Source organism: Pseudomonas sp. CFBP13509, assembly GCF_005233485.1.
Classification (GTDB): domain Bacteria; phylum Pseudomonadota; class Gammaproteobacteria; order Pseudomonadales; family Pseudomonadaceae; genus Aquipseudomonas; species Aquipseudomonas marginalis.
The window spans coordinates 288358-346028 of the sequence record NZ_QGAA01000004.1; the positions used below are offsets into that span (position 1 = coordinate 288358).

The window sequence follows — 57671 nt, forward strand, 5'->3', positions numbered from 1 at the left end:
TTGCCGCTGATTACGATCCGCTTCCCGGCGCAGGCCAGTTGGGCCAGCACAGACAGGGTACAAGTGACCATCCTGGCCAGCGACGCCGGCGGCACCGTCGATTACACGGCAGGACGGCTCGTGGGCCAGGTTGCCCCCGGCAATGATATGACGTTCGATGTGCCGGGCACTGAGCTCAAGCGTTTTGACGGGCGTTTTATCGACGTGTTCTACAGCGTGACACGGGGCAATGAACTGCCTCAGGAATCCCTGCGCCAGCTATATCAGGTGCACCTGCCGAATGAGATGCCTGTTCCCGAATTGATCCAAGCCACAGGCTCAGGTGTTTCGGTGACCCTTGCGCCGATGAGTGCGCAAAATGGTGCAACGCTGAAAGTCAGTTTTTTGCCGATGTACACCACTGACAGCATCAAGGTCACGATGGAAGGGACTGCCGGTGCGGGGTCACCGGTTATTGCGCCGAAGGATGGTTTGACCAGTGGTGTGGTGATGTTTGATATTCCCAAGACGGCGATTGCGGCGAATATCGGCAATACCCACAAGATGTTTACCCTCAAGTACGAGCTCACCCGTGGAAATGTCGTTCGGTCGTCGTCGGTGTTGACGGTGACGGTGACACCGATACCTGCGAGCGAACTGGCGGGAACCGTAATCCAAATCAATGAAGCCAACCCAGCGACGAAGGTGCTGGATCTATCGACCGGAACGGGGAACAGGAGACTGCGGGTCGGCACCTGGCCGTTCATTGCGACCAATTCTCCGGTCTGGATTGAGTTCAAGGGTTTCAAAAGCGGAGGGGCGGCGCACAACCTCAAACATTGGAACGGTGGGGGGGCCTATGTGAATACGACCTGGTTCAACCAAGGGTGGTGGGAAAGTCCAATCAGTTATACGGCCTACTTGAAAGAGTTAGGGGACAACACGCAACTGACACTGCATTTCAAGGCAGCTTTAGTTCCTGGTGTGACGGAGGCCAATGCCATTGTCTTCCCGCAGGTGACCTACACCGTCAAAAGTGCTCCGCCCCCGCTGGTATTTGATACTTCTCCAGCAACGCTGGCTGGCAAGGTGTATGTGATTCGAGGGTACTCACATGCGCTTCCATCCTGGCCTGCCGGAACGACCATGCAACGGCAGGCAACAGGAGGACAGCCGGGTTACTACTATTCATCTTCCAATCCAGCCGCCGCGTTTGTGAACTCCACCACAGGTGTTGTCCAGGTGAGCGGAAGAGGTGTTACGACGATAACGGTCCGAGATCAAAAGCAACAAACTGCAAGCTATACATTGACCGTGACCAACGCTATTGCGGTTATTCCACTTGCTCGAGATTTTCTTGCGGAGGTTCGTAATGCGCTTGCAAGGGAAGGCGCAAGTATGCCGAGCATGGCTCAGTTACGCGAAATTTATAATACTTATGGGGCAAGATGGCCATTGGATAGTGATGCTCACTGGTCTAGTGATAGAGCGTCTGGCGATAACAGCTATTATTGCTTGAGATTTTCCGATGGCAGCCAAAGCACTGTAGACGGTCGCTTCAGAGGGTCTGCCGTTGGAGTAAAGGTATAACGTCTACGAGGTAATACAGTTGAAGGGCGAAGCAGGTTACGTTGAATCAATCTGCTTCACCTTCTCTGAATCCTAAGTACGACATACAGTCAGCAAGCGCACTCAAACAACCTCCAAGTAAGAACTGTGGATCGCCCGCGCCACCCCCCGCACCGTTTCGATGAATTCCGTGAGACGGCTATGCAACCCATCCTCCAGAATCTCATCAATCCCCGTATACCGCAGCCGAGCCTCAAACTCCGCCGCCAACCGCTGTGCCGTACGCCCATAACTGCCAGGCAGGTCCGCAAGGATATGACTCAACTCTTCAATGCACGCATGCAACGAACGCGGCACGTCACTGCGTAATAACAGCAACTCCGACACCGACCGCGCATTCAGCGCATTCGGATACAGCTCCGTATACGCCTCGAAGGACGATAACGCGCGGAGCAGGGCGCTCCACTGGTAATACCCGCGTGCCGACAGGTCGCTGACTTCTTCCGACTCTTCGCCGAACATCTCATAGCGCGCGTCCAGCAGGCGCAGGGTATTGTCCGCGCGTTCGACAAAGGTGCCCAGGCGGATAAACCGATAGGCGTCGTTACGCATGATGGTGCCGGATGTGGCCCCGCGAAACAGGTGCGAACGCTGCTTGACCCAGTCACAGAAGTGGCTGATGCCATGGCGTGCCAGGCCGCCGGCGGCGATGCTGCGCATTTCCAGCCAGGTGGCGTTGAGGTTTTCCCACATGTCGGCGGTGATGCGCCCGCGCACGGCGTGGGCGTTGCCACGGGCGGCGCGCAGGCAGTTGTAGATGCTGGCGGGGTTTTCTTCGTCGAGGGCGAAGAAGTGCAGCATGCGCTCGGCATCCAGGGTTTCATGGCGTTCCAGGTAGCTGTCCAGGGTGCCGCTGCTGAGCAGCGACATGGCCAGTTCGTCCAGGCCATCGCTGCGCCCGGCCTGGGGCATCAACGACAGCGAATAACTGACTTCCAGCATGCGCGCCAGGTTCTCGGCGCGCTCCAGGTAGCGGGACATCCAGTACAGATCTGCGGCGGTTCTACTCAACATGATTCAGCCCTCCACCACCCAGGTGTCCTTGGTTCCGCCGCCTTGCGACGAGTTCACGATCAATGAGCCTTCACGCAGTGCCACCCGTGTGAGGCCACCCGGCACGAGACGGGTTTCCTTGCCCGAGAGCACGAAGGGCCGCAGGTCGATATGCCGGGGGGCGATGCCGTTTTCGACAAAGGTGGGGCAGGTGGACAGGCTCAGGGTCGGTTGGGCGATATACGCATGGGGGCGGGCCTTGATGCGTTGACGGAAGTCTTCGATTTCGGCGGCGGTGGACGCCGGACCGACCAGCATGCCGTAGCCGCCGGAGCCCTGGGTTTCCTTGACCACCAGTTCCGGCAAGTGGGCCAGTACGTGGGACAGTTCATCGGGTTTGCGGCACTGGAACGTCGGTACGTTCTGCAGCACCGGTTCTTCGTCCAGGTAGAAGCGGATCATTTCCGGCACGTAGGGGTAGATTGACTTGTCGTCGGCCACACCGGTGCCGATAGCGTTGGCCAGCACCACGTTGCCGGCGCAATACGCCGCGACCAGGCCAGGCACGCCGAGCATCGAGTCCGGGTTGAACGCCAGGGGGTCGAGAAACGCGTCGTCGATGCGCCGATAGATCACATCCACCGCCTTGGGGCCATCGGTGGTGCGCATGAACACCTTGAGGTCGTGCACGAACAGGTCGGCGCCTTCGACCAGTTCCACGCCCATTTCCCGCGCCAGGAACGCATGTTCGAAGAACGCGCTGTTGAAGCGCCCGGGCGTCAGCACCACGACGTTGGGGTTGTCCAGGCGGCTGGAACTTTTGAGGGTCTTGAGCAGCAGGTTGGGGTAGTGGTCCACCGGCGCGATACGCTGCTTGGCGAACACTTCGGGGAACAGGCGCATCATCATCTTGCGGTCTTCGAGCATGTAGCTCACGCCGCTGGGGGTGCGCAGGTTGTCTTCGAGGACGTAGTAGGTGCCATCGCCGTCGCGTACCAGGTCCACCCCCGAGATGTGGGAATAAATATCGCGGTGCAGGTCCAGGCCGACCATTGCCTTCTGGTAACCCTCATTGCCCAGCACCTGGTCGGCCGGAATGATCCCGGCCTTGATGATGCGCTGGTCGTGGTAGATGTCGGCGAGGAACATGTTCAGCGCATTGACCCGCTGGATACAGCCGCGTTCGATCACGCTCCATTCGCTGGCGGGGATGCTGCGGGGGATGATGTCGAAGGGGATCAGGCGCTCGGTGTCCTGCTCGTCGCCATAAAGGGTGAAGGTGATTCCCGCGCGATGGAACAGCAAATCGGCTTCGCGGCGACGCTGGGCCAGCAATTCCGGCGGCGTGTTGGCCAGCCAGCGGGAGAAGTCCTGATAGTGCGCACGGCACACGCCGTTTGCGTCATTCATTTCATCGAAGAAAGATCGAGCCATTCCAGTACCTTGTCAGTGCCGAGGGACGCATGGGGTGGCACTGCCGCTTTAAAAAACGCATTTTTTTATGAGCCCGTGGCTGATGGTGCCACCGGGCCTGGTCCTTACTTTCTTATGGGGTCGGCTCTGGGTCGGGGGGTAACGAATGTTCCTGTATTCGGGCAGATGAATGGATAAAGCAATGCGTGTGCCGGAATGGGCATCCCGTGCTGATTTCCCATTGTGGTGAGCGGGCCTTCTGTGGTTACCAGGCTTCTGGGGTGAGTGGGACTGTTGTGGTGAGCTGGACTGCTGGGGGGAGCCGGACCGCTCACCACAGTAAGCCCACTCACTACAACAAGCCCGCTCACCACAAAAAAAGCAGGCCATGACAAGGCTGCTCACCATAAGGGAGCGGTTTGCGCACCGCGATGGTGCAACAACAAACTTGAACTTCGCCATAGCCCGATTCTTCTAAGGAGTTTGAGCCCAGCAGGGAGCACGGATGTGCCCAGAATCATTTCACCCGACACCCCGGAAGCGAACCTGGCCGACCACAGCGAGCACAACGCCAAGATCTTTGGCTCGCCCAAGGACCGCCTGGACTTCTACCGTCGCGAAATCCAATACGAAACCACCATCCTCGCCAACCGCACCGATGCCTACCTGACGGCGCAGTCGTTTCTGGTGATTGCCTTTGTCTCCGGCATGGGCAACCTCAACCCCGAGTGGGGCAAGTTGTTCACCCTGGTGGTGCCGGTGTTCCTGACGCTGCTCGGCATACTCAGTTCCCTGAATGCCTGGCCGGGGATCCGCGCCGCGTACGAAATCATCGATCACTGGCACTACAAGCAGAGCGAACTGCTGCGCAGCGAGCCGGTGATGGGCATGGCCTACGATGAGTCGCCGCTGTTTTCCGAAATGGAGTCCTCCCATAAGGGCTATCGCAAGTCGCTGCTGTTCTCCATGCGTGCGCCGTGGCTGTTCATGGTGTTCTGGGTGTTGCTGGGGGCGTACGCGTTTTATATCCAGGTGGATAACCCGGGCTCTTAAGCAGTTGGAACTTCAGCGGCCGGCACGGGACCTTACCTTTACGCAGTCTGCGTTTTTTCCAAAGAGGTGACCCATGAGCACAGACAAAGACCCCCAGACCAGCAACCGTAACGACCCGGCAATCGACGGCGGCGAACCGGCCCCAGGCACGGCGGCCGATGCCCCGAAAGACCCGAAACCCGCCGCCGACCCCAAGGCCAGGGAAAACGACTACAGTCCAGACTTCAAGCCTGAGCGCGAGCCCAAGCCTGAAACCGATGCCGATATCGACACCCAAGGCGGTTAGAGGAGACGGTCATGTCCAAAGAACTGGAAGAAGAGCTCAACGATCCGGGCAATGAAGACCCGGGTTCCCTGATGGATGATGCAGAAGTACCGCTCAATGATCTGGATGACGCGGCGGATGTGGGCAATACCGAGCGTCAGGACTGAGCTTTCGCCTGGGCACGTCGTTCATACCACGCGAGCATCGGCTGGGTACTCAAGCCATGAACGACGATGCTCAAGGCGATCACTGACAACGTCAGGTTCACCGCCACCGCGCTGCTGGTGCCGACAAGGCCATGGTTGAGCGCGTAGAACAGGTAGTAGATGCTGCCGATTCCGCGAATCCCGAACCAGCCCATCAGCCCGCGCTGCTGGCGATCGACCAGGCGACCCCAGGGCATTGCAAACACACTGACCGGTCGAATCACGCAGAACAGCAACGCCGCCAACGGCAATGCCCGCCAATCCCAATGACTGGCCAGCACGATGCCGAGCACCGTGACCAGGAACACTTCCATCGAGCGCTCCACCAGGCTGCCGAACGAGAGCATGTCGCCCATCATTACGCCGGCGGCGATCTGGGTCTCGGCCAACTCGCTCACATCCCCTTGCAGAGCGTGCTCCGGTTCCACCTCAAGATGACCCACCACCGGCAGCGCCAAATGCTCCGAGGGCGTGTGGGAGTTGCCGGTTGACCTGAACTCTGCCTGACGCAGCCCGAGCCCGGCGGCGAATACCGACAGAAAGCCGTAACCCCCCACCGCTTCGGCCACCACGTAGGCCAGGGCGATCAGGGCGAGGGTCAGGTAGTCATTGGGGGAGAGCGTACTATCACTGTTGTTGACGCGTAGCCACAGGGTCGTGCGGCCAATGCCCCGGCCCATCCAGTAGCCGATCAACAGCCCTGCCGGCACCGCCCATAACAGGTTCTTCAACGCCCAACCGCCTAGCCAGTTACCGTCAAAGCCGCCGTGCTGCATGAAGACCAAGGCAAAAATCACAAAGGGAAAGGCCGTGCCATCGTTCAACCCGGCTTCTCCGGACAAACCGAAGCGCAGCGCATCGTAATCCTGTGCATTATTGACCTGCACCAGCCCCGCCAGCACCGGGTCGGTCGGCGCGAGAATGGCACCCACCAGCAGCGACACCCCCCACGACAGTTCAAACACGTAATGCAGCGCCAGGCAGCTGCCGAGGATGGTCAACAGCATGACCGGCCCGGCCATGCCGAACGCGATGCGCCAGGTGCGATGGCCCAGGGGCAGGCGCAGTTTGAGCCCGCTGACGAACAGTGAAAACAGCACCGCGACTTCCGTGAGGTGCTCCATCCAGCGCGCAGACTGCTTGATGTCCAGGTGCAGCAGGTCCACGCCGAGGGGGCCGATGCCCACGCCCAGCAACAGGCACACCGCCGAGGTGGTCACCGGCATCCAGCGCAGGTAAGAGGAGGTGAGGGCAAGGGTCAGCAGCACTGCACCGAGGACGGCCATCCATAGAATAAAAGTCATCGGGAGGGTGTCCAGGGCCGTGGTCTATTCACGTTCGAGACGTGTCGCTGACTGCAGGTTCAATGTGATTGCGTCGCCTTGAATTCATTGGCGATTGATCAGCAGGCGCTCCAGGTCTTCAGTAGGCAGCGGCCGGCTGAACAGGTAGCCCTGGATCTGATCGCAGCCGGCCTCCTTGAGGAACGCCAATTGCGCCTGGGTTTCCACACCTTCGGCCACCACCCGCAGGTTCAGGCTATGGGCCAACTCGATAATGGTACGGGTGATCGCGGCATCCTGGGGGTTGCTGGTGACCTCGCGGATAAACGCAATGTCGATCTTCAGCGTGTCGATGGGGAAGCGTCGTAGGTAGGCCAGGCTCGAATAGCCGGTGCCGAAGTCGTCAATGGAGATCTTCACGCCCATGGCGTGCAGGCGTTGCAGGCTGGCGATGGTGTGCTGGGTATTCTCCATCAGCGAGCCTTCGGTCAGTTCCACTTCCAGCCAATGGGGTTCGACGCCGGTCTCAGTGAGAATACGCTCGATATCGGCAATCAGGTCGCCCTCGATCAACTGATGGCCGGAGACGTTCACCGACACCTCGACGGCGCCAATCGCGCTGCGCTGCCACGTCGCAATCTGCTGGCACACGCTGCGGATCACCCAGCGCCCTACCTCCACGATCAAACCCAGGCTTTCCAGGACGGGCACGAACACCGCCGGCGATACCGCACCGTAGCCTGGGCGCTCCCAACGCAGCAGTGCCTCCAGGGCGCAGATCTGCCCGTCGGCCAAAGCGACTTTTGGCTGGTAGTGCAGGGTGAACTCATCGTGCTCCACGGCCTGGCGCAGGGCGTTTTCCAGGTCCTGGCGGGCCAGGTCGTGCACGTTCATGCGCGTGCTGTCACCGGCATGTTGGCGCAGTTGCTGCTCAAGCAACTGACTATGGCGCTTGAGTTGATCGCCATGGCTCTTGAGCCGCAGCAGGTTGCGCACCCGCAGCCACAACTCGACCCGTTCCACCGGCTTGCTGATGAACTCTTCGGCACCGGTTTCCAGGCCACTGACCCGTGCACTTGACTCGCTGAGGGCCGACAGCATGATGATCGGAATACTCGCCGTGGCTGCGTCGCCCTTGAGCTGGCTGGCCACTTCGTAGCCGTCCATGCCTGGCATCATGATGTCCAGCAGGATCAGATCGGGCGGCTGTTTGGCCACCAGTTGCAAGGCTTCCTCGCCGCTGGCCGCCGTGAGGGTCTGGTAGCCCTCGTGTTGCAACAGGGTTTCCAGCAGCTTGCGAACCTGGGGTTCGTCATCAACGATCAACAGCGTTGCGGGTTGGCTGGCCATGGAGAGGACTCATCTGAGGGGTGAGGGGGTGGTGTGTTGCAACAGCGTGTCGATCACTTGGTACAGCTCTTTGTAGCGCAACGGCTTGCTGATGTAGGCATCGCAACCGGCCAACCGGGTCTTTTCACGGTCTTCCTTCATGGCCATCGCGGTGAGGGCAATCACCGGGATATGGGCGGTGTGCGGGTCCTGCTTGAGCAGCGCGGTAGCGGCCAGGCCATCCATGCCCGGCAGCTGGATGTCCATCAGGATCAACGCCGGTTGGGCTTCGCGGGCCAGGGTCAGGCCGCTCTCGGCGTCGGCGGCCCACACCACCGTGTGGCCGGCGTTGACCAGCAGCAGCCGGGCCAGGCGCATATTGGCCTCGTTGTCTTCGACGATCAGGATATGGGCCATTCAGCCTCCGTGCCCCGGTGGAGTGGCAGCCACACCACAAACCGAGCGCCCTGACCTTCACGGCTGGCCACCGCGACACTGCCACCGTGCAGGTCGACCAGTTGCTTGACCATCGCCAAGCCCAGGCCAGTGCCTTCGAATTTGCGCGCCAGGCTGCTGTCGATCTGGCTGAAGGCCTTGAACAGCTTGCCCATGTCGTCCTCGGCAATACCGATGCCGGTGTCGCTGACGCTCAATTCGAGGAACTGCTGGTGGGCGCTGGGTTGCAGGGCAAACCCGTGCATCGGCCAATCGCCGGGCACTCGCCCGACCTGTGCGCGGGCCACTTGGCGCACCGCCAGGGTCACGGTACTGCCGTGGGCGCTGAATTTCACCGCATTGGCCAGCAGGTTGTAGATGATCTGCTTGGTCTTGCGCAGGTCCAGGGCCAGTGTGCCGAAGTCGCCCTGGCTTTCGAGCTTCAACTGGATGCGTTGCAGGGCGGCTTTTTCGCGCACGATCAACAGGCTGTTGGACAGCAGGCCCTCCAGCTCCACGGCTTCCAGCTCCAGGTCCATCATCCCGGCTTCGACCTTGGACAGGTCGAGAATGTCGTTGATCAGCGACAACAGGTGCTGGCCGCTGGTGAAGATGTCGCCGATGTATTCGCGCTGGGTCTCACTCATGTCGCCCACCAGCCCGTCCTTCAACGCCTCGGAAAAACCGATCACCGCATTCAATGGTGTGCGCAATTCGTGGGACATGGTGGCGAGGAACTCGGACTTCATATGGCTGGCATGTTCCAGCTCCAGGTTCTTTTCCTCCAGCGCGCGCTCAAAGCCCTTGCGTTCGGCTTCTTCGTGTTTGCGTGCGGTGTTGTCGGTGCCGATCAGCAGATAGCCGATGATGGTGTCATGCCGGTTGCGCAGCGCCGTCACCGAGACCATGGCCGACAGGCGGCTGCCGTCCTTGCGAATATAGGTCAGCTCGTAAATATCCTCGATGCCGCGGGACGCCTTGAACACCAGCGCTTCGAAGCCCGGCGTGATCGGCGTGTCCAGCTCCAGGCTGAGGGCGGCGGCGCGGGTGATCAGTTCGGCGGGGTCGGAGATGTCGGCGGGGGTAATGCGGTTGAGGACATCGTCGGCGGCATAGCCGAGCATGCGTTCGGCGCCGACATTGAAGATCTGGATCACGCCCTTTTCATCGGTGGCGATGCTGGAGAAGTAGGCGCTGTTGAAGATTGCGTCTTGCAGGGCACCGGTTTTCAGCAGGTTTTTCTGGCGTTTGAATTCGACGATTTTTTCAGCCCGTGATTGGGCTTCAAGCGGTGGTCCAGTGACGGGTTTGTCCATGGCGGTGTTTTCCAGGCAGGTCAGGCCCGGCCGTGTCGATGACAGGGCCGCAGAGCATGCTCACAGAAAATCGCGTGGACGCGATGAGGAGGAGATGAGGTCCCCGGACAATAGCAGATACCGCCCGCACTACGGTATGGATACACTCAAACGAGTGTACGCCGACACAGGGCGGCGGGCCGCCCTGTTACCGGGCGGCGCGGCTTAGAGCATCACGCTGCTGATGACCTGGGTGCTGTCATCCGGGCATAGGTATCTACACAACTCTTAAAGGCTGACACATAACTCTGTGGTGAGCGGGCTTGCCCCGCGCTGGGCTGCGAAGCGGCCCCAATAAGGTCACCGCAGAGTGCCAGAATCAATCGAGGTGAAGGTTTTGGGGCTGCTTCGCAGCCCAGCGCGGGCGGTGCGACGATTCGACAAGCCCGCTCACCACAGAAGCCTAATTGCCATAGATTCCGTATTCACTGGAAGTTGTGTATATACCCATGGTCATCCGGGTCGATGACGCTGTGGAATCCCAAGGCCTTGTTCAACTCGCGCAACGGCGCATTGGTTGCCGCGTCGACCGTGTACATGCGTTTGAAGCCATTGGCGCGGGCCGCCGTCATCAGGTGCTGCATCAAAAGGCGCCCCAGGCCCAGGTGCTGCCAGGCATCGGCCACGGTGACCGCGCATTCGCATTCATCCGTCCTGGCCTCTGCATAGCGGGCCACGCCGATTTCGATCAACTGGCCGTTGTCGTGCACCAGGGCGATAAAGGCCAGGCGTTGCTGGTTATCGACATCCATCAATTGGTCCATCAGGGTCTTGCCGGGCTCGTTGATTTCGCCCAGGAAGCGCGCGTGCCGCGATTTACGGGACAGGCCCTTGATGAAGTTGTATTCCCGTTCACGGTCGTCGGCGCCGAGGGGGCGCACCAGTACATGGCGGCCATCGTCGAGCTGATCGATCCAGTACGGTTTCGGCAGTGCTGCGTAGGCGAGGGCGGCCTGCTGGTTACGTGCTTCGATAGGCATGGTGTGGGCTCCTGGCGGTCAGCATCGGGCAGCGGTGCCTTGTTCGATCATGCCCCTGGGAGCAGGGGCGCCATTGATCTGCATCAAGACGCCTGGCCGCCGGGCAGGGCAGGCGACGTTCGGTCATGTGCCCCGGCGGCAAGGAACGCATGCGTCGCTTGATGGCGGTGGTCGCCAGCGGCGGGGTGGACCTGTCGCCGCTGGTGACCCACCGCTTCAAGCTCGACGACATCGAGGCGGCCTATGAACTGTTCGCCCATCAGCGCGATGGGGTGATGAAAGTCGCGATTACGCCTTGAAAGCCTGCGCGCAGAACACCCTGGTGCGCATGCTGCCAAAACGTTAGAAATGCCAAAATTGCACTTTATGCGCTTGATGAAACGTTTCTTCTAGCGACAAACGGGCTGCGCAAGCGCTTGCGTAAGTAAATGTATCTGATTAGAGTCGGTGGCAATCGGCTCTGATCAAAGAGGGCTGAACGACAAAAATAATAAAACCAGGAGCTCATTGATGAGCCTTGAACCCTTGCTTGAGATGCAGGGCATCAGCAAAACCTTCAACGGTTTGCGCGTGCTCAAGAATGTCGGCCTGAAGGTCTACCCCGGCGAAATCCACGCCTTGATGGGGGAGAACGGCGCCGGCAAATCGACCCTGATGAAAATCCTCTCCGGCGCTTACCAGGCCGATCCCGGCGGTGAAATCCGCATGGCCGGCCAGGCCGTCGCCACCTTTACCCCCGCCACCGCCAAAGCCCTCGGCATCGCCGTGATCTACCAGGAATTGAGCCTGTGCCCGAACCTGAGCGTGGCCGAGAACATCTACCTGGGCCGCGAACTGCGCCGTGGCTGGACCATCGACCGCAAGGGCATGCAAGCCGGTTGCGTCGAAGTGCTGCAGCGTCTGGGCGCCGAATTCACCCCGGCCACTAAGGTCAGCAGCCTGTCGATTGCCGAGCGTCAGCTGGTGGAAATCGCCCGGGCCTTGCACGCCCATGCCAGGATCCTGGTGATGGACGAACCGACCACGCCGCTGTCGTCGCGCGAGACCGACCGCCTGTTTGCGCTGATCAAGCAATTGCGCAGCCAGGGCCTGGCGATCATCTACATCAGTCATCGCATGGCCGAGATCTATGAACTGTCGGACCGTGTCTCGGTGCTGCGCGACGGCCAATACATCGGCGAACTGAGCCGCGACGCGCTGTCGGCCGAAGTCCTCGTGAAGATGATGGTGGGCCGCGATCTGTCCGGTTTCTACAAGAAGGAACACGCCGCCTACGACCCCGGTGCGGTGGTGATGCGTGTGCGTGACATGGCCGATGGCAAGCGCGTGCGTAATTGCAGTTTCGACCTGCATGCCGGTGAAGTGCTGGGTATCGCGGGGCTGGTCGGGGCAGGGCGCACCGAGTTGGCGCGGCTGATCTTCGCCGCCGATCCGCGCACCAGCGGCACCCTGGAAGTGGTGGGCAAGACCGTGACCCAACTGCGCAACCCGGCGGATGCGATTCGTGCCGGCGTGGTGTACCTCACCGAAGACCGCAAGGCCCAGGGCCTGTTCCTGGACATGAGCGTGGCCGACAACATCAACGTCTGCGCCTGCGTGCCGGATGCCCGTGCCGGTGGCGTGCTTGACCGGGCTCACGCCGCGCAACGCTCGAATGACGCGATCAAGTCGCTGTCGATTCGCGTGGCGTCGGGCAAGGTCAATGTCGGCACGCTGTCCGGCGGCAACCAGCAGAAGGTCTTGCTGGCGCGGCTGCTGGAGGTCAAGCCGCACGTGCTGATCCTCGACGAACCCACACGCGGCGTGGACATCGGCTCCAAATCCGAGATCTACCGCATCATCAATCAACTGGCGCAGGCCGGCGTGGGCATCGTGGTGATCTCCAGCGAGCTGCCGGAAATCATCGGCACCTGCGACCGGGTGCTGATCATGCGCGAAGGCCAGTTGGTGGCCGAAGTCGGCGGGGCCTCCGGTCACGTCATCTCCCAGGAACGTATTATTGACCTCGCCACCGGTGGCGATCAGGTGGTTGCCCATGGCTGATTCAATGATTGCAACAACAGGCAAGGCCGAACGTGCCCGCGAACTGATGCGCACGGTCGGTATGTTGCCGGTGCTGATTTTGTTGCTGGTGGGCTTCGCCCTGGCCAGCGAGAACTTCCTGACCATGCAGAACCTGTCGATCATCACCCAGCAGGCCTCGGTCAACGTGGTGCTGGCGGCGGGCATGACCTTTGTGATCCTCACGGCGGGGATCGACCTGTCGGTGGGCGCGATCCTGGCGGCGTCGGCCGTGGTGGCGCTGCAGGCGTCGATGTCGCCGCAGTTCGGCATGTTCGGGATTGCGGCCGGTATCGGCTTCGGCCTGCTGCTGGGCCTGGTCAACGGTGGGTTGATTGCCTTCATGCGCCTGCCGCCGTTTATCGTCACCCTTGGCGCACTCACCGCCATGCGCGGCCTGGCGCGTCTGCTGGCGGATGACAAGACCGTGTTCAACCCCGACCTGCCGTTTGCCTTTATCGGCAACGACTCGATCCTCGGCGTGCCCTGGCTGGTGGTGATCGCCGTGGCGGTGGTGGCGCTGTCGTGGTTCATCCTGCGCCGCACGGTGATGGGCGTACAGATCTATTCGGTGGGCGGCAACCCAGAAGCGGCGCGACTCTCCGGGATCAAGGTGTGGAAGGTGCTGCTGTTCGTCTACGCCATGTCCGGCGCCTTGGCCGGTCTGGGTGCGGTGATGAGCGCCTCGCGCCTGTTCGCCGCCAACGGCCTGCAACTGGGGCAATCCTACGAGCTGGATGCGATTGCCGCGGTGATCCTCGGCGGCACCAGCTTTACCGGCGGCGTCGGCACCATCGGCGGCACGCTGATCGGCGCGCTGATTATCGCGGTGCTCACCAACGGCCTGGTGCTGCTGGGGGTGTCGGACATCTGGCAGTACATCATCAAGGGCATCGTGATCATCGGCGCGGTCGCGCTGGATCGCTATCGCCAGTCCGGTGCACGGACCTGATTTCACTCATACAACAATCACAAGAGAGACCCGCATGAACCTTAAACGCATGTTTCCCGTCATTGCCTTGGCTGCCCTGATGTCCCAAGCCGCAGAGGCCCGCGAACTCAAGGCCCTGGGCATCAGCATGGGCTCGCTCGGCAACCCGTATTTCGTGACCCTGGCCGATGGCGCCACGGCCCGGGCCAAGGAGCTGAACCCCAACGTCAAGGTCACCTCGGTGTCCGCCGACTACGACTTGAGCAAGCAGTTCTCGCAGATCGATAACTTTATCTCGTCCAAGGTCGACCTGATTCTGATCAACGCCGTCGACCCTTCGGCCATGGCCTCGGCGATCAAGAAAGCCCGGGATGCCGGCATCGTCGTGGTGGCGGTGGATGTGGACGCCAAGGGCGTGAATGCCACCGTGCAGACCGACAACGTCGAAGCCGGCAAGCTGGCCTGCCAATACCTGGTGGACAAGCTTGCCGGCAAGGGCAACGTGATTATCCAGAACGGCCCGCAAGTCACCGCCGTGACCGACCGCGTCAAAGGCTGTAAAGCCGCATTGGCCGGCGCGCCGGACATCAAGGTGCTGTCCGACGACCAGGACGGCAAAGGCTCCCGCGAAGGCGGCCTGAACGTGATGCAGGGCTACCTCACGCGCTTCCCGAAAATCGACGGCCTGTTTGCGATCAACGACCCCCAGGCCATCGGCAGCGACCTGGCGGCCAAGCAGCTCAAGCGCAGCGGCATCATCATCACCTCGGTGGACGGCGCGCCGGATATCGAGAACGCGCTGAAGACCGACACCCAGATCCAGGCATCTGCCAGCCAGGACCCATGGGCCATGGCGCAGACGGCGGTGAATGTCGGCAATGACCTGCTCAACGACAAGGCCCCGGCCGAAGCGGTGACCCTGCTCACGCCAAAACTGATCACCCGCGACAACGTCGGTACGTACAGCGGTTGGTCGAGTAAACACTGATAGCCTGAGAGGAACAGCGTCGTGGTGACCATGGATGACGTGGCAAGCAGGGCGGGGGTGTCGACGTCGACCGTGTCACACGTGTTGAACGGCACCCGCAAGGTCAGCCCGGCCACGGTGCTGGCGGTGCAGCGGGCGATCCAGGCGCTGGGGTATATCCCCAACACCCTGGCACGCTCGCTGGCGCGGTCGAGTACCAACACGATTGGCGTGGCGATCTCGGCGCTGTCCAACCATTACTTCAGCGAGACGGTGCACGCGATTGAAACCGAGTGCGCCAAGCACGGCTACATGATGCTGTTTGTCGACACCCACGACGACCCGGAGCAGGAGCTGCGGGTCGTCACGGCGCTGCATCACCGGCGGGTCGACGGTATTGTGCTGGCGCCTTCGAACGGTTCGATGGCCCTGGAGTACATGCGCGCCAACGAGATTCCGGCGGTGTTGGTGGACCGCATGATGAGCGAGCAGTTTGACCAGGTCGGGGTGGAGAATGCCCAGGCCACCCAGGCCCTGATTGAGCACCTGATCGGGCACGGGCACCGCCGCATCGGTTTTATCGCCGGGCGCACGGGGTTCAGCACCACAGATGAGCGGGTGGCGGGTTACTGCGCGGCGTTGCACGCGGCGGGGCTGGCCTTCGATCCGCAGTTGCTGGTCAACGGTGGCTCCAACACCGAACCGGCGCGCCAGGCCACGGCGCAGTTGCTGGGCCTGGCTTCGCCACCCACGGCGATCATGGCCGGCAATAACCTGATGACCCTCGGCGCGATGCACGCCTTGCGTGACGCGCAGCTTGAAGTGCCGAGACAAATGGCCCTGGTGGGGTTTGATGATTTTGACTGGGCGGATTTTTTCGTGCCGCGCTTGAGCCTGATCGCACAGCCGGTCAAGGCCCTTGGCGCCCGCGCGGTCGACCTGTTGCTGCAACGCATGGCGTCGCCTGACGCAGCGCCCCAGAGCGTGCGCCTGGCACCGACCCTGCAGTTACGTAACTCCTGTGGCTGTCATTGATGGGAATAACACACGCATGAACAGTCCTGTTTCCCTGGGCATTGACCTGGGCACGTCGGAACTCAAAGCCATCCTCATGGACGCCACGGGCGCGGTGCTGGCCCATGCCGGCGTGCGCTTGAGCGTGTCGCGCCGGCACAGCGGCTGGTCTGAACAGGCGCCGGAAGACTGGTGGCAAGCCTGCTTGCAGGCGTTGGCGCAACTGCGCGGACACGAGGCGTTTACCCGCGTGGCCTGTATCGGCCTGTCGGGGCAGATGCACGGCGCGGTGTTGCTGGGGGCGGACAACCGCGTGTTGTACCCGGCGATCCTGTGGGACGACTCCCGTGCAATGGCCGAAGCCGAACAGCTGGGGCCCGGCTTCGCCGACGTCACCGGCAGCCTGCCGATGGCCGGGCTGACCGCGCCGAAACTGCTGTGGCTGCAACGGCATGAGCCCGAGGTGTTCCAGGCGATTGATTGCGTGCTGTCGCCTAAGGATTACCTGCGCTTGCGTTTGAGTGGCGAGCGCATCAGCGAGATGTCCGACGCGGCGGGTACGTTGTGGCTGGATGTGGCGCGGCGGGCATGGTTTACCCCGATGGTTCGCGCTACAGGCCTTACGCCCGGGCAATTGCCCAGGCTGGTGGAGGGTGGTGCGGCGAGCGCTTTGTTGACGGCCACGGGACTGGGCCTGTCAGCAGAGGTGGTGATTGCCGGCGGTGGCGGTGACAACCCTGTGGCGGCGGTCGGCATCGGCGCGGTCAACGCCGGTGATGGCTTTATTACCCTTGGCACCAGCGCGGCCATTGTTGCGATCACCGATCACGCTGCAGGCAACCCGGCCAGTGCAGTGCACAGCTTCTGCCACGCGCTGCCCAACCGCTGGTACACCATGGGCGCCATGCTCGCCGGCGCCAGTTGCCTGCGCTGGGTCACACGGCTGACGGGTATGGCCGATGAGCAAACGTTGCTGGAGCAGGTGCAGGCGCAATTGCCGATTGAGCAGCACGTGCCTTTGGGGACACCGTTGTTCCTGCCGTACCTGGCCGGCGAACGCACACCCCACAACGATCCTTTGCTGCGCGGCGGCTTCATGAACCTGGGCCACGACTGCACACCGGCGATGCTGGGCTATGCGGTAATGGAAGGGGTGGGTTTCGGTTTGCTCGATGCGTTGCGCGCGGTGCAATCGACCGGCGCCGACGTGGGAGCCTGCGCCCTGGTGGGCGGCGGTGCGCGCAGTGAGTACTGGGCGCAGCTGCTGGCGAATATCCTGCAGCGGGAAATCTTCACCTTGCAGGGCAGTGAATTGAGCGCGTGTATTGGCGCGGCAAAGCTCGGGTTTGTGGCGATGGGGCAGGGGGCGGAGCTGCTCGCGGCGGGGATGCCGGTCAAAGCCCGGTACACACCTGACCTGACGCAGCAGCCGGTGTTGGCGGCGCGTTATCGCAAGTTTCAAAGTTTGCTGCCCGCCGCCAAGGCCCTTCACGACTAGGCTCCTGTGGCGAGCGGGCCCGTTATGGTGAGCGGGCCTGTTGTGTGGGGAACGGGCTTGCTGTGGTGAGCGGGCTTGTTGTGGTGAGCGGGCTTGCCCCGCGCTGGGCTGCGAAGCAGCCCCAATAAAGGCACCGCGTTTATCCAGGCATAGTGAGTAGTCAGGTTTAGGGGCCGCTTCGCGCCCCAGCGCGAGGCAAGCCCGCTCACCACAGCAAGCCCGCTCCTGCTCACCACATCAGGCCCACTCTCCACAAGAATCGGTGTGTTACGGTTCAGTCGTTGGTCAGCGGCGGCAAACGTCGCTTCACCGGGGTTTTCTTGACGATGGCGGTGTTGGTTTCGGCATAGGCATTGATCCGATCCAGCAGGCTGTCGAGATGGTCCATGGTGCGCACGTGCAGGCGTGCGATAAAGCAGTCTTCGCCGGTGACCTTGTCGCATTCGGTGAACTCCGGGATCGCCTGGATCTGGCGCTCCACCTCCTGCAATTTGCCGGGCAGGGGGCGGATGCGCACGATGGCTTGCAGCAGGTAGCCGAAGTGCCTGGGGTCGATGTCGACGGTGTAGTGGGTCAGCACGCCGCGTTCTTCCAGGCGGCGCAGGCGTTCGCCCACACTGGGCGAGGACAGCCCGGTGATGCCCGCCAGGGCCTTGAGGGATAACCGCGAGTCATCCATCAAAGCGGCGATCAGTTGCTGGTCGATGGTGTCAATCATGGTGTTCGCCTAATAAGAAAAGGTGATTCCTGGGATCTGCCTTTTTTAGTCACTGGAGCCGCTCACAAGCAGATTGCCATAATTGAGCCTCACTTGAGGAGCATCAATCATGGATTCATCCCTCCGTCGCGGTTCGTGGGAAATGATCGCCGCCATGCTGATCTCGGGCACCATCGGCTGGTTTGTGCTGGTGTCCGGCGTGTCGGTGCTCGAAGTGGTGTTCTGGCGCTGCGTGATCGGCAGCCTGACCCTGTTGCTGGTGTGCGCGTTGCTCGGCTACCTTCGCCTGGACCTGCTCAGTTGGGCCACGTCCGGCCTGGCAATGCTCAGTGGCGTAGCGATTGTCGGCAACTGGTTGCTGCTGTTCGAATCCTACTCACGTGCGTCGATCGCCATCAGTACGGCGGTGTACAACGTGCAGCCGTTCATGTTGGTGATGCTGGCGGCGCTGTTCCTTGGGGAAAAAATCACCGTGCAGAAACTGGCGTGGCTGAGCCTGGCGTTCCTGGGAATGCTGGCGATTGTCACGGCCCATGGCGATCAGCCAACCGGCGACGATTACCTTGCAGGCATTGCCCTGGCACTGGGCGCGGCATTGCTGTACGCGATTGCCGCACTGATCATCAAGCGTTTGAAGGACGTACCACCGCATTTGATGGCGTTGATCCAGGTGACCACCGGCGCAGTGTTACTGGCGCCCTTGGTGCCTTGGAACAGCTTGCCTGCCACCACCAACGCCTGGGCGGCATTGGTCACGCTCGGCGTGGTGCACACCGGTTTGATGTATGTGTTGCTGTATGGCGCGATCCAGAAACTGCCCACCGCCATCACCGGTGCACTGTCGTTTATCTACCCGATTGCGGCGATCTTCGTCGATTGGATTGCCTTCGGGCATCGCCTGGGTTGGCTGCAATGGCTGGGGGTGGCGGCGATCCTGCTGGCGGCGGCGGGGTTGCAGCGGGGCTGGTGGTGGCGTTTGCCGCACGGTGAGGAGGGCTCAGGACGCATTGTTTAAACGTCTTTCGAATGGCCATGGTATTTCCATGGAACAAATTCCTACGCCGTACCACATAGGGGGACAGGCTGAGATCGTGGATTGTTCAGATGTCAGCGAAAATTCTGCTATTTAGGGATGCCGGACGATGCAAGGCAATTTTCTCAGTGTTCCAATCCCCCGTTACTCAACCCCGATCATTCAACAGGAGCCCCTTTCACATCACCCGATGTTGAGTTCTACTGAGGCGGTCCAGGAGTCCGCAATGTCGACTCAAGCTGCCAGCAGTCGTAATTCGCCGGCAGGGCAACCTAAAAGCTCAGCGAGCTGGGTGAACTACCAGCACGGAGTGAATCTTGCTGAAGCCATAGAACCTGGCTCTTCTAAACGGATGACCTGGGAGGACCTGATCGCTTATCCAGGCAAACTCAACGGCCAGGCCGTCAGCCCGGAGCAAGCGCTTCTTATTGCAGCGACAAGAGTCGGGCCAGCGCTGGAATGGGCCGCGGCCAACGGTATTCTTCCGGAAAAGACCAGCTATGCACAAAGTGAGGTACACACCGCTTTATCAAGTCTTGATAAGCATCAGGAGAGCCTTGCAGGAGCAATTACAAACTTGGTCGCCCCCCTCCCTATGCGTAAAGATTATTTTACCGGTTGGCAGATGGTTTCACCTATTAAAGGACACAATGATCCAAATAACAAAAAATATAAAGTTGCCGCTTATAATGACAAACAGTTTGGTGAAGATTTCAAGGGTGATCTAGTCAACAAAAAAGCTGCGTATGGCGTGGTGATAAAACAACTGATATCCCTATTGCCCGTTAACGACCGACTCGCAATAGAACACGGCCAGGTTGAGTTGTATGCCCTGAAACCGCCCGGAACGGGAGATGATCTGGCACGTGACGTTGTTTTGATCAAAGCGGTCCATAATGGGAAGACAACGGCCTATGAGGTCAATCCCCAGCTCGGGATCGCACGTCAACGTGTCGACTTAGAGGCGCTTTTTACGGGCAATAGCGTGATTGGCAGAAATAAACTGCCAGATGGCACTGACGCAAAGGAGTTCACTGTTTGGAAAAAGCCGAACATACAGGGGCGGCGTTATGGGCCGAAAGTTGATAACGAACATCCTGAAAAACCCAACAATCAGCCATTTTCCTCAAGTATTTATACGCTAAAGTTATTAGGAGAGTTTCCTGCATCACCTGCCAGTGCCAATGAAAATACTGTGCCCAACACGCTTTCCTCCAAACGATTTAGTGACGTCGCGAACACGGTATCCAGCCAGTTGTTTTATGCGAAAGACATTGACCTGTTGAATGTTGCGCAAAAGGATGAAACGCGAGTTTCCCCGGAAGAGAAGGAAGACCTGGAAAACTATCAGGAATTTTCAGCGTCCAGAGATAATCGACGAGAATTCTTGAAGGGCTTCGTCCCGTTTTGGCAGGGGGTCGAGGCGATCATTGCCGGACGCCCGATAGAAGGGATAGCGAAGATATGGATAGATATCCTTTCTTTTATGATGCCTGTTGACAAGGTAGTGGGGGGATTGGTCAAAGGGGGGATTCGACTGATCAAGCCTGTTCTTCCGGAGTTCGCGAAACTGTCGACAAACTTCGGTAGTTATACCCTCAAGTCTGGTATGGCCGGCGTTAAATGGGAGGGCGGGGTTCAAGGGTTGAAGTGGGCTCAGAAAGTTCCCCAGAACCTGGCCAAGGCGGCCGAGCAGTTCAAGCTAAATTCCACCCCCTTACTCAAGGCTGGCTCGGCCGTACGCGAAATAGAGTTTAAAGGGGCCAGCTATTTTGTGGCCAACAAGCCCGATGCCGGAGACGGCGTGCATTACTTGCTACGCGTACCCGATCCGAAAGATCCATCGAAACTGGTAAGTAGCAGCATTGTCGCCAAGCCAGACGAGAGCGGAATATGGTTAAGGCGAGGAGTTACTGGGGGTGGGCAAGTCATGGGCCGTAATGGCAGTGCATTGAATATGGCGTCACTTAATACGTTGGAACAGATGGAAACTACCCGCCAGTTTGTGGGGATCATGAACGTTAAAACCGGCGAAATACATGTAGGGCCGTCGACCCTTTTGGGTCATCCAGGTTCAGAAGTAGAAAAAGCCCTGCCTAAAGGTATGAAGTACATGCTCGCCGGGCACGAACGTGTCGAGCCGATGGGAGATCTTGTGAAAGTAAACGTCAACGGAGTTGAAACAGAACTTACCGGTCATGCTGCCATGGTCCATTTGGCCGGGGGAAATCTGAAAGATTATGTCGGTTTTTCCGGAGTCAAGAGAGCCGACGGGATACTTAGATTAAAATGGAATTCCAGAACACTTAACCCGGAACATGCTGCCTTTAAAACCAAGTATCACTTAGGCAACCCTGGGGAAGGCAGAGATTATGTGCTCAATATCAAATATCAAAACCGCGTAGTCGAACAGTTTGAAAAATCGGGTTTCGAAATTATTCGTTAGTAGGATTCGGGCAAGCCGTTGCTGTCTGAGGTACAGGTTTTGATACTTTGCTGGATTTGCGAGGTCAAACCGGCTCTTGCAGGGCGGATAGCGCACCCACCGTGCAAGAGGCAGTTGATTCAGTGTGGGGCGCGCACGATCGTCTTGAGCAGATCGTCCGGGCTGATATAACCCACCACACTGCCCGGCTGTGGCAACCCAAGGATATGCCCCTTGATCTTGCCCACCACGTGCATTTCGCAGGGTTTGCAGTCGAACTTCAACGTCAGCACTTCATCGCCGTGAATCAACTGCATCGGCGCGACCTTGGTCTTCACCCCTGTCACACCCTTGGCTTGTTTAGGGCACAGGTTGAAGGAGAAACGCAGGCAGTGCTTGGTGATCATCACCGGCACTTCGCCTTTCTCTTCATGGGCTTCAAAGGCTGCGTCGATCAGCTTCACCCCGTGACGGTGGTAGAAGTCGCGGGCTTTCTGGTTGTAGACGTTGGCCAGGAACGACAGGTGCGCTTCCGGGTACACCGGCGGCGGCGTGGTCTCGGCCTTGCGCCCGCCACGGGGGTGGGCGGCAACACGGGCGGCGGTCAGGGCTTCGATCACTTCGCGGCGCAATGCCTTGAGCTGCGAGTTGGGAATGAAGAACGCCTGCGGTGCATCCAGTTCGATACGGGTGGCGTGATACTCGGTGGTACCGAGTTGGCCAAGCAGGTCGCGCAGGGTGTCCAGCGCCTGTTCCGGCTTGTTGGCCACGCCGAACGGGCCGGGCAGGGTGACGCTGGCGCAGATGCCTTCTTCGCTGGTCGCGGTGACGTCCAACTGCTCTTCACGCAAACGCGCGACCCATGACAGGCCGATACGGCGTTCGGCCGAAGTCTTGAGCAACGCCTGCTGCCAGTTGTGGTCGAGGTTGCGGTTCAGCGGGTGGTTCGGGCGCAACTGATGCAGGCCGGCCGGCATTTCATTCGGCTCGACGCGGTAGCGGTAGCGCTTCTCACCGTCTTCCTCGAACTCGCCCTTGGGCTCGGCGATGTTGGCGCGGAAACCCACCACTTCGCGCTTGACCAGCACATTGAGGCCGTCGCCGTTGGACAGCGGCTCATGGGTAATCACTTGCAGGTCACGCTTGCCGGCTTTTTCCACCACGCCCACCGGCAAACCGGTGAAGGTCGGGGTGTCGAAGGCGCCGATGTCGATCTTGCGGTCGCTGACAAAGTAGTCGGTGCTGCCACGGTGGAAGGTTTTTTCCGGGTCGGGCAGGAAGAAGTGCGCGGTACGGCCGCTGGACGCGCGGGCGAGGTCCGGACGGTCTTCGAGGATTTCGTCGAGGCGCTGGCGGTAATAGGCGGTGATGTTCTTCACATAGCCCATGTCCTTGTAGCGGCCTTCGATCTTGAACGAACGCACGCCGGCTTCCACCAGCGCGCGCAGGTTGGCGCTCTGGTTGTTGTCTTTCATCGACAGCAGGTGCTTTTCAAAGGCCACGACGCGGCCCTGGTCGTCCTTCAAGGTATACGGCAGGCGGCACGCCTGGGAGCAGTCGCCACGGTTGGCGCTGCGGCCATTTTGCGCGTGGGAGATATTGCACTGCCCGGAGAACGCCACGCACAGGGCGCCGTGGATAAAGAACTCGATGGCGGCATCGGTCTCGTCGGCGATGGCGCGGATTTCCTGCAGGTTCAGCTCGCGGGCCAACACCAACTGCGAGAACCCGGCCTGGTCGAGGAACTTGGCGCGGCCCAGGGTACGGATGTCTGTCTGGGTGCTGGCGTGCAGCTCTATGGGTGGGATATCCAGCTCCATCACGCCCAGGTCCTGCACGATCAGCGCGTCGACACCTGCGTCGTAGAGCTGATGGATCAGCTTGCGCGCCGGTTCCAGCTCGTTGTCATGCAGGATGGTGTTGAGGGTGGTGAAGACGCGGGCGTGGTAACGACGGGCGAATTCCACCAGTTGGGCGATATCGCTCACCTCGTTGCACGCGTTATGGCGCGCGCCGAAGCTCGGGCCGCCAATGTAGATGGCGTCGGCGCCATGCAGGATGGCCTCGCGCGCGATGGCGACATCGCGGGCAGGGCTGAGCAATTCCAGGTGATGCTTGGGCAAGGACATAGTTTTTTTAGTCAGGCTTGTCACGGTTGAGGCGCGCATTGTAGCTGTGAAATGCCTGACCGGCATTACTTCAGGCTTGAGCGGCCATCGCGGTGACTTCCACACGCATGCCGTCTACCGCCAGCGCAGCCACGCCAACCGCCGCACGCACGGGCCAGGGCTTGGCAAAAAAGCGTTTGTAGACCTCATTGAAGGCGGCGCGGTCGGCCATATCGGTCAGATAAATGGTCAGGTGCATGACCCGGTCCATGGAGCTGCCGGCCTTTTCCAGTGCGACTTTCAGCGCTTGCAGGGTACATTCGCTTTGCAGGGTGATATCGCCCAGTTCCAGGCTGCCGTCGGCGCGCGTCGGGATCTGGGTGGAGACCAGGATGCCGTTGAAACCGACAACGTCGGAAGAAATCGAGTCGGCATCCGGATCGGGGGTGTAGGACAGGTCGTGGTTGGCCATGGGCGCCTCTGGTTGGCAGTAACGGAAAGGCGCCATGGTCCCCGAAAACAATCCCAGGGGCAAACCGCTGGCTTATACCCAGCGGCGGAACAACACGCTGGCATTCACGCCACCAAACCCGAAGCCGTTGGACAGCGCGTATTCAATCGCCATCGGCCGCGCGTCACCGCGCACCATGTCCAGGCCCTCGGCCAGGTCATCCGGGTGTTCCAGGTTGAGGGTCACCGGTGCGACCTGATCGCGCAGGGCAAGTACGGTGAAGATCGCCTCAATGCCGCCCGCGGCGCCCAGCAAATGGCCGGTGGCGGACTTGGTCGAGCTGATCGCCAGCTGGCCACCGACACCGAATACGGTCCTGATGGCTGCCAATTCGCCTTTGTCGCCCACCGGCGTCGAGGTGGCGTGGGCATTCAGGTACTGCACCGCGGACGCCTCGATCCCCGCCTGACGCAACGCCTGCGTCATCGCCCGGCGCGCACCGTCGCCGTCTTCCGGGCCGGCGGTCATGTGGTAGGCATCGGCACTGGTGCCATAGCCCACCAGCTCGGCAATCGGCTGGGCACCGCGTGCAAGGGCGTGTTGCAGTTCCTCGATGACCAGGATGCCGGCGCCTTCGCCCATGACAAAGCCGTCACGCGCCTGATCGAACGGGCGCGAGGCGCGCTCGGGGGCGTCGTTGAAGTCGCTGGACAACGCCCGCGCCGCCGCAAAGCCGCCCAGGCTGACGCGGTGGATCGCCGCTTCGGCGCCACCGCACACCGCCACGTCCACTTCACCGGCACGGATCATCCGCGCAGCGTCGCCAATCGCCTGCACCCCCGCCGCACAGGCCGTGACCGGCGCTCCCAGCGGGCCTTTCAAGCCATAGTTGATCGACACATGCCCGGCGGCCATGTTGCTCAGGAACGATGGAATGGTGAACGGCGACAAGCGTCGCGGCCCCTTGCTGTCGGTGGTACGTACCGCCTCGGCGATGGCCGGAAAACCGCCGACGCCCGAGGCGATGATGGTGGCGGTGCGTTCCTGCTGCTGCACGGTGTTCGGGGCCCAGCCGGCCTGCTTCAGGGCTTCGTCGGCCGCCGCCAGGGCGAACAGGATGAAACGGTCCATCTTGCGCTGCTCTTTTGCGGCCAGCAGGCGATCAGGATCGAACCCGGCTTCGGGGTCCTGCAGCACGCTCTGCACTTGGCCGCCGATGCTGATAGCCAGGTCGCCGATCAGTTCTTCAGGCAGGCGACGAATGCCCGACTGCCCGTTCAACAGGCGTTTCCAGGTTGACTCCACGTCAGCGCCCAACGGTGTCAGCGCACCCATGCCTGTCACAACGATACGTTTACTCATGATCAATCGACTCCGGTTGCATTGAGGGTTCAGACTCTATGGACGTCACTATCATGATGAAAGTAACATGGCGTCACACAACTTTGCACCGGCCCCTAGGAACCTTTATGCAACGCAAGTCCCTGACCCGCGACGAATGCCCCATCGCCCGCAGCCTCGAACGGGTAGGGGAGTGGTGGAGCATCCTGATCATGCGCGACGCGTTGCAGGGGTTGCGCCGCTTCGATGAGTTTTCGCGCAGCCTGGGCATTGCGCCGAACATGCTCACGCGCCGCCTGACAGCGTTGGTGGAGGCGGGGATGCTGGAGCGCAGGGCCTACAGTGAGCGGCCGCCGCGCTATGAATATGTGCCGACCGCCAAGGGCGAGGATTTCCGCATGGTGCTGATGTCGCTGGTGGCGTGGGGCAACCGGCATTACGCCGAAGAAGGCACCAGTGTCGAGTTGGTCGAGCGGGACACGGGGCGGCCGGTGCAGCCGATGTTGGCGAGTGCAGAGGGACACATCGTGCCGTTGGAGGACTGTGTGTTGCAGGCCGGCCCGGCGGCCAGTACCGGTATGCGGGAGCGCTTGGCTTCGCTTGCCGCAAAGCCTTGAATCCTGCGGGCTCAAGCAATAATTTGACGCCAGAAAATAATCCTGCTGCGCCCCTTAAAGTCGCGTATTTCCCAGCCGATAGCGAGTCAAGACACAGGTTTTTCCGCACGGCTGAGGGCTCGTCATGTTCAATACAACACTCAAAACCGAACTGGCGGCCAGGACGGCCGAAGTCACCGAGTACAAAGGACTGATCAGCGCCCTGGAACGCTCCATGGCGGTAGTCGAATTCGACCTCAACGGCAAGGTCCTGCGTGCCAACGATAACTTCCTGAAAACCCTGGGCTACAGTCGCGACCAATTGGCGAGCAAATCCCACCGGGACTTTTGCTTGCCGGCGCTGACCAACAGCCCCGCCTACAGCCAGTTCTGGGGTGAGCTCAAGGCCGGTAAGTTCGTATCGGGCACCTTCAAGCGCGTGGATGCCCACGGCAAGACCGTCTGGCTGGAAGCCAGCTACAACCCGGTGCTGGATGAGCGTGGCCAAGTGCTGAAAGTGGTCAAGTACGCCCTGGATGTCACCGCCAAAGTCGAACAGGAGGCGGCGACCCGCAGCAAACTGGCCGCAGTGGATCGGGCCATGGCAGTGATCGAGTTCGACTTGAACGGTCAGGTGCTGGACGCCAACGAGAACTTTCTGCACGTCATGGGCTATACGCTGGCCGAAATCAAAGGCAAGCACCACCGCCTGTTTTGCGAACCCAGCCTGATCAACAGCAGCGAGTACACCGACTTCTGGCGACGCTTGAACAACGGTGAATTTTTCACCGGGCAATTCAAACGTCTAGGCAAGCATGGCCGTGTCGCGTGGCTGGAGGCCAGTTACAACCCGGTCTACGACGGCGACGGCACGCTGATCAAGATCGTCAAGTTTGCCAGTGACATCACTGAACGCGTGGAAAAGTTCGAGGAAGACTCACGCGGCGCCTCCCGGGCCTACCATATTTCCTCCGAGACCGAGCGGTTTGCCGAGCACGGTACCCAGGTGATCCAGGATACGGCGACAGAGATGCGCCGGATCGCCGAGAACATCGGCGCATCGGCGCGTCTGGTCGGGCAATTGGGCGAGCGCTCCGAGCAAATTACCGCCATCGTCAATACCATTCGAGGCATCGCCGACCAAACCAACCTGTTGGCCCTCAACGCGGCCATCGAGGCTGCCCGTGCGGGCGACCAAGGGCGTGGTTTTGCCGTGGTGGCCGATGAGGTCAGGCAGTTGGCGGGGCGTACCAGCCGCTCTACCGCGGAAATCGCCGAGATGATTGGCATGATCCTGTCGGAAACCCGCGACGCGGTGGCCAGCATGAGCTCCACCCAAGAGGGCGCGCAACGCGGTGTGAACCTGGCGGACCAGGCGGGTTCGGTGATTTTGCAGATTCGCACCAGCACCAGTGATGCGGTGCAGGCTGTGAGTATGTTTGCGTCGAAACTGGATGAGTCGGAAGTGATTCCGAAAACTGCCGTCGGCTGGGTAGGCTGATCGCGTTTCAGGCGTGGAGAGGGAGCCATTCCCTCTCCTGACAAGGCTCCCTTTACAGCAAGGTGAACGGGTAGTCGACGATCACCCTTAGTTCATTCAAGTCACCATCGCGCTGGTCGGCGTTGGACGCCACGATGGCATCACGCACGCGCAACGACAGGTTTTTCGCCGGGCCACTCTGGATCACGTATTTGGCCTCCACGTCCGTCTCGTGATGGGCGCCGTCGGCACCGTAATCGCCGGCATAGGCGCTGTTGACCGGGGTGTGGGTGCCGTTGATGTCCGAACCGTTGATATAACGGCTCATGAAACTCAACCCCGGCACGCCATAACTGGCCATGTTCAAGTCATAACGAATCCCCCACGACTGCTCGCCCGGCCCGTTGAAGTCGCCCCACTGCACCGAGTTGGCCAGGAACACCGAATCGCCACCTTCACCCGCGCCGTTGTTACCGGTGCCTATGTAGTCAAAGGGCGTGTCGCCGTGCACCTTCTGGAACGACAGCGTCAGCGTGTGCGCCTGCAGGAACGAATAGGCCGCCGCCACCGAGTAGGTGGTGTTGTTGATCGCGCCGGCCTTGGCGGCGCCGGTGTCGAGGGTGCGGTACAGGTTGCCGTCCAGGGCCAGGGATTGGTCATGGGGAAGGGCGATGACGTAGTTGAGGTTGGTGTAGTACTGGCGCCAGATGTCTTCCAGTTCGCCGGCATACAGTGTCGCGCTCAGTGACGGGGTGAAGGTGTATTTGCCGCCGACAAAGCTCGCGCTGTTGGCCGCCACGTTGGCGTAGGTGGCGTAAATATCGTGGTCATGGTTGCTGGTCATGCCGCTGTTGGTGCTGGTGAAGTGCCCGGCTTCCAGGTCCAGTCCGCTGATTTCGCTGCTGGTGAGATCAAAGCCGGTGGCGGTCTGCGGCAGCAGGCGGGTGCCGCCGGTGGCGAAGACCGGCGCGGTGGGCTGCATGTCACCGAACTTCAACTGGGTCTTGGAAATTTTGAGTTTCACCGCAGCACCGACGGAACCGTAGGCATTCTCGGGATCGCCGTGCCGATCGGTCGGCAGGTCGCCGGTGCCGGCGTCCGCGTAGGTAGCGTCGAGTTTCAGCGCGCCGTAGGCGTAGGCATCCACGCCAAAGCCGAGGGTGCCCTGGGTGAAGCCCGAGGCGTAGTTGAGCATGGCGCCCTGGGCCCAGTCGCGGTTGTCGGCCTTGCCGCTCGCACGGTCGCGGTCGAAGTAATAGTTGCGCAACAAGCCGGTGACGCTGCTGCCGTCGATAAAACCCTTGGCATCGGCCTGGTCCGTGACGGACTCGGCAAACGCCACGGGGCTGATACTGGCGCACACCGCCAGCGCCAACAGGCTCCACTGTTTAATCATGTTATTAACTTCCCCGGAATAATGAACGCGCACAGAAACGCCGCACTGTCTGGCAGGCGTACACGCTTGTATGGGCAGAATTTTAAAGTGAGGCGTTACGGTTTCTTATTGTCTTCGACGGGTTTGCCGAAGCTGACTCCAGGCAGATTTTGCGCGGCCTGCAGGTGTGCCGGGGATGAAACTCGATTAATTAAACTTCACTATTTTTAATCGGCGGGAGGTGTAGCGTGGGGACTGTCTTAGCCGCTCTGCTTCGACAATACCCTTTGGTTGCCGCCGTAGTTGCTACGGCGGATTTTTTTCCATGGGGAGTTTTTAAGTTGAACTAACAAGGGCGAGGGCGCTGGAGTAATTGGCCCCTTACTCCACGCAGTTATTACTCTTCCACGTCCATGAACTCCTTGGCCCACGCCACGTAACTTTCAGGCAGCGTGTAGGTATGGGTCAGTTCCGTCGCACTGAGGTTCGAGGTGCTGTGGGTCAGCTGGCGCTGGGCACGGAGGCTGTCGTAAGTAGCCTTGATCGCCGCAAAGTACGCGCCATGGCCGGCAACCACCACGCGCACGCCCAAATCCGCCAAACGCTGGGCGTCGTTGAGCTTGGGATTGCCGTAGGTCACCAGCATCAGCGGCACGGTGAGGTTTTCCGCGATCTTCTCCAGGTGCTCGAAGTCGCTGACACCCACCATGCAGATGCCGTCGGCACCGGCTTTCTGATAAGCCCGGGTGCGCTCGATCACCGCTTCGGTGGACAACACGCCGGCGTTGGTCCGGGCGATGATCGACAGTTCAGGATCGACACGGGCTTCCAGGGCGGCGCGGACCTTGCCGATGCCTTCCTGGATGGAAATCAGGTCGGTGGATTTACGCCCGAATTGTGCAGGCAGCAGCGTGTCTTCAATCGTCAATGCCGCGACGCCGGCGCGCTCAAGCTCTTCGACGGTGCGCATCACGTTGAGTGCATTGCCGTAACCGTGGTCGGCATCGGCAATAAAAGGCAACTGGGCGACGCGGCCGATACGGGTGGCCTGCTCGACGAACTCACTCAGCGTGATCAAGGCAAAATCGGGCGCCGCCAATACCTGCAACGACGCGACTGACCCTCCCAGGATACCCACCTCAAACCCCAGGTCTGCCGCGATACGGGCGGACATGGGGTCGAATACGGAAGCGGTTTCAACGCAGCTCGGCTTGGCCAGCAATTCGCGGAAGTTGCGGCGCAGCGTCGAATGAGATTTTTTGGGCATGTTCTTTCCTGGCTCTGGTCATCGTCACGTGACGATCTATGTCTATTCGTGGTCGCGCGAGATTACCATGCAGGCGGGTCGGGGATTATGACGTTTGAGCATGGGGTATGCTGGAAACAGATGGTGCATGCCGGCCTTAAAATGCTTATTTCGCATTATTATAGAATTACGTTATGCATTATAAGAAGTTTACAGCGGCCGATCCGGTCCTTATGGTGTGGGCAGATTATTCCTGTGAACACTATCGAGACCGTACGCGCGGATCGACTTGAACGGCCTGACAAGGCATCTGGAGACGAACGTGCGTTACCTGACGAGACTGGCGGCCGGGTTGGCGGCCGTATTGCTGTGCCTGACCGCGAATGCGCAAACGCTGGTGGTGGGCGACCAAAGCTACAACGCCCAGGCCGCGATGGAAGCGGCGGGGGTGCTTGAAAACCTGCCCTATACCCTTGAATGGAAGCAGTTCACTGCCGGGTCGCCGGTTGCCGAAGCACTCAACGTCGGCAGCCTGGACATTGGCTTGCTGGGTGATGCGCCCGTGCTGTTCCTGGGCGCATTAGGCGCGCCCATCAAAGTGATTGCGGTCAGTCGGCAAAATCTCGACGGCGTGGCCATTCTGGTGAAAAAGGATTCGCCGATCAGGAGCCTTGCGGATCTCGCGGGCAAACGTGCGGCCATCTGGAAAGGCTCCTGGAGCCAGCAACTGCTGTTGACTGCGCTGGATAAAGCCGGCGTGCCACGAGACTCACTGGAGTTGCGCTACCTCAGCGCGCTGGACGCCTCCCATGCGTTGGAAGGCGGTTCGGTGGACGTTATCGCCACCTGGGAACCTTACGTTACGCAGCAGGAACGCCAAGGTGCGCGGGTGCTCGCGACGGCTGACGGATTGATTCCGGCCCAGAGCTTCATTGCAGCCAACGCCCGTGCCGTCGAAGCCAAGCGTGTGCAGATCAGCGATTTTCTCCTGCGCCTGAAAAAGGCGCGTGACTGGGCTCGCCAAACCCCGGCCAACACCGACGCCTATGCCGATGCGTGGGCCAGGCGTACGCGTGCGGACGCCGGTATAGCGCGCGCCTGGTTTGCCCGCGCGCGCACCACCGTCGAGCCGGTGACTGCCCAGTCGCCAGCAGAGGCGCAAAAAACCGTGGACTTTTTTGCCGGCCAAGGGCTGGTCAAACCGTACCCGGCAGCCAATCTGTTCGATCAGTCATTCGCGGCGTCCTTGCAGCCAGCCGTCGCTAATAACCAGCCGTGAGGCGTCAAGGAATACTCTGGACATGACCAACAGACAGCTCAAACTGGGTGCCTTGACGATGGGCAGTGGCGGGCCGGGTCGCCATAACCTGTGGCTCGATCCTCAATTACCGGCCGACGCCAGCGTCAACGTCGATTGGTACATCGATATTGCGCGTCAGGCCGAGGCGGCGTTGTTCGACTTGATGTTTATCGTCGACAGCCAGTTCATCACACCGGGGTCGCCCTCCCATTATCTGAATCGGCTGGAACCGCTGACGCTGCTCTCGGCACTGGCTGTGAGCACACGCCATATAGGCTTGGTCGGTACGCTGACCACCTCTTACAACTCGCCCTACAATGTTGCGCGGCGCCTGGCTTCACTGGACCTGATCAGCAAAGGTCGTGCGGGATGGAACGTGGTGACCAGCGGCGATGCCGGCACGGCAGGCAACTACAGCCGGGACGAACACTACGATTACGACACGCGCTACGGCCGAGCGGCTGAACACGTCCAGGTTGTGCAGGGCTTGTGGAACTCCTACGAGGAAGATGCCTTCGTGCGCGACCGGGCGACCGGGCAGTTTCTCGACCCGAGCAAACTGCATCGCCTGAATCACCAGGGCGAGCACTTTTCGGTGGTCGGCCCGCTGAACATCCAACGCTCACCCCAAGGCCAGCCGGTGATATTCCAGGCCGGTGATTCGCCGCAGGGGCGCGAGCTGGGTGCCGCCACCGCCGATGTGATCTTTACCCATGCCGCCAGTATCGAGCAGGGCCAGGCTTTCTACCGCGATATAAAGGGCAGGGCAGCACAAAGGGGGCGCGACCCGGAGCAGATACTGGTCATGCCTGGCGCTGAAATTTACGTCGGCGACACGGATGAGCACGCCCGTGAAATCGAGCAGCACTACCATCAGGTCGACCACAGCTTTGAACTCGCACTGAAGGAATTTGGACGTAACTTTGGCTGGCATGATTTCAGCCAGTACGACCTCGATGCGCCGTTTCCCCAGGCAAGCCTCGAGTCTGCGCGCAGCAGCTTTTTTACCGCAGCCAAACGGATTGCCGATCAGGCGCGCGAGAAAGGTTTCACGTTGCGCCAGGCCGTAGAGTTTGGTCGCCAACTGCGTCCCGGCGCATTCGTGGGCACTGCTGACACGGTCGCGCAGAAAATGGCCGACTGGTTCGAGGCCCGCGCCGTGGATGGCTTCAACATCTACATCGGGCACCCCGAGCAATTCAAGCGTTTTACCCAAGACGTCATACCGTTATTACAGGCCCGTGGCGTGTATCGCAAAGCGTATGAAGGGACGACCCTGCGCGAAAGCCTGGGGTTGCCGATTCCGCGCTTTGAGCGCCGCAGTTAGTGCCTCAACGCCCGGCGCACAGAAAACACAGTGGTTAAATCTTGAATTGCCTCAACAGGCCTTCCAGGCGATGACCGATGGCGTACAGCTCATCGACCGTGTGTACGCCGCTTTGGGTCTGGTCTGCGACGTTTTCAATCGCGCGGGCTATCTGGTGGACGCTGCGATTGATGGCCTCTGCAACCGACGTCTGCTCTTGCGCGGCGCTGGCGATGTGCGCGTTCATGGTGTTGATGGTAACGATCAACTCGACCGCCTTGCCCAGCGACTGCCCGGCTTGTCCAGCGTGCAGGCTGGCGCCATGACCTGCTGCGCCGGAGTGACTCATTGCAGTGACGACCTTGGTGGTGGCCTGGTCAAGGCGCTCGATCATCGCTTGAATTTCCTGGGTGCTGAGTTGCGTCCGGCTTGCCAGCGCGCGTACTTCGTCGGCAACCACGGCAAATCCGCGACCTGCATCCCCGGCCCGGGCGGCTTCGATCGCGGCGTTGAGTGCGAGAAGGTTGGTTTGCTCGGCGATCGAGCGGATTACATCCAGCACCGTGACAATGCCTGCTACATCGCCTTGCAGGCTTTTCAGCGAGGCGCCTCCCGCGGACAGGTCCTCGGTCAGGCTTCCCAACCGGGTGATGCTTTCATTGACGACCTGCCTGGCGTGCTGGGCCTGCACATCGGTTTCGCCCGCTGCCTCTGAAGCGCTCTGGGCACTGTTGGCGACCTCTTGCGCCGCAGATGACATCTGATTGATTGCTGCAGCGACTTGATCGGTTTCCTGGCGTTGCTGTTCCATGACCTGATCGATGCATTTGCTCTGTTCGGCCACCTGGGTCACGGATGTATTCAATTCTCTGGCCATGCCGACGATCTGGCCGACCAGCCCATGAATCTTATCGGCGAAGGCATTGAACGACACGGCCACCTGGCCGAACTCGTCGCGGCTGATGGGTAAGCGCCGTGTCAGATCGCCTTCGCCCGCGGCGATCTCATCGAGGTGCTCGCGAATCCGCGACAGGGGACGCAGGCTGCTTTTAACCATTAACACTGCGAGCACACCGGTGATCCCGAGCGCAATCAAGGCAATGACGGTTATCCCGTAGACCAGGCTGCGCACACGCTGATGGATTTCCCCTCGTACTTGGGCAACCTGGCTTTCGATACGGTCGAGATTGATCGCGGTGACCACGACCATGTCCCAGGCCGGCAGGTAAAAGCTGTAAGCCAGCTTGGGAACGACTTTATCCGTATTGATCAGGGCCCCCGAATAGTTGACGAAGTGGCTGTCGTTCATCGCTGCGGCAACCATTTCCCGATTCAGGTAAATCCCGTTCTTGTCTTTGCGGTCACTCATGTTGGTGCCGACGCCTTCACTGCTGTCACCACGAAACAGGCGCACGACCTGACTGTCGTAACCGATAAAATAGCCGTCGTCCCCATACTTCATTTTCGACAGTCGCGCGATCGCCAGCGCACGCGTTGCGGTGTCCCCCGTCTCGGCCTGCGCATACAGCTCCGCTACCGAGGTTCGGGCAAGGTTGGCGTAGTCTTTCAAGCGTTCCCGGCTTTCATCCAGCAGGCGTTTCCGGGTCGCCGTGACTTCCTGCTCGGCGCTCGACAGCAAGGTGGTGCTCGTTGTCAGCGCCAGCATCGTGGACAACAGCACCACCGGAGTCAGCACCAGCATCAGTACTTTGTTTTTAAACAGCATGCGTGGGGTTCCTCACCTGAATCTGTAGGAAAGCGGCCGCAAGGGCCGCGATCGTCGACTTACCAAAGGGCAATGTCATAGGTGAGGTAGAGGCGATTACTGTCGCGGCCGCGGGAGAACTCAGAGCGGTAGACATAGTTGCGCATGCGTACGCCCAGGCCCTTGAACGTGCCGGCTTGCACAACGTAAGCCAGCTCGGTATCCCGCTCCCATTCCTTGACTGTGGTGGTGGACTTGCCGTCATTGCCGCTCAGGTAGCGCGTTGAGAAGGTCAGGCCGGGCACGCCGACGGCGGCGAAGTTGTAGCCATAGTTGAGCATCCAGGTCTTCTCGTCCTCCTCAATGAATTTGCCGATGCCGGCATTACTGAACGAGTAGACGGTCGCGCCGCTGATGTAGGGTAATCCGGCATCACCGCGAAGGGCCTGGTAGCCGCCACCGAGGGTATGGCCTGAGATCACGTAGGACAACTGGCCGCTGAACATGTCATTGTCGATTTTGCCTGCGTAGGCCGAGCCGCTATCAACGCTGTTGAAGTAGCGCAGGTCGCTGGTCAGCACGCCGCCGACCAGCGGCAGGTCATGCTGGATGCCAGCGAAGTTCTGTCGGTAGAAGTGCTCGAGTTCCCCGTAGAAATAACTCAAGCGCAGGTTTTTGCCCCATTTGTACTCAGCCCCGGCGTAGTTGAAATCACCGGATTTTTCCCCGCTGTAGCCATCAGGCACGATCGGCACGCTGTTGGTGGAGTCGCGCAGTTTGAAACGGTCCAGATGCCCGCCGGTCACGGTCAGGTTCTCGATGTCGCTGCTGCTGACCTGGGTGCCCTGGTAGGTCTGGGGCAACAAGCGCGCATCGTTGTAAATCAGCACCGGCGTCTTGGGCAGCAAGGTGCCGTACTTGACAGTGGTTTTGGCGAACCTGGCTTTTGCCGTAGCGCCGGCGCTGGCAAACTCGCCGGCCGCCCGCCCGTCATCATGCACCGGCATGAGCCCGGTGCCACTGCGCCCGCGCCCTGAATCGAGCTTTACCCCATAGAGTCCCAGGGCGTCCACGCCGAAACCGAGGGTGCCCGCAGTAAATCCGGACTGATAGTCCAGCAGAAATCCCTGGGCCCACTCGGTGCGTTCGCTTTTTGCCGTTCTGGCGGCCCGCGCACTCAAGCCGTGCTCGTCGCGAAAGTTCTCGTTGAAATACACATTGCGCAGTTGCAGCTTGAGCTTGCTGTCATCAATAAAACCTTCGGCGTTGGCCGCCGCGACGGGTACCAGGCCTAACGCGCAAAACAAAGCTCGACGGGTATACATAGGGTTCATGGCAAATGACTCGTTGTTGTTATTTGGGGTACAGGTCGGCACGCGCCTCGTGAGTGACGCGCGCTGGAAGGCAGCAGGGGTTATGGGTGGATCAGGTGAACAGGCTGATGGCCCCGGTCAACAAGGCCAGGGCGGTAACGACCAGGGAAGTCAGCACGGCCCATTTGACGGTGGCCTTCTGGAAGTCGCCGATATCGCGATCGACCATGCCCACCAGCAACAGGGTCGAGGCCACCAGCGGACTCATGAGGTGAACAGGCTGGCCCAGGATCGAGGCGCGGGCGATTTCGACCGGGTCGATGCCATAAGCGGCGGCGGCATTGGCCAGGATCGGCACCACGCCAAAATAGTAGGCGTCATTGGACAGTACAAAGGTCAGCGGCATGCTGGTGATCGCAACCACCAACGGAAACAGGTGGCCCCAGGATGGCGGGATCCAGTCGACAAGAGTCTGTGCCAGGGCATCCACCATCTTTGTACCGGAAAAGATCCCGGCAAAGATCCCGGCGGCAAATACCAGCAACACCACGGTCATGGCGTTGCCCGAGTGCGCCAGGATGCGTTCTTTCTGAATGTCCAATTGCGGGTAGTTGATCATCAGCGCGAGCACGAAGCCGATCAGGAACAGGATCGCGGAATGCATCAGCCCCATCACCAGTGCCACCATCACCGCGATCACCAGCACCAGATTGACATAGGCCAGCTTCGGACGTTTGTGGGGCGTGTCCTCGAGAATCGCATCGATGTAGCAATCGCCGCCGCCGCTTTGCAGTTGCACGTTGCCGATACGCTTGCGCTCTGCGCGACCCAGTATGAAGGCCGTGAAGATCACCCACAGGGCACCGCCGATCATGGTCGGCAGCAACGGCACGAAGTACTCGCCGGCATCCAGGCCCAGCGCGGCAATAGCCCGTGTCGCGGGGCCGCCCCAGGGCGTCATGCCACTCATGATGCTCAGCGACAGCATGGAGAGGGTCGCCAGGATCATCGGGTTCATGCCGATGCGTTTATACAGCGGCAGCATCGCGGCGCAGGTGATCATGTAGGTCGTTGTGCCGTCGCCGTCGAGCGCTACCAGCAACGACAGCAGGGCCGTGCCTACGGCGATCTTCATCGGGTCGCCATTGACCCTCTTCAGGATTTTGCGGATCAGCGGGTCGAACAGGCCTGCGTCGATCATCAGGCCGAAGAACAGGATCGCAAACAGCAGCAACGCGGCAGACGGGGCGACCATTTTCAGGCCGTCGAGCATCATCTTGCCGGTGGTGCCGCCAAAGCCGCCGATCACCGCGAAGACGATGGGAACCACGGTGAGCGCGACGATGGGCGACAAACGCTTTGTCATGATGAGATAGGTGAATACGACCACCATGGCCAAGCCAAGGAAAGCGAGCATAGGACGATTCTCTTGTTGTTATCGTAAAAATGGCTGACGCCGAGGCGCACGCGCCCTGACCCGCCGGGCGGCACAACGCGCCTGGCGGGGAGGGGGGGGCAGTCAAGTCAGGGGGGAAGCGTTATCCGGTTGTCTCTAGACGCGTTTGGCGTCCTTCAGGTCGTCCCAGGCTTTTCCCGGTGCGGCAGAAGATTTTGCGTCGAGCATCCGGTTCAGCGTTTCGCGGTGGCAGGCATTTTCAGACATCGAAATCACCACCGTCGCTACCGCGTTACTGGCCAGGCTGGTCAGGGCGCGGGCTTCAGACATGAAGCGGTCAACACCGATCAGCAATGCCAGGCCGGCCAATGGGATGTCGTGAATGACCGTCAGGGTCGAGGCCAGTGCCACGAACCCGCTGCCGGTAACCCCGGCGGCGCCTTTGGAGGACAGCAGCATGATCGCCAGCATGGTGATGATCTGCGTCAGGCTCAGATCAATGTTGCAGGCCTGGGCAATGAAAATCGCCGCCAACGACAGGTAGATGGCCGTGCCGTCCAGGTTGAACGAGTAGCCGGTGGGCAGCACCAGGCCGACGACGCCTTTTTTGCAGCCCAGTGCCTCGAGTTTCTCCAGCATGCGCGGCATCACCGGTTCCGTGGAGGAGGTGCCGAGTACCACCAGGAACTCTTCCCGAAAGTAGCGCAGCAGCTTCCACAGGCTGAAACCGTTGGCGCGGCAAATGCTGCCCAGTACCACGAAGACGAAAAAGCCGCAGGCGATGTACAAGGTCATGATCAACTTCGCCAGCGAACCCAGCGAGGTGATGCCGTACTGGCCGACAGTGAACGCCAAGGCCCCGAAAGCGCCGACCGGTGCAAAACGCATCAGGTAGGAAAAGATCTTGAAGACCATTTGCGAGGCGGATTCGAGCACGTCGAGTACCGGTTTGCCACGCTCGCCCAGCGACGACAAGGCAAAGCCGGACAACACCGCGATAAACAGCACCGGCAACACTTCACCTTTACTGAAGGCGCCGATAAACGTCTCGGGAATGATGTGCATGAAAAACTCCACCACCCCAAGCTTTGCGGCCGACTCCGTGTACTGGGCCAATCCTTTGGTGCTCAGCTGGCTGGGATCGATGTTCATGCCGGCGCCCGGCTGGAACACGTACACCGCGACCAGGCCAATCACCAGGCTGATCACCGTGAGGACGAAGAACAACAGCATGGTTTTGCCCAGCAGGCGCCCGAGGGAGCGCTTGTCGCTCATCCCTGCGATGCCGGTGACGATGGTGCAGAACACCACGGGCGCAATCATCATCTTGATCAGTTTGATGAACGCGTCACCCAGGGGCTTGAGTGCAATGGCCTGCTGGGCCCAGAAATGCCCGACCACGATGCCGAGCGCCACGGCGCAGAGGATCTGGAAGTAGAGCGATTTAACAACTTTCATGGCATCACCCATTTTTAGAATTGTGCGGATGCAAAAATGCCAACGACTATCGGAATTTATCCGGCAAGGCGCTGCGAGTCAGTGGCGTAGACGTAGCCGGAGAAAAGCCTGCGGGCGGTGCGTACGACTGAAGCCTGAATTGTCTCACCGTTGACGCCGGTGTAGGACAATACGACATCAATCCCGCCGCTCGGGTGTTCGATACGCACCGCTTCTAGGCGCGGCGTACTGATCCCGCCGAGCATCTGCGCGACGATGCTGCCTTCGATCACACACGCAGTGGCCAAACCAATCGAGCCCGTAATGGCGAGCGCGCGGTGGCAGTTGTGCGGCATGAAGTAACGAACCTGGAGCGTGCCCCCCGCTTTCCCGGGCGAAACCAGTACCGGCTTGGGAATCACTTTGTCGCTGACATCGCCCAGGCCCATGGCCAGGCCGGCCTGCAGCCGCAGCGTCTCAAGGCGTCGCAGGAATTCCTTATCGGCGTCCAGTTCCGCCGGGCTCTCATCGCCACGCTTGCCCAGTTGGCTGGCTTCGACAAGCACCATGGGCATTGCCATGTCGATACAGGTCACCGCAATGCCATCGATCACGTCCTGCGTGTTACCGGTGGGAAAGAGCTTGCCTGTCTTGCTGCCGGCTGCGTCGAGGAACGTCAGTTGCACCGGCGCCGCCGTACCGGGCACGCCATCAATGGCGGTATCGCCCTCGTAACTGACTTTGCCATCCGGCGTGTACACGTCGGAGTGAATAAAGGTGCCGGTATTTAGGTTGCGAATGCGCACACGGGTGCGCTCCGGGGTGCCTTTGACCAGACCCTGCTCGACGGCGAACGGGCCCACCGCGCACAGCATGTTGCCGCAGTTGGGTGCGCTGTCGACCCTGCGTTGTGAAACCATCACTTGAACGAACAGGTAATCAACGTCCGCATCCGGGTGCAGCGAAGGGCTGACAATCGCAACCTTGCTGGTTTGCGGGCTGCCACCGCCGATGCCGTCGATCTCCAGTTCATGACCGGAGCCCATCAGGTTGAGCAGCAGTTCGTCACGGGCCTCAACGGCGGCGGGCAAATCCCAGTCGAGAAAAACCGGACCTTTCGAGGTGCCGCCGCGCATCAGCACACAGGGAATTCTTTGCATGATACTGACTCTTGTTGATCAATCGGTGTAATTGATGTTCTTGGAGCAAGAGTCTCAAGCTTTAAAAAATGTTTCAAATGCAAATATTGAAGAGATTATTGCGTTTTGCGAATGATAAATTTACGCTGAGTTTCCTTTTGACGCCTTGTGCGGGTGAGATAAGACATGGAATATGAGCTGAATGACATTCGATCCTTCGTGAAAATCGCTGAACTTGGCAGTTTTCACGAAGCAGCCGATGCCTTGCACCTGTCTCAACCGGCACTCAGTCGCCGAATTAAAAAACTGGAAGAGGGGTTGGGCACCTCGTTGCTGGATCGCACCACGCGTAAGGTCAGCCTCACGAGTGTCGGTCGTGACTTTCTTCCAAAGGCACGTCGGTTGCTGGATGACTTCGATGAGTCGATTCTCAATATCCGTGAGCTGGCCGAACGCCAGATTGGCCGGGTAACCTTGGCGTGTATCCCTACTGCGGCTTTCTATTTCCTGCCATCAGTCATTCGCCTGTACAACGAGCGCTACCCAAAAATCCGCATCCGCCTGCTGGACTTGAGCGCCAATGAGGGGCTTGAAGCGGTGCTGCGGGGGGAGGCCGACTTCGGGATCAACATGATGAGTGGGCAGCATCCGGACATTGAGTTCGTGCCCCTGGTCAGCGAGCCTTTCGTATTGGCGTGCCGGCGTGATCATGAGTTGGCTGGACGCAGTTCGGTCACCTGGTCCGAATTGAGCGATTACCGTCTTATCGGGGTAGGGCGCCTGAGCGGCAACCGCATGCTGCTCGATCACGCGTTGTCGGGCTTGAGTTGGCGGCCGCAATGGTTCTACGAAGTCCAGCACCTCTCGACTTCGCTGGGCCTGGTGGAGGCCGGCCTTGGGGTTTCGGCGATGCCGAGCCTGGCCATGCCGGCTGAAGATCATCCAACCTTGGTCAGCGTCCCGTTGATCGAGCCGGTTGTGAACCGCTCCTTGGGCTTGGTTTACCGCCGGGGAGCATCGCTTTCGCCGGCGGCGGAAAAATTCGTCTCGATACTGCTTGAGCAGTGGCCTCAATGAGCCATACGGCTGGTTTTTTCTCAAACACGCCGCGGCTCGTCCTCGACAATCTTGCGCATCAGGCTCAGGTAGCGACTCGCTGCCAGCCCCAGGGGACGGTTCTTTACCCAGATGATATCGACCCATAGCCGCATCTGACTCGGCATGTTGTCAAACACCACCTCCGTCAATGCGCCCGAACTGATCAGAGGTTGTACCAACGACTGTGGAAGATAAGCCCAGCCCAATCCTTGCTGGACCAGATCCAGCGTTGCCAGGTAATTGTCGCTGTGCCAAATCCGCCGTGACAGCACAACACGTGGATCAGAGTCTGTAGGCCCTCCAGTAGCCACGATGATCTGCCGGACGTTGACCAGTTGCTCTTCACTCAAGGGGCTTTTCTTGCCGGCGGCCGCAGGATGATCCGGAGAGGCAACGGCTACCAACAATTGGCTCCCCGCTTCAAGAAACGTCTCCCGCTCGTCAAGCCCTGGTCGTTCAAATCCAAGGGCCAATTGCACCCGCCCTTCATGGAGCATGCGCATCGCCTCCGGATGGGACGCGGAGCGAATCTCGATTTCAAGCGTGGGAAACTCCCTGGCGATAATGGACAGCGGACGATTCCATACGCCTGTCTGCAACTCCGGCGCCATCGCAAGGACCAAGCGCTCCTCCAACCCCTGATGAAGCTGGAGCGCATGGGCGTCCAGCAGGTTTAACTGGCTGGCGACCTGTCGTGCCTGGGGCTCAAGTGCTTTGGCGGCTGCCGTAGGAATGGCTTTGCGGGTTGATCGGTCAAAAAGCAATAAATCCAGCTCGGCTTCAAGCTGCGACACCGCCATGTTGATGGCCGAGGGTACCCGCCCCAATTTGCGTGCGGCGGCAGAGAAGGAGCCGCTGTCGACAACCGCAAGGAAAACTTTCAGTGACTCACTGGTGAACGCCATGGCAGTTGTCAGATTTTCTGATGATGATCGTCTTTATTTATCAGGTTTATTAGCCTAATTTCCACTTCTATTCCAAATTAAGTACGTGGGGAACACCATGTTAAATACTGATTTGAGGGGGCACGTGGCACTTGTCAGTGGTGCCGGCAGTGAAGCGGGTATTGGCATGGCGATCGCTCGCAGGCTAGGTGCAGCGGGTGCGAGATTGATCATCACCGCCAGTAGCCGCCGCATCGAGGAACGCGTTAAAGAGCTGCTCGCAGAAGGGTTTGAAATTGAGGGCAGGGCGGTTGACCTCATCGATGAACATCAGGTGCGTGAATTCGGCCTCTGGGCGGTGTCGGTCTGGGGGCGGGTCGATATTCTGGTGAATAATGCCGGCATGGCCATGCAAGGCAGCCCTGAGGTTTTCTCGGAATTGGCGAGCATGGAACTGCATGAGTGGAATCTTTCACTGGCCAGAAACTTAACCACCGCTTTTCTTCTGACGCGGGCTGTTTTGCCCGGTATGAGGGCGCGAAATTACGGGCGCATTGTCAATATCAGTTCCACCACGGGCACCCGCGGGAGCAACCCCGGCGAAGCCGCTTATAGCGCTGCCAAAGCCGCGATGGTGGGCATGAACATGGGACTGGCACTTGAAGTCGCCAAGCACGGGATTACCGTCAACAGCGTGGCGCCCGGATGGATCACCACGGGCTCAACCACACCGGTTGAAGCAGAGGCGGGGCGCTTTACCCCGATCGGGCGGGCGGGCAGTCCCCACGAGGTGGCGGCGGCGGTTGCATTTCTGGCGTCTCCAGAATCCAGTTACATCACCGGTGAAGTTATCGTGGTCGATGGCGGTAATTGCCTGGTCGAGAATAAAGCCCCTCACTCCGGTTAATGACGTTTGAATGAATATCTGCGCGGTATATCAAGGCTATATGTCAGCCGGCAATGTAAATAGTTAAAGCCAACGCCCACGTTATAAGTTTGCGGAGCGATCTTCACCCAATATTCGGGAGCTGATGCTGCACCTGGAGAATGATGGAGTGTGGCTTATCTATACGGCGATGAAGTTTAACTAATGTGATACTTAATAAAGGGTTCTAATCATGTCGAACAGTGGAGTTTGTGAATCAGCGATTGCTGCCTTTACCGCAGCCGAGCGTGCCCGGTTTATAGAAAACAACCCAACGTCGATGGCGCTGGCCAAGCGTGCCAAGGCGGCGCTGTTCAACGGTGTGCCCATGCACTGGATGAGCGATTGGTCGATGCCTTCGCCGCTCTTTGTCCAGCGTGCCAAAGGTGCCCGCTTCACTGACGTCGACGGTCATGACTACATAGACTTTTGCCTCGGCGACACCGGCACGATGTTTGGCCATTCACCTGATCCTATCGCCCGCGCCATAGCCGAGCAGGCGAACAATGGCTTGACCACGATGCTGCCCGGCGAAGATGCGGTGGTCTGCGCAGAGTTGCTGGCCCAGCGGTTTGAGCTGCCTTATTGGCAAGTTACCGCCAACGCTACCGACGCCAATCGTTATGTGCTGCGCTGGGCGCGCGCTATCACCCAGCGCAATGTTCTACTGGTGTTCGACGGCTGTTATCACGGCACCGTGGATGACGTGATGGTCCGGTACCGAGAGGGCAAGACCGTGCACCGTCCGGGCCTGGTGGGGCAAGCCTACGACTTGACCCAATACAGTCGATCCATTCCCTTCAACGATGTTGCTGCACTGGAGGCTGCTTTAGCTCAGGGCGACGTGTGCGCGCTGATGTGCGAGCCGGCGATGACCAATATAGGCATGGTCCTGCCCGATCCGGGGTTCATGCAACAGTGCCGCGAGCTGACGCGAAAATACGGCAGCCTGTTGGTCATTGATGAGACCCACACTATTTCTACCGGCATCGGTGGATGCACGCGCCAATGGGATTTGAAGCCCGACTTTTTCGTAGTGGGGAAACCCATCGCCGGTGGCATGCCTTGCGCAGTCTTTGGCATGACCGAGCACGTTGCGTTGGCCATGCACGATGCGCAGAAAAGCATCAGCGAAGAGAGCGGCGGGCATGGCCACAGTGGCATGGGCACCACCTTGTCCGCCAACGCACTGGCGATGCGCTGCATGCGCGTCAGTCTCGAAGAGGTCATGACCGAGTCTGCGTACCAGCACATGTTGCCCCTGGCCTCAAGACTGGCCCAGGGATTTCGAGCGTTGTTCAAGCGGCACCAATTGAACTGGTCGGTAACCGAGTTGGGGGCTCGTTGTGAATTTCAATTCTGTGCCACACCGCCAAGAACAGGTGCGCAAGCCGAGGCGGCTTTTCATGACAGCCTTCAAATGGCGCTGCACCTCTATCTGATCAATCGCGGGATCCTGATCACGCCTTTTCACAACATGACCCTGTGCTGTCCGCAAACAAGTGAAGGGGATGTCGACAGGCTGATCGGTGAGTTGGATAACGCGCTGACCACGCTGCTTGCCCTACCTGGAGCGCGGGTTATCTCTTCATAAGTTCCATTGTTCTTGAATACTGTCCAGTCGCTTGAATAAGCGCCGAGAGGTTTGATATGCAATTTGCTGATAAAAAAGAGGCCGAAATTTATCTGGCCGCCCACCCTGAAGTGCTGAGCATCGAGTTGTTCCTTATTGATGCGAATGGTGTTCCGCGAGGAAAGCTGCTGCATCGCGACGAACTGCTTGCGATCTACGCAAACGGTCGGCCGCTGCCAAGCTCCATTCTCGCCTTGACCGTGCAGGGTGAAGACGTCGAAGACACAGGCCTGGTCTGGGATGTCGCCGATGCCGATTGTTGGACATACCCCTTGGCGGGAAGCCTGACCCTGCAACCCTGGCGCACCAACCCCACCGGTCAGGTGCAGGTGAGCATGCACCCGACCCAAGGTATTCCCGCCGCACCGGCCGACCCGCGACACGTACTGGTGCATGCCATTGACCGACTCAAAGCCGATGGTTTCCATCCGGTAATGGCCGTTGAACTGGAGTTTTACTTGCTGGACCAGCAACGCGATGCCAACGGTCGGCCGCAGCCAGCGCTGCAGACCAACGGCGTCCGTCCCCAGGCACCGCAGGTTTATGGCCTATACGAGTTAGAACAGCTGCAACCTTTTCTTGATGACCTCTACGCTGCGTGCGCGCTACAAGGCCTGCCCGTACGCACAGCCATCTCCGAGTACGCTCCAGGCCAAGTCGAGTTGACCCTGGAACATCGTTTCGACGCACTCCAGGCTATTGATGAAGGCGTACGCTACAAACGCCTGGTCAAAGGTGTCGCCAACAAACATGGGCTACAAGCGTGCTTCATGGCCAAGCCGTTCAGTTGCCAGGCCGGGAGTGGCATGCATTTGCACGTCAGCCTGGCCGACGAGGAGGGTAACAACCTGTATGCGAGCGAAGACCCACAGGGTACGCCACTGTTGCGTCACTCAATTGGCGGGATGATGGCGACCTTGTTTGACTCACTGGCGATATTTTGCCCCCATGCCAATTCATATCGCCGGTTCCAGACCGGCAGTTACGCGCCGTTGGCCAAAAGTTGGGGCGTCAACAATCGTACGGTGTCGTTCCGCGTGCCCGGCGGCCCTGCACTAAGTCGACATATCGAACACCGCATTTGCGGGGCCGACGCCAACCCGTATCTTGCCGCCGCCGCATTACTGGCGGGGATTCACTACGGCATCACCCATCAAAGCGATCCCGGCCCGGCGATCGTGGGAAATGGCTATGAGCAGGCGACCGATTTTCTACCCACCGACTGGCTGACCGCGTTGCAGGCTTTGCAGGATTCAACGTGGGCACGCGAGGCGCTGAGCGCCGAATTCCTAAAGGTGTATCTGGCGATCAAATGGCGCGAGTTCCGTCAATTCAACGCTGAGGTCGGGGAGCAGGACTGGCGCTGGTACCTTACTCACGCATGACTGATGGGCGATAACCGATGCTCATCAGCGGTTGTCAGCGTGGATTTGGGACCCGTGAGCCGAAACAAGGGTAGAGTGTTCATCACTTTCTGTTCATAAGGGCCTTCGCGTAGTCGCACTGAGCGGTTCCAGCGTCCGGACAGGGCAAAAAAACGGTATATCAATTGTTAAGTGAAGAATGAATCGTCCGCTGTTTGTTTCTCTGGATGGGCCCAAGGGCACCGGCAAAACCACGCTGTTGGAGGCCGTTACGAAAGCACTGAGGGCAGACAACAAAAAGGTGATCCGGCTTTGCGAGAGAAAAAGTGATCCCTACCGGGAGGGAACAATGGCGCTTGTTAACCAGCTCGTCAGAAGTCCCTCCCGAGAGCTGGAGTTGCGGGTGTGTGAACGCTTTGCTGACAGCCGTGCCTGGATTTCCCGGCAGGTGCTGGCTAAACAGCCACCAGGCAGCATCATCCTGATCGATCGCTGGTACCCGTCGGATGCCGCGTTTCGCCGGATAATTCCGTTTGCAGAGATCCTGCAGTTGAACATTGATCGAAACGTGCGAGTGCCAGACCTGCATGTCGGGATTGTCACCGCCCCTGAGATTTCATGGGCGAGGGCAGCTGCGCGACGGCGTGGGCTGAGCAGCACGGTGATCCATAAGCTGGAAGAACATAGCGCGTGTACCCAGGCATTCGAGCGAGCGATTGCAGATCAGGGTTGGGTTGTATGCCGTAATGAAGGCACGATCGAAGACGCAACGATGCAGGTGGTGTCCGCGATCTATAGAGTCCTTGCTTGCGCGTCCCCGGCAGTCATTCTACGGGCCCCGACCTCCATCGACTCCTTGTGCCATCCAGGCTTCTAATGCCTCGGCGCTCATAGGCTTGGCTATCAAATAACCCTGTGCTTCGGAACATCCCCACTGAATTAACAGGTCCAGGATTTCTTGATTTTCTACGCCTTCTGCAACCACCCGGTAGCCGAGCCCCTTAGCCAGTCCGATCAGGGTTTTAACCAGTTGCTTGTCATTTTGATTGCTGCCCAGCCCACTGATCAGAGATTGGTCAAGCTTGACGGTATTAGCCGGGAGCTCCTTCAAATAAGCCCAGTTGCTGTAGCCGGTGCCAAAGTCATCAACAGCAACCTCTACGCCAAACTTACGGACACGCTCCAGTTGCCGGATGACTTCTTCAGGGTTGGTCATGAGCATGCTTTCGGTAAACTCAAGTTCAAAGCCAGCGGGGTCCAGGCCGTGCTGTTGAATCTCATGGATCATCGCGTCGACGAATTCGGCGCTTTCAAGATCGCTGACGGTAATGTTCATCGCTATCCGCAGGCGCACACCTTGCGCTTTCCAAATAACCGCTTGCCGGATGATTGCGTTGAGCACCCACAATCCAACAGAGGGTATGAGTGCGGTTTTTTCAGCCAAGGGTATGAATTCAGCAGGGCTGATGGGCCCCAGTAAAGGATGTGTCCAACGCAATAGTGCTTCTACTGAATGACACCATCCTGAGGGCAGTTTGATTTTTGGCTGGTACACCAGGCTGAACTGTTTGTCGGCGCTGACCGCCTCCGGCAACGAACTCAACAACATGAACGCGCGTTGTTGAGCCGCATCAAAATGGGGTTCATAGCGCGACCATCCCAGCCTGCGGTCACGCGCCTCATCCGCAGCGCTGACCACCAGGCGAAGCCAGTCTTGCTGGAGACCTGAGCTATGAATAGGCAGGACGCCAATCCCGACTTGCATGAGTATGGGGATGGCGTGGCATTCGACAGGCTTTTTGAAGTCCTTGAGGATGTTTTCACAAATGTGCTCGGCCGTTTGATCCTCCTCAAGGAGAAAACCAAACCGCGTCGGGCTAATTTTATAAAGTAGACACTGTGGCGGTAATAGCTTTTGTAGGCGCGCTTTGATTGCCAGGACCAAGTCCGTGGCAAAGCTGTAACCCAGCGCCTTCACGATATCGTTGAGGAACTTTGGCGAGATGATGTCAACCGCATACGCTTGGCACGCGCTGTGGGTCTTGAGCGCTTGGCGTATATCCTCCTCAAACCGGAGTCGATTAAATAACCCTGTGGGTTGGTCGACGAAGTTTCGAGCGCGCGTGCTGTGGATGCGCATCATCACCAGTTCAGCAAAACCGCTGAGCATCGCGCTATCACGCTCACTCATAGCGGCGCGTGAGACTGTATCAATGATGCACAGGCTTCCCAGCGTAAAACCCTCTTCGGTAATCAGTGGGGTGCCTGTGTAATAACGAATATACGGAGGCCCCGTTACCAGGGAATTGTCTTTAAAACGGGGATCAAGCGTCGCGTCCAATACCTCCAGCGGGGCGTTATCCAGCGTCGAGTAAGCGCAGAAGGACACTTCTCGTGGTGTCTGCGTCTCTTTAAGCCCTACGCGCGCCTTGAACCATTGCTGATGCTCATCGACGATCGAGATCAGCGCTATGGGTGCGTTGAAGTAAGCAGAAGCCATCTCGACGATTTTATCGAAGACAGTATCGTACTCGCTGTCAGCTGGACAAAATTTCGCGACCTCTTTAAGCCGTTCAATTTCATTCGGCGGAATAGGAGCGCCTGCGCCCATGACAATCCTCGGAGTGGCTGTGTTTATGTGCACGGTATCAGACAGTGCCATCATTATGATGTTGTTTTTTCTATTCCTCTGATAGCTCAGCGGTATGCAGGCAGGCGGCCTCTCCTGTGTTGCCGGGAGAGGCGCGTGTTTGGACTCAGCACTGCCTAGTATTGCAGCAGCAGAGCGGCCGGTGATGCTCGGTTGATAATATGCATATGCTCTTTTAGTCGTTGATTCTTAATCGGCTTCACTTTCAACTGGCTTCTTTTTGATAGGTGAGCGTTGATGTCCGAGCGGTGTGATGTAGTGGTACTGGGATTGGGGGCCATGGGGGCCGCTACGGTGTATCAGTTGGCGAAGGCGGGTGCGAATGTTGTGGGTATCGACCGCCATCACCCACCTCACAACCTGGGCTCCAGCCATGGCGATACGCGTATTACCCGGCTTTCGGTGGGTGAGGGCGCGCAGTACGTTCCCATTGTGCGCAATTCCCACCGCATCTGGCGCGAGCTTGAGCAATTGTCAGGGGAGTCGCTGTTCGAACAGTCGGGTCTATTGGTTCTGACTTCGAGTCCCGAGTTTGACCCCAACGATAAAACCGACTTCACATTGCGCACCATCGGCCTAGCACAGGCCTATGGCATCGAGCACGACGTTTTATCCGCCGAACAGATTCGCCAGCGCTTTCCACAATTTGCCAACGTCCACGACACTGCCATCGGCTATTTCGAGCCAGGTGGAGGTTTTGTACGTCCTGAACGTTGCATTGATGTGCAGCTCAAGTTGGCCGAGCAACACGGAGCAATCCTCTACAAAGGCGAAACCGTCACAGGGATTAGCTCGAATGAGCAGGGAGTCCATGTCACTACGAATCTGCGCACGCTCTTTGCAAACAAGCTTGTGATTAGCGCCGGCAACTGGAGCGGCGGTTTGCTGGGCGAGCCGTTTGACAGCCTGCTCAGCGTCTACCGGCAGAAGCTGTTCTGGTTCGGGCTGGAGAAGGGCGCCGAGTGGGTGGATCACTCACCGACGTTTATCCTCACTCACGGCCGTGGCGACGACAAAATCAACTACGGCTTTCCCGCATTACACGGCGAGGGCAGCTTGAAAATCGCCACCGCGCAATACCACACTACTTCGTTGCCGCAAACAATGGATCGTACGGTCTCGTCGGCGGAAGAGCGGGACATGTATGAGCACCAGGTGCGCGGCCGCATCGTCGGTGTGACCTCGAACGTGGTCAAGTCTGCTGTCTGCGCCTACACCGTGACGCCGGATCGCCATTTCATTATCGATGAGCATCCGTCGTGGCAGCACACCTTGGTGGTGTCCGCCTGCTCCGGTCACGGCTTCAAACATTCCGCCGCGTTGGGCGAGGCGTTTGCACAGTGGTGCATACGCGGTTCGACCGACTTGGATCTCTCGTCTTTCTCCCTTAAACGCTTCGAGCGCTATCATGGCGATACCTGAGTTACATCCAGTGGCTGCATGAAATTAAGGGTGAAGTCCGCGACGTGAAGCCGGATTCACGGTGCCGAGTACGTAAGCGTTCCGGGAACACACCCATGATGCGCCAATCGTGATTTGAGTGGAAAACCCTTAAAACGCAGCAATTCCTACTCCAAACCCTCCTCTTAAAGAAATGAGTGGAATCCATCACGGTTTTTCCATTCAAGAAACAAAATAAATCATGATTTTCCGCTTGTTTATTTAGGCCCAATTCGTGAGTTGCCACTCATTAATTCAAACCACTCTAAGCGTCCTGCAAAAAATCTAGCTAACCCCTGCCTCCACCTCTCCTGTGTCTCCGCATGCGCCACTCAGAGCACTTGGTTGCCAAGATTTCTGTCAATACTCATATATTATCCGTCCCCGTTCTCCAAAAGAAACAAGGGGAAAGTGGCAATATATCTATAAATATTTAGCAGTTAGCTTTTTTTAGCATTTCAAAGTTTTTTGCATCTGAATTTTCGATAGGTCTTGACGTTAAATAACATCATTGAGTTCAAATGACTAACTGGAAGTCCTAATCGGCTGCCAATATAACCATAAAGTTATGGGTGTTTTTTAGGAATAAAAAATATTCGAAAATTCTAGAGCGCCCGGTACTTGGGGCTTCCAGCGATTTAGTGTGCCAAGTGAAGCTTGGGAAAAAATTTAGTTTACATGTATTGACAGTGCCAAGAGGCGCTCTTGACCTTCAAAATGGATTTGGGTTTACTGCTCGCCATCCAATAGTTGGACGGTTACAACCCGCTCTTTAAAAAATCGAAAGTGGTCGATCTAAGGTTTGGCGAATATCTCGTAAAAAAAATAGAAACCATAGATCTGACCACATATTAGAGGAATGGTAATTGACAGATCTTCCTGGACATATTTTGGGAACTTATAATCTGAAGCTAGATTCAACCAGTACTATCGCCGAAATAAGACGGCATGAGGAGGCGGTTAGGCGATACGAAATTCTCAAGGACTATTTGACAGGAACAATTAGTGCTGATGTAGCTATGGAGATTCTTTGCATCAAGAAGTCTCGCTTTTACAAGCTACTTAAATACATGACGGGAGCTAAAAGTTACAGGGCACTGGTATCGAATGTGACAGGGAGAAAGCCAGGCCTGACAGTGACAGATCCTGAGACACTGAAGTTAATAGAGGAGATGTTCGAGGAACATTACCCTAGCCACAAGACCATCGCTGCGGTATGGAAACATTGTCAAACCCAAGCCGATAATCGGCGGACGCTTAGGCCGAGTTACCATACCGTCTCGACTTGGATAAAGGCCAAAACAGAGTCGCTTCTTTACGAGATGACTCACACAGGAGACCAAAACAAGCAAAGGTATGGGGCAAAGCCCGGTTATAAAGCTACTAAGAGACCGTTGGAGTGGGTTCAGATCGACCACACTGTTGTCGATCTTATGGTAGTGGATGAGGAAGACAGAAATGTCGTCTTGGGACGTCCTTACATAAGTATAGCGGTTGATTTGCATACACGTGTGATACTTGGTTTTTACGTCTCATTACTTCCGCCAAGCGCTGTATCTGTTGCAATGCTTATGGAAAACTGCGCCTTGCCCAAAGCGGAGTTTCTGAAAAGCCTAGGACTCCCAGAACACTTGCTTCCCTACTACGGATTGGCGGAAGTCATCCACACTGATAATGCAAAGGAGTTCATATCTGACGTATTCGTCCTAAACGCCAAGGACTTTGGCATTGACGTTGAGCATCGAGATATTCCCGAAAAACACCAAGGTGGCCATATTGAAAGTCTGATTGGAAAGTTGATGATCCACACGATCCATCCGCTGCCAGGCACCACAGGCTCCAATGCTCAGCAGGGTAAGCATCTGAAAAGTAACAAGAAGTCTGCAATAGGGCTAACTGGGCTGCGCCGTATGCTGGCCTATGCCCTACACGCCTACCATCAGACGAAACACTCGGAGCTAAATAAGACTCCCGCGCAAGCATGGGAGGGTCACTTTTCTAAAAAACCGAACAGTCGGGTTTTGGAAACGTCCCAGTATGAAGACTTCAAATACCGGTTTTACCCAGAAGTCTCTAATAAGAAAGTCGTGCCGGGAGGTATTGAGATTTTTCGCAGATTTTATTACGGTCGCTTACTTAAGGACATGGTTCGCGACGAGGTGACAGTTAAGTATGATCCACACGATTTGAGTTTCATTTACGTAAAACTTGGCGAGATTTTCGAGAGGATTCCTTGTGTGCGCAATAGTTTCTGTAGGAGTTCGGACTATGAGACATACCGTTGGCAGCGCCAGCAAAAGGGAGATCGAGATGGCACCATGACGAAGGAAGGAGCGCAGTCTTATGGTGAAATTACCAAGCAAAAAAATAAGGAAGTAAAATTAACTACTCAGGAAAAGCGCAGGAGGAAAACGGTAAAAGGAAAAACTGACTATAAAAAACAAGCAGGTTTACACGGCAAAAAATCAGAAGGTGACAGCACACTGAGCCGTGTTGCGCCGAACACACCCAGCACTACCGGCAAGGCAAATCAAACCGGCAAGTCATCTAAGAAGTCGAATATTTTTGATATTGGCGGTTTCTTCAAAAAGACCGAAGATGTTGACTACAACCAGCCTCCGACTTTTTACGATAGCAACTAATTAAACGCCTATATTGTACTTAACCTGAGCGCATGGGCTTGTCTTTGTTGTCTCTTATTTAGACATCAGCCTGAAGGCATTCATGCGCTCACACTTTTGTGAACTCCCATGACAGATTACTCGCACGTACACCCTGCGTCTCAAATTCACTTCAATGAGTCAGACGATGTTCGTCTTATCACCTGTTCCAACGATTTCTGGGTGCACCATCCTAACGCTCAGAAAATCATACTAAGGATGGAAATGGCAATGAAGATGCGGAACAAGATCAACGCACCCAGTATGCTCGTTACATCTCCTGGAGGAGGAGGCAAAACTGCCTTGATTGGTGAGATGAAGGCCCGGAATGCGACGAACGAAAACAAAATGATCTTCGTGACCATGCACCAAAGCCCTAATGGCTACTCACTAAAGGATCTTATCCTGGGCGAACTTGGTTTGGGGGTAGGGCGAAGGGCGCGGCAAGGCCATAACATTACTCCTGAACTTCAATACATCATCAGGACTGAAAATATTCGCGCTATCGTTATTGATGAAATTCATGATGCACTAACATTAACCGAGCTTCAGCAGCGCATCAATCTTTCGCTTCTGAAGAATTTGTCTGGCTCCACCTACGGCCTCTCAGTGTTTGCGTTCGGGGTTCCAGATGCAGCGCGTGTACTTCGGCAGGATCCTCAGCTTGAACGTCGATATCCCGTGGTGGCCCTCAATGGGTGGGAAAATGGCCCAGAGTTTCGCAACTTTGTGTCCAGCTATATCCACCATTTGCCACTGAAGAAAAAAACCAACTTCCAAGATCAAGTGCTCTTCCTGAAAATCATGAAAAAAGGGCAGGGTATCACCGACAACGTCGTGAAAATTCTGCAGGCATCGGCGATGGCCAGCATCATTGATGGTACCGAACACATCAACCACCTTCACCTTGATAACATCGATGAGATCATGGCGAATTTTAACTATGCACTTCGTGGCGCAGAGATGCCCCCGGAAGAAGATGAGCAGTCTGCATAAGATGAAGCATGATCTGTCACTTTTAAAAAAACGCCAGATCGCCCGCGCAGTACTGGAAGGCCTCCACGGCTTCCAGTATCTCTGGCCTGAACGCAGAGAGGTTATCGAGGCTTTGGACAGAGTAGCCAATTCCGATGAAGCCATTTTTCTGATGTTGCGGGGGGCGGCAGGGGTAGGAATCAGCTCAATACTTGAAGAGTTCGCTTCGAAATACCGTAGCCAGGTTATTTTTGTGACGCCGCGTCTTTATTCAAAACGGCTAAACATGATTGGCCAAGTACTTCACGCTCTTTTTCCATATAGCAATTTCCGGAGCCACACATACGTACCGAACAGCTTGATGCAATTCCGTCGGGCCGCGCGAAAAATTATTATTTTCGACGATTTGGATATCATTTCTAACCAAAACGATACGCATGAGGTTCTCTTTGACCAGCTCCAACAGCTTGCACGGTGTCCAAGTGAATTCAAGATTATTATGTCTACGAGGAACAAGAGGCTGCTCGGTGATTACTGCCGGGTAAGGCGCGTCAAAAGCATGGTTGTTCCAGTGTCTGGAATAATATCGGCAGCCGATGTAAAAGACGTTGTTCAAAGATTTTACGACTGGTGCAATGGGCAATTCGATACTTGCGTTCAATTTCCCTGCATGTCTCAACTCTTCAAACGTGAGCAAGATATGCCTATCGACCGCATTATTTATGCGTGTGAAACCATTTATTGCTCAGAACTTTTGAAGGCGTCCAGCAGTTTCAACGAGAAGATGTCTGATTTTACAAAAAAACCAACCACTTCTGGGTCGCTTTATCATGTGTCAGACCTTCGTCATGCCGTTGAATATGAAGCGTTCGGCTGACATACCTCGAGCACAGAGTTCGCCAAATTACGCTATGCAAATGACAGCGTCGCCAAATATTTACCTTCCAACAAAGGAATAGCACCAGTGAAATCGACAAAGCCCGTAGTGCCGGAACCCCTAGCAGACGAAACGCTATCTTCATGGATGTGGAGAGTGAACTCTCAAATACCTATTATCTCCCATGTGCGATTCAGTTCGCCGGAAGGCGAGATCAAAAATCGCGACTCAATGGAACTCTGGGCTGAACGGTTTGAAGATCGTGATCTATTGAATGAAAATGTTTATGTTGAGTTATTCAAAAAAACATTCAATATCTCTCAGGATTGGTTAAGTAAGCGATTTCCTGAATTCAGTCGACCGACCATACCGGCCCAGTTCAGAAGGGCGTTTTGTTCGCAATGCTTTATGGCGTCCTTCGAACAGGTAGGCACTCCGATCAGTAAGGTTCAGTGGTGCTACCTAACCAAGCCATTCTGTGATTTACATCATATTCCACTGCACGACTCTTCGATTTTTTTTATAAATCATGACGATTACACAATTCAGGCATTTGTGTCCTACTGGGATGACCCTAAGTTTAAGGAAAACTGCGATGCCATCTGTGACGTCTGGAGGATGAGGAATAGTCTGGCGCTAAAAGCACAACAGCGCTTGCACAAACTGACTAGACTCGCGTCCAAATCTGGACAGAGTTTCAATGTTCAGATGTTCATGGTGACATTAATGAGGGCCATGATGAGTCCTGCGCTCCATCACGGCTATCCCAAAATCGCATTTCATCATTGGGGTGGCAGCGACCCGTATGCGGGCCTGGGGGTTCACGGCGATTTCTACCAGGAAATCTATCGAAGCACTTCCTTGGCTCGGCTGTACGCTCTTTATTTTAGCGCTATTATTTTGGGCTGGATTACCAGTGAACAAGCGCGGAAGACTCTTCATGAAGGTTATTTTTCGCCTTGGAGCACTGACGCGATATGGTTAATACTCGACAAGACATCAGGAGTTCTGAGCTTGCTTTTTTCTGAACTTAAGCTTTATGAAACGTCATACCTAAACTTAAGATCGATGGAGATCCCTAAATTGATTCGGATTCGTTACGATGCGTAAGATCAGTACACTCACTTGGGTGCCGGGATGTCTAGTGCATCGCCCTGGTACCTTTTCGTATCATCACTTTGTTGTTGTCTTACATGTGGACTTGATTACCTTGGAGATCCTAACTTACTCTCTCCAATTCAAGGAAGGGTGTGATGATATATCTAAGCCATCCTTGATCAATACATTGAATCCTTACGGTTTCTGGTTGTGGCAAGCAGATCAATGTGATTTGAATAGGCACACGGCGTCGGTTTTGGCGTCACCAAGACTTGCCAGGGGGGATTTCGACAGTTTTGGCCCTCTTCGCGTCATCCGGAAATTTCCATCCGCTAAATTGGGCCTCTTAGCCAATCGCCTCATGAAAAGTTTCTACGATTTAAATGCCAGTCACCTCGGTCATCTCTATAGTCCCATACGGACTTCCAACAATCTTCTACTCCAAAGAATCAACCGCTCGGTTGAATACGCTAATGGATTTTGCACCACCCAGGGCTGATTTATCTGTTGCTCATCGACAATAAAAAGTCTTCGTTCAATATGTACGACGTCAAATCAAATATGAGTTTTCGCGCGCAAACCGCCGGCATCATGAATCAAGGCCGCGACTTAGGCACAGCGGACGGCTCGGACGTTGGAGCATTAAACCTGCTGCGCACTGATTCGTTGCATCGGAATAGCCCCGTAATCCACCTTGCGAAAATGGACGGCTCGCTCAGGAATTTAGTCTGGGAGTGTTGACACTGTGTTCCTGTCCGACGCGTGGCGGTGCCATGCACACATTGAACTCGACCAGTGAGGCGAGGCCGGCGACGGGTTTCTGATTTGCCGATGCTGTTGGCAGGGCCACACCTTTCTCGACTCTCGCGTCTAGTCGCATAATCAGATCTGACTTCAGAAATAGAATGGGGAGCACAGGCTCATGGTTCAGGTGAGTGCCTTGGTTTGGGTTCACCGAGCGTTTACAAAAAAGTCGCTCGTAGCAAAGAAAAAATTAGGCATATTTATGCGTAGACGCATTTGATCGGTTCCAGTGCAAACTGGATCATTCCCTGTTTTTTTTCCAGTACTCTCGTACAGACGACAATGCTAATCCCAACTGTGCTGCTGCCTGCTGCTGAGTCGCGCCGACCGCCTTAAGATCTAGCACGGCTCTCTCATTCTCAGCATTCAACGGCTTACCCCGACCCCGCTTTATAAGCGAGCCATTCCCATCAAATTGCTCGCTGAGCGCTTCCATTCCTCCACCAGCGTGAAAATCTGATACCTCGACCTCAGCTTCACGCATTACTTCAAGAGGCTGCTTTCCCTCTTGGTGAGCAATGCACAAGCTAAGCATCGCCACCGGACTGATCCCAAGCGACTCCGCCAGATCTGCAAATTGCTCAAGGGTGATGCTCGTCTGGGCATTTTCTAGCGCACTTACCTTTCGCCGGTGGGTGGCATCCGAGACGTCGGCGTACTTTGCACGTCGTATTACGCGGAGCGCACGAAGCACTCCTGCAAATGCGGTTCTCAATTCCATGACTTGCCCAAAAGTCAGGATATAGCCACAATTGACCAGTGCGAATAAACGTCAATTTAGTGTATTATTCGCCAATTACGACCAGCTTCAGCGCCAGCTATCCCGCGATATTGAGCCGTGGCGCACTGACCCTTGCCCTCAAACCTCAAAGCATCGCCGTCGCGATGGATTCAACGAGAACCCGATGTTTAGAACAGACGATAATGATTTGGCAGGCGTCCCAGGAGTTTTCGGGGAGGGCCTTGCGCACTGGCATGCAGTTTCCAGGATGCTCAGGAAGCACTGGTTCCACCTCACTGTAAAAATGATCGTGAAGGGCAGGGCACAAGAGTTTGAGTTGATGGTGAATGACGAGCCCAAGCTTCTGCAAGTGCTCCAGTCACAAGACGATGAAGTCTTCGTCAAAGAGATTCAGATTGTCACCCCAGCCAACATGAATGGTGGCGACGCTTGGCGGATGGAGAAGGTAGAGAGCTTGGCCCTGGGGCAAGATTCAGATGGTGACGCCGTCTGTGTAGTGACGGTTGAGGGTGGCTCGATTTACCACGACTCGTATCGTTCCGGCCTGGATGTGGCGACATTGACCAATATGCGAATCCTTTACGATCGCAGCGCTGGGCAAGGCGTGCACTGACTGGTCAAAGGAGCAGCGGAAATGGCTACCGCGGATGGTAACGAGTTGTTGAATGATGACCATACTTTTATAGACGGTGTATCGCTGAGCCTGAACGAGGCTTGTGCACTTGTGTCCGAGCGCTTTCCCATGAAAGCTTATTGCGTGG

47 protein-coding genes and 4 pseudogenes (2 of these 51 only partly in view) are annotated in these 57671 nt (G+C 57.8%); 29 read left to right on the forward strand and 22 right to left on the reverse strand.

What is annotated here, in order from left to right:
- Positions 1–1569: the 3' portion of a hypothetical protein gene (locus PspCFBP13509_RS09130; RefSeq protein WP_137211926.1), read on the forward strand. The gene continues 1170 nt to the left of window position 1, outside the view; 1569 of the gene's 2739 nt are visible here — the last part of the coding sequence; its start codon lies beyond the left edge, outside the window; it ends in the stop codon at positions 1567–1569.
- Between the two features lie 102 nt (positions 1570–1671).
- On the opposite strand, the gene PspCFBP13509_RS09135 is transcribed toward PspCFBP13509_RS09130, so the two are convergent.
- Together PspCFBP13509_RS09135 and PspCFBP13509_RS09140 are read right to left on the reverse strand one after the other, a co-directional pair.
- A complete protein-coding gene (locus PspCFBP13509_RS09135; protein ID WP_065946714.1) occupies positions 1672–2622 on the reverse strand; it encodes an alpha-E domain-containing protein in 951 nt (316 codons plus the stop codon).
- 3 nt (positions 2623–2625) lie between these two features.
- Positions 2626–4035, reverse strand: a complete 1410-nt coding sequence (locus tag PspCFBP13509_RS09140; protein ID WP_137211927.1) for a circularly permuted type 2 ATP-grasp protein — start codon at positions 4033–4035, stop codon at positions 2626–2628.
- A 486-nt stretch (positions 4036–4521) separates the two neighbouring features.
- On the opposite strand from PspCFBP13509_RS09140, the gene PspCFBP13509_RS09145 reads away from it, so the two are divergent.
- From PspCFBP13509_RS09145 to PspCFBP13509_RS31950, 3 genes are all read left to right on the forward strand, one after another.
- Positions 4522–5067, forward strand: coding sequence for a hypothetical protein (locus tag PspCFBP13509_RS09145; RefSeq protein WP_027605795.1), 546 nt, complete (start codon positions 4522–4524; stop codon positions 5065–5067).
- 73 nt (positions 5068–5140) lie between these two features.
- Positions 5141–5353: a hypothetical protein gene (locus PspCFBP13509_RS09150; protein WP_065927576.1), complete on the forward strand. Its 213-nt coding sequence runs from the start codon at positions 5141–5143 to the stop codon at positions 5351–5353.
- A gap of 11 nt (positions 5354–5364) precedes the next feature.
- A complete protein-coding gene (locus PspCFBP13509_RS31950; protein WP_256097785.1) occupies positions 5365–5499 on the forward strand; it encodes a hypothetical protein in 135 nt (44 codons plus the stop codon).
- Here PspCFBP13509_RS31950 and PspCFBP13509_RS09155 read toward each other — a convergent pair.
- The 5 genes from PspCFBP13509_RS09155 to PspCFBP13509_RS09175 all read right to left on the reverse strand — a co-directional run bounded on the left by PspCFBP13509_RS09155 (position 5490) and on the right by PspCFBP13509_RS09175 (position 10920).
- The gene (locus PspCFBP13509_RS09155) at positions 5490–6842 is read right to left on the reverse strand and encodes a cation:proton antiporter (protein ID WP_137211928.1); all 1353 of its coding nucleotides are present in this window, start codon (positions 6840–6842) and stop codon (positions 5490–5492) included. The genes PspCFBP13509_RS31950 and PspCFBP13509_RS09155 overlap by 10 nt on opposite strands.
- Positions 6843–6926: 84 nt before the next feature.
- Positions 6927–8171 (reverse strand): EAL domain-containing response regulator, encoded by a 1245-nt coding sequence (locus PspCFBP13509_RS09160; RefSeq protein WP_137211929.1) that lies wholly within the window; start codon positions 8169–8171, stop codon positions 6927–6929.
- 9 nt (positions 8172–8180) lie between these two features.
- Positions 8181–8567 carry a response regulator gene (locus PspCFBP13509_RS09165; RefSeq protein ID WP_137211930.1) on the reverse strand — a complete coding sequence of 129 codons (387 nt, stop codon included), beginning with the start codon at positions 8565–8567 and terminating at the stop codon, positions 8181–8183.
- Positions 8552–9901, reverse strand: a complete 1350-nt coding sequence (locus tag PspCFBP13509_RS09170; RefSeq protein WP_065946711.1) for a sensor histidine kinase — start codon at positions 9899–9901, stop codon at positions 8552–8554. Before PspCFBP13509_RS09170 ends, PspCFBP13509_RS09165 begins: the two co-directional genes overlap by 16 nt.
- Positions 9902–10365: 464 nt before the next feature.
- Positions 10366–10920: a GNAT family N-acetyltransferase gene (locus PspCFBP13509_RS09175; protein ID WP_137211931.1), complete on the reverse strand. Its 555-nt coding sequence runs from the start codon at positions 10918–10920 to the stop codon at positions 10366–10368.
- A gap of 119 nt (positions 10921–11039) precedes the next feature.
- Between PspCFBP13509_RS09175 and PspCFBP13509_RS09180 the strand changes: the two are divergent.
- From PspCFBP13509_RS09180 to xylB, 6 genes and pseudogenes are all read left to right on the forward strand, one after another.
- Positions 11040–11219, forward strand: a pseudogene (locus PspCFBP13509_RS09180) (NAD(P)-dependent alcohol dehydrogenase); the annotation flags it as partial.
- Between the two features lie 211 nt (positions 11220–11430).
- Positions 11431–12963 (forward strand): sugar ABC transporter ATP-binding protein, encoded by a 1533-nt coding sequence (locus PspCFBP13509_RS09185; RefSeq protein WP_137211932.1) that lies wholly within the window; start codon positions 11431–11433, stop codon positions 12961–12963.
- Positions 12956–13933, forward strand: coding sequence for an ABC transporter permease subunit (locus PspCFBP13509_RS09190; RefSeq protein WP_027605811.1), 978 nt, complete (start codon positions 12956–12958; stop codon positions 13931–13933). The genes PspCFBP13509_RS09185 and PspCFBP13509_RS09190 overlap by 8 nt, the downstream gene beginning before the upstream one ends.
- Positions 13934–13967: 34 nt before the next feature.
- Positions 13968–14900: an ABC transporter substrate-binding protein gene (locus PspCFBP13509_RS09195; protein ID WP_137211933.1), complete on the forward strand. Its 933-nt coding sequence runs from the start codon at positions 13968–13970 to the stop codon at positions 14898–14900.
- A gap of 21 nt (positions 14901–14921) precedes the next feature.
- Complete coding sequence (locus PspCFBP13509_RS09200; protein ID WP_065947019.1) at positions 14922–15914, forward strand: LacI family DNA-binding transcriptional regulator; 993 nt, start codon at positions 14922–14924, stop codon at positions 15912–15914.
- 16 nt (positions 15915–15930) lie between these two features.
- Positions 15931–17391: a xylulokinase gene (gene xylB, locus PspCFBP13509_RS09205; RefSeq protein WP_065947018.1), complete on the forward strand. Its 1461-nt coding sequence runs from the start codon at positions 15931–15933 to the stop codon at positions 17389–17391.
- A gap of 274 nt (positions 17392–17665) precedes the next feature.
- On the opposite strand, the gene PspCFBP13509_RS09210 is transcribed toward xylB, so the two are convergent.
- Complete coding sequence (locus PspCFBP13509_RS09210) at positions 17666–18109, reverse strand: Lrp/AsnC family transcriptional regulator (RefSeq protein WP_027605815.1); 444 nt, start codon at positions 18107–18109, stop codon at positions 17666–17668.
- Between the two features lie 109 nt (positions 18110–18218).
- On the opposite strand from PspCFBP13509_RS09210, the gene PspCFBP13509_RS09215 reads away from it, so the two are divergent.
- Both PspCFBP13509_RS09215 and PspCFBP13509_RS31485 read left to right on the forward strand, forming a co-directional pair.
- Positions 18219–19124, forward strand: a complete 906-nt coding sequence (locus tag PspCFBP13509_RS09215) for a DMT family transporter (RefSeq protein WP_137211934.1) — start codon at positions 18219–18221, stop codon at positions 19122–19124.
- A gap of 244 nt (positions 19125–19368) precedes the next feature.
- The gene (locus tag PspCFBP13509_RS31485; RefSeq protein WP_178084542.1) at positions 19369–21588 is read left to right on the forward strand and encodes a hypothetical protein; all 2220 of its coding nucleotides are present in this window, start codon (positions 19369–19371) and stop codon (positions 21586–21588) included.
- Positions 21589–21707: 119 nt separating this feature from the next.
- On the opposite strand, the gene PspCFBP13509_RS09225 is transcribed toward PspCFBP13509_RS31485, so the two are convergent.
- The 3 genes from PspCFBP13509_RS09225 to fabF form a co-directional block, all read right to left on the reverse strand.
- Positions 21708–23696, reverse strand: a complete 1989-nt coding sequence (locus PspCFBP13509_RS09225) for a peptidase U32 family protein (protein ID WP_137211935.1) — start codon at positions 23694–23696, stop codon at positions 21708–21710.
- Positions 23697–23766: 70 nt separating this feature from the next.
- Positions 23767–24147: a RidA family protein gene (locus tag PspCFBP13509_RS09230; protein ID WP_027605818.1), complete on the reverse strand. Its 381-nt coding sequence runs from the start codon at positions 24145–24147 to the stop codon at positions 23767–23769.
- A 72-nt stretch (positions 24148–24219) separates the two neighbouring features.
- Entirely contained in the window at positions 24220–25488 is a 1269-nt protein-coding gene (gene fabF, locus PspCFBP13509_RS09235; RefSeq protein WP_065947015.1) for a beta-ketoacyl-ACP synthase II, read from the reverse strand.
- A gap of 107 nt (positions 25489–25595) precedes the next feature.
- On the opposite strand from fabF, the gene PspCFBP13509_RS09240 reads away from it, so the two are divergent.
- From PspCFBP13509_RS09240 to PspCFBP13509_RS32115, 3 genes and pseudogenes are all read left to right on the forward strand, one after another.
- On the forward strand, positions 25596–26084 hold the full coding sequence (locus PspCFBP13509_RS09240) for a winged helix-turn-helix transcriptional regulator (RefSeq protein WP_065927563.1): 489 nt from the start codon (positions 25596–25598) through the stop codon (positions 26082–26084).
- Positions 26085–26208: 124 nt separating this feature from the next.
- Positions 26209–26976, forward strand: a pseudogene (locus PspCFBP13509_RS32110) (PAS domain-containing protein); the annotation flags it as partial.
- A gap of 111 nt (positions 26977–27087) precedes the next feature.
- Positions 27088–27564: pseudogene (locus PspCFBP13509_RS32115) on the forward strand (methyl-accepting chemotaxis protein); the annotation flags it as partial.
- Positions 27565–27616: 52 nt separating this feature from the next.
- On the opposite strand, the gene PspCFBP13509_RS09250 reads toward PspCFBP13509_RS32115, so the two are convergent.
- Positions 27617–28939, reverse strand: coding sequence for an OprD family porin (locus PspCFBP13509_RS09250; RefSeq protein ID WP_137211936.1), 1323 nt, complete (start codon positions 28937–28939; stop codon positions 27617–27619).
- 376 nt (positions 28940–29315) lie between these two features.
- Positions 29316–30185 carry an isocitrate lyase/PEP mutase family protein gene (locus tag PspCFBP13509_RS09255; RefSeq protein WP_065927560.1) on the reverse strand — a complete coding sequence of 290 codons (870 nt, stop codon included), beginning with the start codon at positions 30183–30185 and terminating at the stop codon, positions 29316–29318.
- A gap of 301 nt (positions 30186–30486) precedes the next feature.
- Between PspCFBP13509_RS09255 and PspCFBP13509_RS09260 the strand changes: the two genes are divergently transcribed.
- Positions 30487–31443, forward strand: coding sequence for an ABC transporter substrate-binding protein (locus tag PspCFBP13509_RS09260; protein ID WP_137211937.1), 957 nt, complete (start codon positions 30487–30489; stop codon positions 31441–31443).
- A 22-nt stretch (positions 31444–31465) separates the two neighbouring features.
- Entirely contained in the window at positions 31466–32791 is a 1326-nt protein-coding gene (locus PspCFBP13509_RS09265) for an LLM class flavin-dependent oxidoreductase (RefSeq protein WP_065927558.1), read from the forward strand.
- A 34-nt stretch (positions 32792–32825) separates the two neighbouring features.
- Here the strand turns inward: PspCFBP13509_RS09265 and PspCFBP13509_RS32120 are convergent, their stop codons facing one another.
- From PspCFBP13509_RS32120 to PspCFBP13509_RS09290, 6 genes and pseudogenes are all read right to left on the reverse strand, one after another.
- The gene (locus tag PspCFBP13509_RS32120; protein ID WP_408013063.1) at positions 32826–33647 is read right to left on the reverse strand and encodes a methyl-accepting chemotaxis protein; all 822 of its coding nucleotides are present in this window, start codon (positions 33645–33647) and stop codon (positions 32826–32828) included.
- Positions 33648–33683: 36 nt separating this feature from the next.
- Positions 33684–34496: pseudogene (locus PspCFBP13509_RS32125) on the reverse strand (cache domain-containing protein); the annotation flags it as partial.
- A gap of 59 nt (positions 34497–34555) precedes the next feature.
- Positions 34556–35800, reverse strand: a complete 1245-nt coding sequence (locus PspCFBP13509_RS09275) for an OprD family porin (protein WP_446730746.1) — start codon at positions 35798–35800, stop codon at positions 34556–34558.
- 100 nt (positions 35801–35900) lie between these two features.
- Positions 35901–37205, reverse strand: coding sequence for a CitMHS family transporter (locus tag PspCFBP13509_RS09280; RefSeq protein ID WP_065927555.1), 1305 nt, complete (start codon positions 37203–37205; stop codon positions 35901–35903).
- Between the two features lie 135 nt (positions 37206–37340).
- A complete protein-coding gene (locus PspCFBP13509_RS09285; RefSeq protein WP_065927554.1) occupies positions 37341–38654 on the reverse strand; it encodes a dicarboxylate/amino acid:cation symporter in 1314 nt (437 codons plus the stop codon).
- 44 nt (positions 38655–38698) lie between these two features.
- Positions 38699–39781: a 4-oxalomesaconate tautomerase gene (locus PspCFBP13509_RS09290; RefSeq protein ID WP_137211940.1), complete on the reverse strand. Its 1083-nt coding sequence runs from the start codon at positions 39779–39781 to the stop codon at positions 38699–38701.
- 165 nt (positions 39782–39946) lie between these two features.
- Between PspCFBP13509_RS09290 and PspCFBP13509_RS09295 the strand changes: the two genes are divergently transcribed.
- A complete protein-coding gene (locus PspCFBP13509_RS09295) occupies positions 39947–40837 on the forward strand; it encodes a LysR family transcriptional regulator (RefSeq protein WP_027605835.1) in 891 nt (296 codons plus the stop codon).
- Between the two features lie 20 nt (positions 40838–40857).
- Here PspCFBP13509_RS09295 and PspCFBP13509_RS09300 read toward each other — a convergent pair whose 3' ends face one another.
- Positions 40858–41763, reverse strand: coding sequence for a LysR family transcriptional regulator (locus PspCFBP13509_RS09300; RefSeq protein WP_137211941.1), 906 nt, complete (start codon positions 41761–41763; stop codon positions 40858–40860).
- Positions 41764–41860: 97 nt separating this feature from the next.
- On the opposite strand from PspCFBP13509_RS09300, the gene PspCFBP13509_RS09305 reads away from it, so the two are divergent.
- The 4 genes from PspCFBP13509_RS09305 to PspCFBP13509_RS09320 all read left to right on the forward strand — a co-directional run bounded on the left by PspCFBP13509_RS09305 (position 41861) and on the right by PspCFBP13509_RS09320 (position 46541).
- A complete protein-coding gene (locus tag PspCFBP13509_RS09305; RefSeq protein WP_137211942.1) occupies positions 41861–42649 on the forward strand; it encodes an SDR family NAD(P)-dependent oxidoreductase in 789 nt (262 codons plus the stop codon).
- 211 nt (positions 42650–42860) lie between these two features.
- Positions 42861–44261: an aspartate aminotransferase family protein gene (locus PspCFBP13509_RS09310; protein WP_137211943.1), complete on the forward strand. Its 1401-nt coding sequence runs from the start codon at positions 42861–42863 to the stop codon at positions 44259–44261.
- A 56-nt stretch (positions 44262–44317) separates the two neighbouring features.
- Positions 44318–45685: a glutamine synthetase family protein gene (locus tag PspCFBP13509_RS09315; protein ID WP_137211944.1), complete on the forward strand. Its 1368-nt coding sequence runs from the start codon at positions 44318–44320 to the stop codon at positions 45683–45685.
- Between the two features lie 178 nt (positions 45686–45863).
- Positions 45864–46541 (forward strand): dTMP kinase, encoded by a 678-nt coding sequence (locus tag PspCFBP13509_RS09320; protein WP_137211945.1) that lies wholly within the window; start codon positions 45864–45866, stop codon positions 46539–46541.
- On the opposite strand, the gene PspCFBP13509_RS09325 is transcribed toward PspCFBP13509_RS09320, so the two are convergent.
- Positions 46494–48275 (reverse strand): sensor domain-containing phosphodiesterase, encoded by a 1782-nt coding sequence (locus PspCFBP13509_RS09325; RefSeq protein ID WP_137211946.1) that lies wholly within the window; start codon positions 48273–48275, stop codon positions 46494–46496. The genes PspCFBP13509_RS09320 and PspCFBP13509_RS09325 overlap by 48 nt on opposite strands.
- Before the next feature lie 276 nt (positions 48276–48551).
- On the opposite strand from PspCFBP13509_RS09325, the gene solA reads away from it, so the two are divergent.
- The 5 genes from solA to PspCFBP13509_RS09355 all read left to right on the forward strand — a co-directional run bounded on the left by solA (position 48552) and on the right by PspCFBP13509_RS09355 (position 55376).
- Positions 48552–49736: an N-methyl-L-tryptophan oxidase gene (solA, locus tag PspCFBP13509_RS09330; protein ID WP_137211947.1), complete on the forward strand. Its 1185-nt coding sequence runs from the start codon at positions 48552–48554 to the stop codon at positions 49734–49736.
- An 884-nt stretch (positions 49737–50620) separates the two neighbouring features.
- Complete coding sequence (locus PspCFBP13509_RS09340) at positions 50621–52396, forward strand: Mu transposase C-terminal domain-containing protein (protein WP_137211949.1); 1776 nt, start codon at positions 50621–50623, stop codon at positions 52394–52396.
- A gap of 108 nt (positions 52397–52504) precedes the next feature.
- Positions 52505–53410: a TniB family NTP-binding protein gene (locus tag PspCFBP13509_RS09345; RefSeq protein ID WP_228732722.1), complete on the forward strand. Its 906-nt coding sequence runs from the start codon at positions 52505–52507 to the stop codon at positions 53408–53410.
- Positions 53394–54266 (forward strand): hypothetical protein, encoded by an 873-nt coding sequence (locus tag PspCFBP13509_RS09350; protein WP_137211950.1) that lies wholly within the window; start codon positions 53394–53396, stop codon positions 54264–54266. Before PspCFBP13509_RS09345 ends, PspCFBP13509_RS09350 begins: the two co-directional genes overlap by 17 nt.
- An 87-nt stretch (positions 54267–54353) precedes the next feature.
- Positions 54354–55376, forward strand: coding sequence for a hypothetical protein (locus tag PspCFBP13509_RS09355; RefSeq protein WP_137211951.1), 1023 nt, complete (start codon positions 54354–54356; stop codon positions 55374–55376).
- A gap of 1033 nt (positions 55377–56409) precedes the next feature.
- Here PspCFBP13509_RS09355 and PspCFBP13509_RS09360 read toward each other — a convergent pair.
- Entirely contained in the window at positions 56410–56889 is a 480-nt protein-coding gene (locus tag PspCFBP13509_RS09360; protein ID WP_137211952.1) for an XRE family transcriptional regulator, read from the reverse strand.
- A gap of 31 nt (positions 56890–56920) precedes the next feature.
- Between PspCFBP13509_RS09360 and PspCFBP13509_RS09365 the strand changes: the two genes are divergently transcribed.
- Positions 56921–57523, forward strand: coding sequence for a hypothetical protein (locus PspCFBP13509_RS09365; RefSeq protein WP_242001061.1), 603 nt, complete (start codon positions 56921–56923; stop codon positions 57521–57523).
- A gap of 21 nt (positions 57524–57544) precedes the next feature.
- Positions 57545–57671 carry the 5' end (the start) of a DUF6957 family protein gene (locus tag PspCFBP13509_RS09370; RefSeq protein ID WP_137201150.1) on the forward strand. 269 nt of this gene lie beyond the right edge of the window, so 127 of the gene's 396 nt are visible here — the first part of the coding sequence; it begins with the start codon at positions 57545–57547; its stop codon lies beyond the right edge, outside the window.

What these genes read in the sequence shown, in the direction of transcription:
- PspCFBP13509_RS09135 (WP_065946714.1), bottom strand. Translation starts at nt 2,622, where the DNA reads ATGTTGAGTAGAACCGCCGCAGATCTGTACTGGATGTCCCGCTACCTG.
- PspCFBP13509_RS09140 (WP_137211927.1), bottom strand. Translation starts at nt 4,035, where the DNA reads ATGGCTCGATCTTTCTTCGATGAAATGAATGACGCAAACGGCGTGTGC.
- PspCFBP13509_RS09150 (WP_065927576.1), top strand. Translation starts at nt 5,141, where the DNA reads ATGAGCACAGACAAAGACCCCCAGACCAGCAACCGTAACGACCCGGCA.
- PspCFBP13509_RS31950 (WP_256097785.1), top strand. Translation starts at nt 5,365, where the DNA reads ATGTCCAAAGAACTGGAAGAAGAGCTCAACGATCCGGGCAATGAAGAC.
- PspCFBP13509_RS09155 (WP_137211928.1), bottom strand. Translation starts at nt 6,842, where the DNA reads ATGACTTTTATTCTATGGATGGCCGTCCTCGGTGCAGTGCTGCTGACC.
- PspCFBP13509_RS09160 (WP_137211929.1), bottom strand. Translation starts at nt 8,171, where the DNA reads ATGGCCAGCCAACCCGCAACGCTGTTGATCGTTGATGACGAACCCCAG.
- PspCFBP13509_RS09165 (WP_137211930.1), bottom strand. Translation starts at nt 8,567, where the DNA reads ATGGCCCATATCCTGATCGTCGAAGACAACGAGGCCAATATGCGCCTG.
- PspCFBP13509_RS09170 (WP_065946711.1), bottom strand. Translation starts at nt 9,901, where the DNA reads ATGGACAAACCCGTCACTGGACCACCGCTTGAAGCCCAATCACGGGCT.
- PspCFBP13509_RS09175 (WP_137211931.1), bottom strand. Translation starts at nt 10,920, where the DNA reads ATGCCTATCGAAGCACGTAACCAGCAGGCCGCCCTCGCCTACGCAGCA.
- PspCFBP13509_RS09185 (WP_137211932.1), top strand. Translation starts at nt 11,431, where the DNA reads ATGAGCCTTGAACCCTTGCTTGAGATGCAGGGCATCAGCAAAACCTTC.
- PspCFBP13509_RS09190 (WP_027605811.1), top strand. Translation starts at nt 12,956, where the DNA reads ATGGCTGATTCAATGATTGCAACAACAGGCAAGGCCGAACGTGCCCGC.
- PspCFBP13509_RS09195 (WP_137211933.1), top strand. Translation starts at nt 13,968, where the DNA reads ATGAACCTTAAACGCATGTTTCCCGTCATTGCCTTGGCTGCCCTGATG.
- xylB (WP_065947018.1), top strand. Translation starts at nt 15,931, where the DNA reads ATGAACAGTCCTGTTTCCCTGGGCATTGACCTGGGCACGTCGGAACTC.
- PspCFBP13509_RS09210 (WP_027605815.1), bottom strand. Translation starts at nt 18,109, where the DNA reads ATGATTGACACCATCGACCAGCAACTGATCGCCGCTTTGATGGATGAC.
- PspCFBP13509_RS09215 (WP_137211934.1), top strand. Translation starts at nt 18,219, where the DNA reads ATGGATTCATCCCTCCGTCGCGGTTCGTGGGAAATGATCGCCGCCATG.
- PspCFBP13509_RS31485 (WP_178084542.1), top strand. Translation starts at nt 19,369, where the DNA reads ATGTCGACTCAAGCTGCCAGCAGTCGTAATTCGCCGGCAGGGCAACCT.
- PspCFBP13509_RS09225 (WP_137211935.1), bottom strand. Translation starts at nt 23,696, where the DNA reads ATGTCCTTGCCCAAGCATCACCTGGAATTGCTCAGCCCTGCCCGCGAT.
- PspCFBP13509_RS09230 (WP_027605818.1), bottom strand. Translation starts at nt 24,147, where the DNA reads ATGGCCAACCACGACCTGTCCTACACCCCCGATCCGGATGCCGACTCG.
- fabF (WP_065947015.1), bottom strand. Translation starts at nt 25,488, where the DNA reads ATGAGTAAACGTATCGTTGTGACAGGCATGGGTGCGCTGACACCGTTG.
- PspCFBP13509_RS09240 (WP_065927563.1), top strand. Translation starts at nt 25,596, where the DNA reads ATGCAACGCAAGTCCCTGACCCGCGACGAATGCCCCATCGCCCGCAGC.
- PspCFBP13509_RS09250 (WP_137211936.1), bottom strand. Translation starts at nt 28,939, where the DNA reads ATGATTAAACAGTGGAGCCTGTTGGCGCTGGCGGTGTGCGCCAGTATC.
- PspCFBP13509_RS09255 (WP_065927560.1), bottom strand. Translation starts at nt 30,185, where the DNA reads ATGCCCAAAAAATCTCATTCGACGCTGCGCCGCAACTTCCGCGAATTG.
- PspCFBP13509_RS09265 (WP_065927558.1), top strand. Translation starts at nt 31,466, where the DNA reads ATGACCAACAGACAGCTCAAACTGGGTGCCTTGACGATGGGCAGTGGC.
- PspCFBP13509_RS32120 (WP_408013063.1), bottom strand. Translation starts at nt 33,647, where the DNA reads ATGGCCAGAGAATTGAATACATCCGTGACCCAGGTGGCCGAACAGAGC.
- PspCFBP13509_RS09275 (WP_446730746.1), bottom strand. Translation starts at nt 35,800, where the DNA reads ATGTATACCCGTCGAGCTTTGTTTTGCGCGTTAGGCCTGGTACCCGTC.
- PspCFBP13509_RS09280 (WP_065927555.1), bottom strand. Translation starts at nt 37,205, where the DNA reads ATGCTCGCTTTCCTTGGCTTGGCCATGGTGGTCGTATTCACCTATCTC.
- PspCFBP13509_RS09285 (WP_065927554.1), bottom strand. Translation starts at nt 38,654, where the DNA reads ATGGGTGATGCCATGAAAGTTGTTAAATCGCTCTACTTCCAGATCCTC.
- PspCFBP13509_RS09290 (WP_137211940.1), bottom strand. Translation starts at nt 39,781, where the DNA reads ATGCAAAGAATTCCCTGTGTGCTGATGCGCGGCGGCACCTCGAAAGGT.
- PspCFBP13509_RS09295 (WP_027605835.1), top strand. Translation starts at nt 39,947, where the DNA reads ATGGAATATGAGCTGAATGACATTCGATCCTTCGTGAAAATCGCTGAA.
- PspCFBP13509_RS09300 (WP_137211941.1), bottom strand. Translation starts at nt 41,763, where the DNA reads ATGGCGTTCACCAGTGAGTCACTGAAAGTTTTCCTTGCGGTTGTCGAC.
- PspCFBP13509_RS09305 (WP_137211942.1), top strand. Translation starts at nt 41,861, where the DNA reads ATGTTAAATACTGATTTGAGGGGGCACGTGGCACTTGTCAGTGGTGCC.
- PspCFBP13509_RS09310 (WP_137211943.1), top strand. Translation starts at nt 42,861, where the DNA reads ATGTCGAACAGTGGAGTTTGTGAATCAGCGATTGCTGCCTTTACCGCA.
- PspCFBP13509_RS09315 (WP_137211944.1), top strand. Translation starts at nt 44,318, where the DNA reads ATGCAATTTGCTGATAAAAAAGAGGCCGAAATTTATCTGGCCGCCCAC.
- PspCFBP13509_RS09320 (WP_137211945.1), top strand. Translation starts at nt 45,864, where the DNA reads ATGAATCGTCCGCTGTTTGTTTCTCTGGATGGGCCCAAGGGCACCGGC.
- PspCFBP13509_RS09325 (WP_137211946.1), bottom strand. Translation starts at nt 48,275, where the DNA reads ATGGGCGCAGGCGCTCCTATTCCGCCGAATGAAATTGAACGGCTTAAA.
- solA (WP_137211947.1), top strand. Translation starts at nt 48,552, where the DNA reads ATGTCCGAGCGGTGTGATGTAGTGGTACTGGGATTGGGGGCCATGGGG.
- PspCFBP13509_RS09345 (WP_228732722.1), top strand. Translation starts at nt 52,505, where the DNA reads ATGACAGATTACTCGCACGTACACCCTGCGTCTCAAATTCACTTCAAT.
- PspCFBP13509_RS09350 (WP_137211950.1), top strand. Translation starts at nt 53,394, where the DNA reads ATGAGCAGTCTGCATAAGATGAAGCATGATCTGTCACTTTTAAAAAAA.
- PspCFBP13509_RS09360 (WP_137211952.1), bottom strand. Translation starts at nt 56,889, where the DNA reads ATGGAATTGAGAACCGCATTTGCAGGAGTGCTTCGTGCGCTCCGCGTA.